This window comes from Clavibacter phaseoli (assembly GCF_021922925.1).
Classification (GTDB): domain Bacteria; phylum Actinomycetota; class Actinomycetes; order Actinomycetales; family Microbacteriaceae; genus Clavibacter; species Clavibacter phaseoli.
In genome coordinates this window covers 795634-853304 of record NZ_CP040786.1, presented here as the reverse complement: position 1 = coordinate 853304, position 57671 = coordinate 795634, and the positions used below count along the sequence as shown (strand labels likewise).

50 protein-coding genes (2 of these 50 only partly in view) are annotated in these 57671 nt (G+C 72.2%); 10 read left to right on the top strand and 40 right to left on the bottom strand.

The genetic code is table 11. The features are described 5' to 3' along the window. The 3 genes from qcrB to FGI33_RS03960 all read left to right on the top strand — a co-directional run. Positions 1–1222, top strand: the 3' portion of a protein-coding gene (gene qcrB, locus FGI33_RS03970; protein ID WP_086522436.1) for a cytochrome bc1 complex cytochrome b subunit. 410 nt of this gene lie to the left of the window's left edge; 1222 of the gene's 1632 nt are visible here — the last part of the coding sequence; its start codon lies off the left edge, out of view; its stop codon occupies positions 1220–1222. A gap of 177 nt (positions 1223–1399) precedes the next feature. Next, positions 1400–2251, top strand: a complete 852-nt coding sequence (locus FGI33_RS03965; protein WP_237582300.1) for a methyltransferase domain-containing protein — start codon at positions 1400–1402, stop codon at positions 2249–2251. 222 nt (positions 2252–2473) lie between these two features. Next, complete coding sequence (locus FGI33_RS03960; RefSeq protein WP_119433832.1) at positions 2474–3841, top strand: PP2C family protein-serine/threonine phosphatase; 1368 nt, start codon at positions 2474–2476, stop codon at positions 3839–3841. A 127-nt stretch (positions 3842–3968) separates the two neighbouring features. Here FGI33_RS03960 and FGI33_RS03955 read toward each other — a convergent pair whose 3' ends face one another. From FGI33_RS03955 to FGI33_RS03930, 6 genes are all read right to left on the bottom strand, one after another. Beyond that, positions 3969–4406 (bottom strand): GNAT family N-acetyltransferase, encoded by a 438-nt coding sequence (locus tag FGI33_RS03955; RefSeq protein WP_119433831.1) that lies wholly within the window; start codon positions 4404–4406, stop codon positions 3969–3971. Between the two features lie 4 nt (positions 4407–4410). Then, positions 4411–4827: a cytochrome c oxidase subunit 4 gene (locus FGI33_RS03950; protein WP_119433830.1), complete on the bottom strand. Its 417-nt coding sequence runs from the start codon at positions 4825–4827 to the stop codon at positions 4411–4413. A 1-nt stretch (position 4828) separates the two neighbouring features. Then, positions 4829–6574, bottom strand: coding sequence for an aa3-type cytochrome oxidase subunit I (gene ctaD / locus FGI33_RS03945; protein WP_172405937.1), 1746 nt, complete (start codon positions 6572–6574; stop codon positions 4829–4831). Positions 6575–6586: 12 nt separating this feature from the next. After that, entirely contained in the window at positions 6587–7498 is a 912-nt protein-coding gene (gene ctaC, locus FGI33_RS03940; RefSeq protein ID WP_119433829.1) for an aa3-type cytochrome oxidase subunit II, read from the bottom strand. A 124-nt stretch (positions 7499–7622) separates the two neighbouring features. Continuing rightward, the gene (erpA, locus tag FGI33_RS03935) at positions 7623–7985 is read right to left on the bottom strand and encodes an iron-sulfur cluster insertion protein ErpA (protein WP_012038530.1); all 363 of its coding nucleotides are present in this window, start codon (positions 7983–7985) and stop codon (positions 7623–7625) included. Between the two features lie 128 nt (positions 7986–8113). Further along, positions 8114–9535, bottom strand: a complete 1422-nt coding sequence (locus tag FGI33_RS03930) for a dipeptidase (RefSeq protein WP_119433828.1) — start codon at positions 9533–9535, stop codon at positions 8114–8116. Between the two features lie 40 nt (positions 9536–9575). Between FGI33_RS03930 and FGI33_RS03925 the strand changes: the two genes are divergently transcribed. Then, positions 9576–10169 carry a DUF3043 domain-containing protein gene (locus FGI33_RS03925; protein ID WP_119433827.1) on the top strand — a complete coding sequence of 198 codons (594 nt, stop codon included), beginning with the start codon at positions 9576–9578 and terminating at the stop codon, positions 10167–10169. A 59-nt stretch (positions 10170–10228) separates the two neighbouring features. Here the strand turns inward: FGI33_RS03925 and FGI33_RS03920 are convergent, their stop codons facing one another. The 3 genes from FGI33_RS03920 to hisD all read right to left on the bottom strand — a co-directional run bounded on the left by FGI33_RS03920 (position 10229) and on the right by hisD (position 13122). Beyond that, positions 10229–11263 (bottom strand): quinone-dependent dihydroorotate dehydrogenase, encoded by a 1035-nt coding sequence (locus FGI33_RS03920; protein WP_237582299.1) that lies wholly within the window; start codon positions 11261–11263, stop codon positions 10229–10231. Positions 11264–11326: 63 nt separating this feature from the next. After that, positions 11327–11800 (bottom strand): transcriptional regulator NrdR, encoded by a 474-nt coding sequence (gene nrdR, locus FGI33_RS03915; RefSeq protein ID WP_043586489.1) that lies wholly within the window; start codon positions 11798–11800, stop codon positions 11327–11329. A gap of 17 nt (positions 11801–11817) precedes the next feature. Beyond that, complete coding sequence (gene hisD / locus FGI33_RS03910; protein ID WP_182623352.1) at positions 11818–13122, bottom strand: histidinol dehydrogenase; 1305 nt, start codon at positions 13120–13122, stop codon at positions 11818–11820. Positions 13123–13183: 61 nt separating this feature from the next. Between hisD and FGI33_RS03905 the strand changes: the two genes are divergently transcribed. Further along, entirely contained in the window at positions 13184–13699 is a 516-nt protein-coding gene (locus FGI33_RS03905) for a flavin reductase family protein (RefSeq protein WP_237582298.1), read from the top strand. A gap of 61 nt (positions 13700–13760) precedes the next feature. Here FGI33_RS03905 and dnaE read toward each other — a convergent pair whose 3' ends face one another. The 20 genes from dnaE to FGI33_RS03805 all read right to left on the bottom strand — a co-directional run bounded on the left by dnaE (position 13761) and on the right by FGI33_RS03805 (position 37660). After that, positions 13761–17222, bottom strand: a complete 3462-nt coding sequence (gene dnaE, locus FGI33_RS03900) for a DNA polymerase III subunit alpha (protein WP_239529558.1) — start codon at positions 17220–17222, stop codon at positions 13761–13763. A gap of 127 nt (positions 17223–17349) precedes the next feature. Then, positions 17350–18267 (bottom strand): RluA family pseudouridine synthase, encoded by a 918-nt coding sequence (locus tag FGI33_RS03895; protein WP_119401109.1) that lies wholly within the window; start codon positions 18265–18267, stop codon positions 17350–17352. A 137-nt stretch (positions 18268–18404) separates the two neighbouring features. Further along, positions 18405–19058 (bottom strand): DivIVA domain-containing protein, encoded by a 654-nt coding sequence (locus tag FGI33_RS03890; protein WP_237582296.1) that lies wholly within the window; start codon positions 19056–19058, stop codon positions 18405–18407. A 139-nt stretch (positions 19059–19197) separates the two neighbouring features. Further along, positions 19198–19497, bottom strand: coding sequence for a YggT family protein (locus tag FGI33_RS03885; RefSeq protein ID WP_119401130.1), 300 nt, complete (start codon positions 19495–19497; stop codon positions 19198–19200). Positions 19498–19564: 67 nt separating this feature from the next. Further along, positions 19565–20059 (bottom strand): cell division protein SepF, encoded by a 495-nt coding sequence (locus FGI33_RS03880; protein ID WP_119435141.1) that lies wholly within the window; start codon positions 20057–20059, stop codon positions 19565–19567. Between the two features lie 47 nt (positions 20060–20106). After that, entirely contained in the window at positions 20107–20838 is a 732-nt protein-coding gene (locus tag FGI33_RS03875; RefSeq protein WP_119435142.1) for a YggS family pyridoxal phosphate-dependent enzyme, read from the bottom strand. Next, entirely contained in the window at positions 20835–21974 is a 1140-nt protein-coding gene (ftsZ, locus tag FGI33_RS03870; RefSeq protein WP_012038543.1) for a cell division protein FtsZ, read from the bottom strand. The genes FGI33_RS03875 and ftsZ overlap by 4 nt, the downstream gene beginning before the upstream one ends. A gap of 137 nt (positions 21975–22111) precedes the next feature. Continuing rightward, the gene (locus tag FGI33_RS03865; RefSeq protein WP_237582295.1) at positions 22112–23467 is read right to left on the bottom strand and encodes a cell division protein FtsQ/DivIB; all 1356 of its coding nucleotides are present in this window, start codon (positions 23465–23467) and stop codon (positions 22112–22114) included. Continuing rightward, entirely contained in the window at positions 23464–24894 is a 1431-nt protein-coding gene (gene murC / locus FGI33_RS03860; RefSeq protein ID WP_119435635.1) for a UDP-N-acetylmuramate--L-alanine ligase, read from the bottom strand. Before murC ends, FGI33_RS03865 begins: the two co-directional genes overlap by 4 nt. Positions 24895–24938: 44 nt before the next feature. Then, positions 24939–26039: an undecaprenyldiphospho-muramoylpentapeptide beta-N-acetylglucosaminyltransferase gene (gene murG / locus FGI33_RS03855; protein WP_237582294.1), complete on the bottom strand. Its 1101-nt coding sequence runs from the start codon at positions 26037–26039 to the stop codon at positions 24939–24941. Beyond that, a complete protein-coding gene (ftsW, locus tag FGI33_RS03850; protein ID WP_119433758.1) occupies positions 26036–27325 on the bottom strand; it encodes a putative lipid II flippase FtsW in 1290 nt (429 codons plus the stop codon). Before ftsW ends, murG begins: the two co-directional genes overlap by 4 nt. After that, positions 27282–28826 (bottom strand): UDP-N-acetylmuramoyl-L-alanine--D-glutamate ligase, encoded by a 1545-nt coding sequence (gene murD / locus FGI33_RS03845; RefSeq protein ID WP_119433757.1) that lies wholly within the window; start codon positions 28824–28826, stop codon positions 27282–27284. Before murD ends, ftsW begins: the two co-directional genes overlap by 44 nt. A gap of 2 nt (positions 28827–28828) precedes the next feature. After that, positions 28829–29938: a phospho-N-acetylmuramoyl-pentapeptide-transferase gene (gene mraY / locus FGI33_RS03840; protein ID WP_119402132.1), complete on the bottom strand. Its 1110-nt coding sequence runs from the start codon at positions 29936–29938 to the stop codon at positions 28829–28831. Further along, a complete protein-coding gene (locus tag FGI33_RS03835) occupies positions 29932–31341 on the bottom strand; it encodes a UDP-N-acetylmuramoyl-tripeptide--D-alanyl-D-alanine ligase (RefSeq protein ID WP_119433756.1) in 1410 nt (469 codons plus the stop codon). Before FGI33_RS03835 ends, mraY begins: the two co-directional genes overlap by 7 nt. Before the next feature lies 1 nt (position 31342). Next, positions 31343–32887, bottom strand: coding sequence for a Mur ligase family protein (locus FGI33_RS03830; RefSeq protein ID WP_119433755.1), 1545 nt, complete (start codon positions 32885–32887; stop codon positions 31343–31345). 12 nt (positions 32888–32899) lie between these two features. Then, positions 32900–34681, bottom strand: coding sequence for a peptidoglycan D,D-transpeptidase FtsI family protein (locus tag FGI33_RS03825; RefSeq protein WP_119433754.1), 1782 nt, complete (start codon positions 34679–34681; stop codon positions 32900–32902). A gap of 85 nt (positions 34682–34766) precedes the next feature. Then, positions 34767–35441: a cell division protein FtsL gene (ftsL, locus tag FGI33_RS03820; RefSeq protein ID WP_119401192.1), complete on the bottom strand. Its 675-nt coding sequence runs from the start codon at positions 35439–35441 to the stop codon at positions 34767–34769. Then, a complete protein-coding gene (rsmH, locus tag FGI33_RS03815; protein ID WP_119433753.1) occupies positions 35438–36394 on the bottom strand; it encodes a 16S rRNA (cytosine(1402)-N(4))-methyltransferase RsmH in 957 nt (318 codons plus the stop codon). Before rsmH ends, ftsL begins: the two co-directional genes overlap by 4 nt. 103 nt (positions 36395–36497) lie before the next feature. Next, on the bottom strand, positions 36498–36929 hold the full coding sequence (gene mraZ, locus FGI33_RS03810) for a division/cell wall cluster transcriptional repressor MraZ (RefSeq protein ID WP_119401193.1): 432 nt from the start codon (positions 36927–36929) through the stop codon (positions 36498–36500). 338 nt (positions 36930–37267) lie between these two features. Next, the gene (locus FGI33_RS03805) at positions 37268–37660 is read right to left on the bottom strand and encodes a DUF3040 domain-containing protein (RefSeq protein WP_237582293.1); all 393 of its coding nucleotides are present in this window, start codon (positions 37658–37660) and stop codon (positions 37268–37270) included. 80 nt (positions 37661–37740) lie between these two features. Here FGI33_RS03805 and FGI33_RS03800 point away from each other — a divergent pair, with 80 nt between their 5' ends. Then, the gene (locus FGI33_RS03800; protein WP_119433751.1) at positions 37741–38862 is read left to right on the top strand and encodes a polyprenyl synthetase family protein; all 1122 of its coding nucleotides are present in this window, start codon (positions 37741–37743) and stop codon (positions 38860–38862) included. A 51-nt stretch (positions 38863–38913) separates the two neighbouring features. On the opposite strand, the gene FGI33_RS03795 is transcribed toward FGI33_RS03800, so the two are convergent. Continuing rightward, positions 38914–39255, bottom strand: a complete 342-nt coding sequence (locus FGI33_RS03795) for an Rv2175c family DNA-binding protein (protein ID WP_119433750.1) — start codon at positions 39253–39255, stop codon at positions 38914–38916. A 219-nt stretch (positions 39256–39474) separates the two neighbouring features. On the opposite strand from FGI33_RS03795, the gene FGI33_RS03790 reads away from it, so the two are divergent. Beyond that, positions 39475–40749, top strand: a complete 1275-nt coding sequence (locus FGI33_RS03790) for a muramidase family protein (RefSeq protein ID WP_119433749.1) — start codon at positions 39475–39477, stop codon at positions 40747–40749. Positions 40750–40831: 82 nt separating this feature from the next. Beyond that, positions 40832–42781 (top strand): Stk1 family PASTA domain-containing Ser/Thr kinase, encoded by a 1950-nt coding sequence (pknB, locus tag FGI33_RS03785; protein WP_119433748.1) that lies wholly within the window; start codon positions 40832–40834, stop codon positions 42779–42781. A 71-nt stretch (positions 42782–42852) separates the two neighbouring features. Here the strand turns inward: pknB and FGI33_RS03780 are convergent, their stop codons facing one another. From FGI33_RS03780 to FGI33_RS03770, 3 genes are all read right to left on the bottom strand, one after another. After that, a complete protein-coding gene (locus FGI33_RS03780) occupies positions 42853–44223 on the bottom strand; it encodes a class II 3-deoxy-7-phosphoheptulonate synthase (RefSeq protein ID WP_119401199.1) in 1371 nt (456 codons plus the stop codon). Between the two features lie 58 nt (positions 44224–44281). After that, the gene (locus tag FGI33_RS03775) at positions 44282–44971 is read right to left on the bottom strand and encodes a lysophospholipid acyltransferase family protein (protein WP_119401200.1); all 690 of its coding nucleotides are present in this window, start codon (positions 44969–44971) and stop codon (positions 44282–44284) included. Positions 44972–45048: 77 nt separating this feature from the next. Further along, positions 45049–46014 (bottom strand): ROK family glucokinase, encoded by a 966-nt coding sequence (locus FGI33_RS03770; protein WP_119433747.1) that lies wholly within the window; start codon positions 46012–46014, stop codon positions 45049–45051. 131 nt (positions 46015–46145) lie between these two features. Between FGI33_RS03770 and FGI33_RS03765 the strand changes: the two genes are divergently transcribed. Beyond that, positions 46146–47972 (top strand): AMP-dependent synthetase/ligase, encoded by a 1827-nt coding sequence (locus FGI33_RS03765; RefSeq protein ID WP_119433746.1) that lies wholly within the window; start codon positions 46146–46148, stop codon positions 47970–47972. A 43-nt stretch (positions 47973–48015) separates the two neighbouring features. Here the strand turns inward: FGI33_RS03765 and FGI33_RS03760 are convergent, their stop codons facing one another. Genes FGI33_RS03760 through FGI33_RS03750 form a run of 3 tightly spaced genes read right to left on the bottom strand, consistent with a single transcriptional unit; the run spans position 48016 to position 53430 of the window. After that, positions 48016–48507 carry a peptide deformylase gene (locus FGI33_RS03760; RefSeq protein WP_119433745.1) on the bottom strand — a complete coding sequence of 164 codons (492 nt, stop codon included), beginning with the start codon at positions 48505–48507 and terminating at the stop codon, positions 48016–48018. A 34-nt stretch (positions 48508–48541) separates the two neighbouring features. Continuing rightward, positions 48542–50014 carry a mycothione reductase gene (locus tag FGI33_RS03755; RefSeq protein WP_119433744.1) on the bottom strand — a complete coding sequence of 491 codons (1473 nt, stop codon included), beginning with the start codon at positions 50012–50014 and terminating at the stop codon, positions 48542–48544. After that, positions 50011–53430, bottom strand: a complete 3420-nt coding sequence (locus tag FGI33_RS03750) for a pyruvate carboxylase (RefSeq protein ID WP_119433743.1) — start codon at positions 53428–53430, stop codon at positions 50011–50013. Before FGI33_RS03750 ends, FGI33_RS03755 begins: the two co-directional genes overlap by 4 nt. An 80-nt stretch (positions 53431–53510) precedes the next feature. Here FGI33_RS03750 and FGI33_RS03745 point away from each other — a divergent pair, with 80 nt between their 5' ends. Continuing rightward, entirely contained in the window at positions 53511–54323 is an 813-nt protein-coding gene (locus tag FGI33_RS03745) for a ParA family protein (protein WP_045528295.1), read from the top strand. Positions 54324–54416: 93 nt separating this feature from the next. Here FGI33_RS03745 and FGI33_RS03740 read toward each other — a convergent pair whose 3' ends face one another. From FGI33_RS03740 to FGI33_RS03725, 4 genes are all read right to left on the bottom strand, one after another. Next, entirely contained in the window at positions 54417–54959 is a 543-nt protein-coding gene (locus tag FGI33_RS03740; RefSeq protein ID WP_012038569.1) for a MerR family transcriptional regulator, read from the bottom strand. A 265-nt stretch (positions 54960–55224) separates the two neighbouring features. Then, entirely contained in the window at positions 55225–55926 is a 702-nt protein-coding gene (gene ftsR / locus FGI33_RS03735; RefSeq protein ID WP_119433742.1) for a transcriptional regulator FtsR, read from the bottom strand. Then, positions 55926–56408, bottom strand: coding sequence for an FHA domain-containing protein (locus FGI33_RS03730; RefSeq protein WP_012038571.1), 483 nt, complete (start codon positions 56406–56408; stop codon positions 55926–55928). The genes ftsR and FGI33_RS03730 overlap by 1 nt, the downstream gene beginning before the upstream one ends. Positions 56409–56496: 88 nt before the next feature. Continuing rightward, positions 56497–57671, bottom strand: partial view of a cation:dicarboxylate symporter family transporter gene (locus FGI33_RS03725; protein WP_119433741.1) — the 3' portion only. Its footprint extends 211 nt past the window's final position; the window shows 1175 of its 1386 coding nt (coding positions 212–1386); its start codon lies beyond the right edge, outside the window; the stop codon is at positions 56497–56499.

The following is a 57671-nucleotide window of genomic DNA, read 5'->3' as shown; positions in this document are numbered from 1 at the left end:
GCACATGCTGCGCATCTACTTCACGGGTGCCTTCCGCAAGCCGCGCGAGCTCAACTGGTTCATCGGCTTCGTGCTCTTCATCCTCGCGATGGCCGAGGGCTTCACGGGCTACTCGCTCCCCGACGACCTGCTCTCCGGCAACGGCCTGCGGATCATCGACGGCATGGTCAAGGGCATCCCGGTCATCGGCACCTGGATCTCCTTCCTCCTCTTCGGCGGCGAGTTCCCGGGGACGCACATCATCCCGAGGCTCTACACGCTGCACATCCTGCTGCTGCCCGCGATCCTCGTGGCGTTCCTGGCGCTCCACCTCCTCTTCGTGGTCGTGCACAAGCACACCCAGTTCGCCGGCCCCGGCCGCACGAACGAGAACGTGGTCGGCGTGCCGGTGCTCCCCACCTTCGCCGCGAAGGCCGGCGGGTTCTTCTTCGTCGTCTTCGGCGTGATCGTCGTCATGGCGTCGTTCTTCACGATCAACCCGATCTGGAACTACGGCCCCTACGACCCCTCGCCCGTGTCCGCCGGAACCCAGCCCGACTGGTACATCGGCTTCGCGGACGGCGCCCTGCGCCTCGTGCCGCCGGGACTCGAGTTCGTGCTGTTCGACCACACGTTCTCGTTCAACATCATCCTGCCGATCACGGTCTTGGGTCTGTTCATCGTGCTCGTCGCGCTCTACCCCTTCATCGAGGCGTGGATCACCGGCGACAAGCGCGAGCACCACATCCTCGACCGCCCGCGCAACGCCCCGACGCGCACCGCCATCGGCGCCGCCGGCGTCACGTTCTACGCGGTCCTCTGGTCCGCCGCGAGCTCCGACCTCATCGCCACGCACTTCAAGGTGTCGATGGAGGGCGTCATCCACACCCTGCAGGCGCTCCTGATCCTCGGACCGGTCATCGCCTACCAGGTGGCGAAGCGCATCTGCCTGGCGCTCATGAAGAAGGACCGCGAGATCGCCCTCCACGGCGTCGAGTCGGGCCGCATCGTGAAGCTGCCCGGCGGCGAGTTCATCGAGGTGCACGAGCAGCTCGACGAGTACGAGCGCTGGCGCCTGGTCAGCTTCGACGACTACAAGCCGCTCATGATCCGACCGGACAGCCGTGGACGCATCACGGTCAACCAGCGGGCCCGCGCGGCGCTGTCGAAGTGGTTCTTCGAGGACCGGATCTCCCCGGTCACCACGAAGGACGTCGAGCGCAGCCACGGCGACCACCACTAGGAACCACCCCGTCCCCGCTCACCGCGGATGACGACCGAGAGCCGGTCCGGCACCACGCCGGACCGGCTCTCGTGCGTCCACCCGCTGTGTCGGCCATCTCCCCGAGGAGCACCCGTGGATCTCGTCCGGCTCGCATCGTGGCTCCGTTGCCCGACCTGCGGCGACGATCTCCACGCCGTGCCGCCGCTCGTGCTCCGCTGCGACCGCGGCCACGCCGTCGACGTGAACAAGCGGGGCTACGCCTCCCTGCTCGCGCCGGGCACCCGCGTCACCGGCGATTCGGCCGGCATGCTCGCGGCCCGCCGCGGCTTCCTCGAGCGCGGCCACTACGCACCGCTGGTCGATGGCGTGATGGGCGCGCTGACGGCGGCCACGGGCCGCCAGGAGGCCTCCGACGCAGGCGGGGTGCCGGCGACCGGCGGGCTCCGCATCCTCGACGCCGGATGCGGCACGGGCCACTACCTCCACGCCGTGCTGGACCGGATCCCCGGAGCGACCGGCCTCGCCGCCGACCTCTCCCCCGCGGCCGTCGCGATCGCGGTGCGAGCCCGGCAGGACGTGGACGGGCTCGTCGCCGACACCTGGGCGGCGCTCCCCCTGCGCGACGGCGTGGCCGACGTGATCCTCGACGTGTTCGCGCCGCGCAACCTGCCCGAGTTCCACCGGGCGCTCGCTCCCGGTGGGCACGTGGCCATCGTGGCCGCCGGGCCGGGTCACCTCGAGGAGCTCCGGGCCGAGGGTCGCGCCGTGGGCGTCCAGGAGGACAAGCGGGAACGCATCCTCGAGGCGGCCGAAGCCCTCTTCGAGCCCGTGTCGGAGACGCGCGTGCAGCGCGTCCTGCGGTTGTCCGAGGAGGACGTCGGCCTGCTGCTCGGCATGGGCCCGTCCGCCCACCACCCGGCCGCCCCGGATCCCGTCGAGCCGACCTCCCCGATCGAGGCTCCGGAGGCCGACGCCGACCTGCAGGGCGTCACGATCGACGTGATGATCCACGTCCTCCGTCGGCGCGAGCGGAGCGCGACGGCCTGACGACCGACGTCACGGTGAGGGGAGGCCGATGCGCGTCGGTCTCCATGCCCCGCGCCACACGGACGCCCGACCGCAGGTAGCGTGGCAGAGGTCACAGTGCTGCTGCCGGGGGGAAGCGGTTCCCTCGGCGTCGTCCCTCCCGATGGGAGCCCCGCTCTCGCGACGGGTGGATCCCCTCCGGATCCCCCCGCCGGGCCCGACCCAGGGAACACGGACCGCACCTTGCTCGACTCGCTCACCCTCCGCGTCGCCTTCGGCGTCACGACCCTCACGCTGTTCCTGCTCTTCGCCCTGGTGACCTTCCGCAGCACGCGATCTCCGTTCAGCTTCTGGTGGTGCGCCGCGCTGGCCCTCTTCATGGGCGGCTCGCTCGCCTACCTCCTGGACGGCACGAGCGCACAGGGGTGGAGCAACCCGCTCGGCAACGGGCTCATCGTCGCGGGCGCGGCGTCGGTGTGGATGGGGAGCCGGTCCCTCCGCGATCGGGGGACGCCCTGGTGGCTCGTGGTGGCTCCGGCGACGTTCGTCACGGTCGTGTCGGCCGCGGACTCCCCCGCCGTCAACGACTGGTCCGGCGGCCCGCTCTACCTGGCGCTCATGGCCGGCCTGATAGGGATGTCCACCCGGGAGATCGTCATGCTGGACGCGGGGCTGTCCCGCACCCGGTGGCCGCTCATCCTGACGTCGGGGGCGCTGGCCGCCTACTACGCGGTCCGCACGGTCGTGTTCCTCGTGGCCGGTCCACGGAGCGACGCCTTCGTGGAGTGGTTCGGCACCCCGAGCACCACCCTGATCACGATGCTGCTCCTGGTCGTCGTGTCGTTCAGCATGGCCTCGCTCAGCGGGGAGCAGGTGGCCAAGACGCTCGCCGCTCGCGCCGCCACGTCGCGGCAGGAGCTCGTCGACGGAGGCGGCGTGCAGCGACGTCTCCTGCCGCAGACCGTCCCGGACCTGCCCGGCTACGAGGTGGCCGGGTCCTGCGTCCCCAGCGGCGCGGTGAGCGGCGACTTCTTCGACTGGCAGCGCACGCCGGATGGCCTCGTCGTCACGCTCGCCGACGTCATGGGCAAGGGGGTGGGCGCGGCCATGATCGCCGCCACCGTCCGCGCCGCGCTCCGCGTCGCCTCCCCCGCCCTCGACCCCGCGCGCACCCTCTCCGTGGTGGATCGCGCCGTGGTGTCGGACCTCGACGCCAACGACGCGTTCGTCACCCTCCTGCACATGCGCCTCGACGCGCGCACCGGGGAGATCGCGCTCGTCGACGCCGGCCATGGGCTCTCCGTCGTCTGCCGCGCCGACGGCCGACGGGAGCCGGTGCCGTCGCGTCATCTCCCCCTCGGCGTCCTGGGCACCCAGGAGTGGAGCACGACGACCATCCGGCTCGACCCCGGCGACATGCTGCTCGTCTGCAGCGATGGCGTGCTGGATCTGTTCGACGGCACCTCCGGCTCCATGGACCTCGCCGCGCGGACGGCCTCGGACGCCGCGTCCACGGCGCACGCCGCCGTCGCGAGCCTCACGCGCCTGGCGACGACCCCGCCCGACGACGTCACGGTCGTCGCGATCCGCCGTGCCGCCCCGCCTCGCTGAACCGCACGAATCGAGGCCCCGCCGTCCAGCCTCCGTGGGCTCCCCTGGTGCCCGGCCCCCGCGTCCCCGGACGCGGAGAAGCCCGGCCCCCGAGGGGGCCGGGCTTCTCCGTGGCGCAGCCGCGCGTCTAGCGCAGGAGCTTCTTGTAGAACTCGGCCGTGCGCTCGTACCCGAGGCGCTTGTAGAACTCGCCGGCGCGACGGGTGCTCATCGTGATCTGCCCGACGCCGCGATCGCCGCAGAGCCGCTCGACGGCGCGGACCAGGGCGGAGCCCGTCCCCGCACTGCGCGCCGTGGTGTCCACCACGAGCTCCTCCAGGTGGGCGCTGAGCCCGCCCGCGTACAGGAGCCGCGACACGACGAGGTACGCATAGCCGACGACCCGGCCGCCGTCCTCGGCGACCAGGAGCACGTCGCGGCCCACGTCCTTGTTGGCACGGAGGATGTGGAAGAACGTGACGTCGAAGTCGTCCCGCGTCGCCGGCGCGTTAATCATGTCGAGCTGCTGGCACAGGGCGAAGACCGCGTCCCCGTCCGATGCCTGGGCGTGCCGGATGTCGACCATCGGATCAGCGCGCGAAGTAGCCGCGGTAGTACTCGTAGGTCCAGCCCACGAGGGCGATGAGCGCGAGCCCGCCGCCGATGATCGCGATCCAGATGCCCACGGCGAGGCCGAGGAACACGGACGCGGCACCGGCCGCGAGGATCACGGGCCACCAGCTCCACGGGCTGAAGAAGCCGAGCTCCGGGTCGCCGTCATCGACGTTGGCGTCGCTGCGGTCCTCGGGGAGCTCCCCGTTCTGCGCCGCGTACAGCCGCGCCACGAAGAAGCCGATGAACGCGGCCAGCGCGCCGGAGAGCGCGATGGCCAGCGTGCCGACCCACTCGACCTCACCGGTGTCGATGACGTGCCAGATCGTGTAGGCCGCCGCCGCGATGACGAAGAAGACCGAGAGGACGTAGAAGAGGTTCCTATTGGCGCGCACGTCACTTCACCTTGTCGCTGGAGATGTCGTAGGTCGCGGCATCGGGAGCGTCCTTCGCCGGACCGATTCCCACGGGGATGCCCGCCTCGGGGTGGTTCAGGTCGAACGCCGGGGCCTCCGAGCGGATCCGCGGGATGGACGTGAAGTTGTGCCGCGGCGGCGGGCAGGAGGTCGCCCACTCGAGCGAGCGGCCGTAGCCCCACGGGTCGTTCACCGTCACGCGGGGAGCCGTGCGGGCGGTGATCCAGACGTTCAGGAAGAACGGGATCATCGACAGCGCGAGGATGCCGGCGCCGATGGTCGACAGCTGGTTCATCCACGTGAAGTCGTCCTCGGGCTGGTACGTCGCGTAGCGACGCGGCATGCCCATGACGCCCAGCCAGTGCTGGATGAGGAACGTGGTGTGGAAGCCGATGAACAGCAGCCAGAAGTGGACCTTGCCGAGGCGCTCGTTGAGCATCGTGCCCGTCCACTTGGGCCACCAGAAGTAGAAGCCGGAGAACATGGCGAACACGACGGTGCCGAAGACCACGTAGTGGAAGTGCGCGACGACGAAGTACGTGTCGGACACGTGGAAGTCGAGCGGGGGCGACGCCAGGATGACGCCGGTCAGGCCGCCGAACGTGAACGTGATGAGGAAGCCGATGGCCCACAGCATGGGCGTCTCGAACGTGACCGAGCCGCGCCACATCGTGCCGATCCAGTTGAAGATCTTCACGCCCGTGGGGACCGCGATGAGCATGGTCATGAGCGAGAAGAACGGCAGCAGGACGGATCCGGTGACGTACATGTGGTGAGCCCACACCGTGACCGAGAGGGCCGCGATGGAGATGGTCGCGTACACGAGCGTCTTGTACCCGAAGATCGGCTTGCGGCTGAAGACCGGGAAGACCTCCGAGACGATGCCGAAGAACGGCAGCGCGATGATGTAGACCTCGGGGTGCCCGAAGAACCAGAAGAGGTGCTGCCAGAGGATGGCGCCGCCGTTGGCCGGGTCGTAGATGTGCGCGTCGAAGATGCGGTCGGCGCCGAGGCCGAACAGCGCGGCGGCGAGGACCGGGAACGCCATGAGCACGAGGATCGACGTCACGAGGATGTTCCACGTGAAGATCGGCATGCGGAACATGGTCATGCCGGGGGCGCGCATCGTGATGATCGTCGTGACGAAGTTGACCGCGCCGAGGATGGTGCCGAAGCCGCTGAGCGCGAGGCCCATCACCCAGAGATTCCCTCCCAACCCTGGCGAGAACGTCGTGCTGGACAGCGGCGCGTACGCGAACCATCCGAACGAGGCCGCTCCGGCCGGGGTGAGGAAGCCCGCGACCGCGATGAGCGAGCCGAAGTTGAACAGCCAGTACGCGAAGGCGTTGAGCCGCGGGAACGCGACGTCCGGTGCGCCGATCTGCAGCGGCATGAGCACGTTGGCGAAGCCGGCGAAGAGCGGCGTCGCGAACATGAGCAGCATGATCGTGCCGTGCATGGTGAAGAGCTGGTTGTACTGCTCCTTCGTCTCCACCACGTGCAGGCCGGGCTCGAATAGCTGGGCCCGGATCACGAGGGCCATCACGCCGCCGAGGCAGAAGTAGAGGAACGACGTGATCAGGTACAGGTACCCGATCGTCTTGTGGTCGGTGGAGGTGATCCAGTTGACCACGACGTTGCCACGACGCTCGGCCTTGCCGGAGCCGTCGAGGACCTTCGCCTGACCCGCGGGGATCGCGGTGGGACGGTTGAGGGTCGATGTCACGTTTCTGCTGCCCTACTCTTCGGACGACTCGGTGGTGGTCGGCACGGCGGTGCCGGGGAGGTTCTGCAGGCGGTCGTAGTCCTTGCCGAGGTCGCCCTCGAAGCCGGCCGCCTTCTGGCTCTCGATGTACGCGTTGTACTCGTCGACCGAGACGACCTTGACCTGGAAGAGCATGAGGGAGTGGTACTCGCCGCAGAGCTCGGCGCACTTGCCCATGTACGTCCCCTCCTTCTCCGGGATGAACGTCATGTAGTTCGTCTTGCCGGAGATGAGGTCCTTCTTGTAGAGGAAGTCCACGACCCAGAAGGAGTGCAGGGTGTCACGCGTGTTGAGCTCGAGCTCGACCTTGGTGTTGACCGGCAGGTAGAGCGTGGGGAGCTTGTCCTTGTCGATGGAGCCCTGGGGTCCGGCCGGGTCGTCGACCGCCTGGACGCCCTGCTCGTAGGCGCCGCCCTCGATGGGCTGGCCGGCCTCGGTCTCGCCGCCGAGGTAGTTGAAGTCCCAGGCCCACTGCTTGCCGAAGACCTGGACCTTGACCTCGGGCTTGTCGAAGCGCGCCTCGATGGCGGCCTGGTCCTTGGCGGTGAAGGCGAAGAAGCCGAGCACGAGGATCAGCGGCACGATCGTGTAGAAGATCTCGATCGGCATGTTGTAGCGCATCTGCACCGGCAGGCCGGTCTGGCCCTTGCGGCGGCGGTAGACGACCGCGGCCCAGATGGTGAGGCCCCAGGTGAGGACGCCCACCGCGAGCAGGACGATCCAGGCGGTGACCCACAGGCCGATGACGGAGTCGACGTGGTTCGTCGTGCCCGGTTGCGTGGGCAGGAAGCCCTGGAGCTGCTGCTGCGTGCACCCCGCGAGGAGTATCGAGATGCCCAGGGCGACGGGGATCGTCAGCCAACGTTGACGGCGAGTGAAGCGCACGTGCAGACCCTTCGGAGAACCGGATGTGACGAGTTCCACACTACGCGACAGGGAGCCGCCCGAAGGACGACTCCCTGCTCGGACCCCGTGTTTCCAGGCCCAGATCCGCTTACCGTTCCGTGTGTCAGTGGAACGAGTCACCGCACGCGCACGAGCCGCCCGCGTTCGGGTTGTCGATGGTGAAGCCCTGCTTCTGGATGGTGTCCTCGAAGTCGATGGTGGCGCCGTCGAGGTACGGGACGCTCATCTTGTCGACGATGACCTCGACGCCGTCGAAGTCGACCGTGGCGTCGCCGTCGAGCTCGCGCTCGTCGAAGTAGAGCTGGTAGATGAGGCCGGAGCAGCCGCCGGGCTGGACGGCGACGCGGAGACGGAGGTCCTCGCGGCCCTCCTGCTGGAGCAGGCTCTTGACCTTGCTCGCCGCGGTGTCCGTGAGTCCGACGCGGTGGGCCGCCTGGGCGGTCTCGGTCAGCGTGGTGTCGGTCATGAGCACTCCTCGGGTGGTGGGATCTGCGATCGGGCGACTCCGGTGGAGTCTACGTCGTGCAACCGCGGGAGTCACCCGGGTGTTCCCGTCCGCCGGCCCGGCGACGCGACGGGCGGGCCGGCGACCGGTCAGGCGCGGCGGGCGATGCGCGACAGCAGGACGGCCTCGCTGAGGATCGCGCGCTGCAGGACGCCCAGGTGCTGCGACTCGTTCGGGCTGTGGGCGCGCGTGTCCGGGTCCTCGACGCCGGTGACCAGGATCTGGGCCGCGGGGAAGGCCTCGACGAGGTCGGCGATGAACGGGATGGATCCGCCGATGCCGGCTTGCACGGGCGCGCGCCCCCAGCCGGCGGTCATGGCTGCCGTGGCCTCGGCCATGGCCCAGCCCGTCGTGTCGACGAGGAAGGGGTCGCCCTGGTCGACGTCGCTGATCTCCAAGTGCGCGCCGAAGGGACGGTGCCCCTCGACGTGCGCCTCGAGGGCGCGGTACGCGTCCGCGGCCGTCTGGCCGGGGGCGATGCGCGCGCTGATGCGGACGGACACCTCCGGGAGGAGCGTGTTGCTCGCGTTGGCGACGGAGGGGGCGTCGATGCCCGTGACGGTGATGGAGGGCTGCGCCCACAGCCGGGTGAGGATCGGGCCGGTGCCCACGGGCGAGACGCCCGGGAGGAGGGCGGCCTCCTCGGCGAGGCGCGCGTCGTCGTAGGCGGGCGTGTCCATGTCGGTCGAGGTGAGTCCCGCGACGGCGACGGAGCCGCGCTCGTCCCACAGGGAGTCGAGGAGGCGCACGGCGGCCATCATCGCGTCGGGGACGGCGCCGCCGAACATGCCGGAGTGCGACGCGTGGTCGAGCGTGCGCACCGTGAGGCGGAACGTGACGTTGCCGCGCAGGGCGATGGTGATCGAGGGGGTGTCGACGTCCCAGTTGTCGCTGTCGGCGACGACGATCACGTCGGCGGCGAGGGCGTCGTGGTGCGTCGCGAGGAAGTCGGAGAAGGAGCGGGATCCGGCCTCCTCCTCCCCCTCGATGAAGACGGCGAGCCCGAGGTCGAGGTCGTCGCCCTCCGCCTCGACGAGCGCGCGGATGGCCGCGACGTGCGTCATGATGCCGGCCTTGTCGTCGGAGGCGCCGCGCCCGTGCAGGCGGTCGCCGCGGAGGGTCGGCTCGAAGGGCGGCGTCTCCCAGTGCTCGTCCGCTCCGGGGGGCTGGACGTCGTGGTGCGCGTAGAGGAGGACGGTGGGCTTGCCGTTCCGGGCGGCGCGCGTGGCGAGGACCGCCGGCTGGCCGTCGTCGCCCGACGGGGTCGTCGCCCGATGGACGGAGACGTCGTCGAACACGCCGAGCCCCGCGAGGAGGCCCGCCACGGCATCCGCGCTGGCGGCGACGTGCGTCGGGTCGAAGGCCGGCCAGGAGACGGAGGGGATGCGCACGAGCGCCGAGAGGTCGGCGATCGTGGTGGGCAGCCCGCCCGCGACGGCGGCGGCGAGCCGGTCGACGGCCTCCTGGTCCGGTGCGGTCACGGCGTCTGCGGAGGTGTCGGGAGGCGTCATGCAGGTAATCTTAGATTCACTCCAGGCAAGGACGAGAGACGTGGCGAAGCAGCAGACCCCCGCAGAGACCCCCTCCGAGACGAGCGCCGCGGCGCCCGTCGACGGCCGCACGGCCGACGGGAAGAAGGGTCCCACCCCGACCCGTCGGGAGCGGGAGGCCGCGAACCTCCGCCCGCTCGTGCCCCAGGACCGCAAGCTCGCGGCGCAGCAGGCCAAGGAGAAGGCGCGCGAGGCGCGCGCCCGCGCCAACGCCGGCATGGCCGCCGGCGACGAGCGCTACCTGCCCGTCCGCGACAAGGGCCCGCAGAAGCGGTACGCCCGCGACGTGGTGGATGCCCGATGGAGCGTCGGCGAGCTGCTCTTGCCCGTGATGGGCGTGGTCGTGGTGCTCACGTTCGTGCTGCCGAACCTCTCGGCGATCCCGCTGCTGTCGATCTACGTGTTCGTCATCGCCGCGATCATCGACGCCTACTTCACGGGCCGTCGCGTCCGGGCCGCCATCGTCGCCCGGGTGGGCGCCGACCGCGTCGAGCGCGGGATCCGCTGGTACACCGGCATGCGCACCATCCAGATGCGGCCGATGCGCCTGCCGAAGCCGCAGGTGAAGCGGCGCGACAAGGTCACCTTCAGCTGATCCGACGCCCGCTCGCCCGGACCGGGCGCGCGACCGCTCCGTCGCGCGAGGAGCGCGGGTCAGCGTGAGCGGCGGAGCCGCGCGAGGCCGGCGTTGACCGACCGCGCCCAGAGCGGGCCGCGGTAGAGGAACGCCGTGTAGCCCTGCACGAGGGTGGCGCCCGCGTCGAGGCGCGCCTGCACGTCCGCGGCCGTGTCGACGCCGCCCACCGAGATGACGCACGCGTCCGCCGGCAGGACGCGGCGCAGGATCCGGAGCACCACGAGCGCGCGCGGGGCGAGCGGCGCACCGGACAGACCGCCGGCGCCCGCCGCCTCGACGACCGCCGCGTCCGTGCGGAGGTCCGCCCGGGAGAGGGTCGTGTTCGTGGCGATGACCCCGCCGAGGCCGAGCTCGGTCGCGAGCCCCGCGATCCGCTCGACCTCGGCGTCCTGGAGGTCGGGCGCGATCTTGACGAGGACGGGCACGCCGTCTGCCGCGTCGCGGATGCTCGTGAGCAGCGGCCGGAGCAGCTCGATCTCCTGCAGGCCGCGGAGGCCCGGCGTGTTCGGTGAGCTGACGTTGACGGCGAGGTAGTCGGCGACGGGGGCGACGAGGCGCGTGGAGGTGACGTAGTCGGCCACCGCGTCCTCCACGGCGACGGCGCGCGTCTTGCCGATGTTCACGCCGATCACCGGCCGGTCGGGCCGGGCCCGCAGGCGACGGAGGCGGTCCGCGAGGGCCGCCGCTCCCCCGTTGTTGAAGCCCATGCGGTTGATGACGGCGCGGTCCTCGATGAGCCGGAACAGGCGCGGCCGCGGGTTGCCGGGCTGCGCCTCCGCGGTGACCGTGCCGACCTCCACGTGGCCGAAGCCGAGCTGGCCGAGGCCGAGCACGGCGTGCGCATCCTTGTCGAAGCCGGCGGCGACGCCGAACGGCGACGGGAAGCGGAGGCCGAGCGCGTCGACGGCGAGCGACGGATCCGGTGCCGTCAGCCGCCGGGCGATCCAGCCGAGGCCGGACGACGGGAGGAGGGCGATGGCCGTGGACGCGAGGTGGTGGGCGTCCTCCGGGTCCATGCGCGACAGGACCGTGCGGAAGAGGAGGGGATACATCGGCACCAGGCTAGCGCCTGCGCGCGCCGTCGCCGGCTGCCCGGGCCCGGGTCGCGGAGGGGGTCAGAGCGCGTCGGCGTCGGGGCTCGCGGCGTGCGCGACGCGCAGCTGCGCGATGGCCGACTCGAAGTCGTCGAGCGAGTCGAAGCCCTGGTAGACGCTGGCGAAGCGGAGGTACGCGACCTCGTCGAGCTCGCGGAGCGGCGGCAGGATCGACAGGCCGATGTCGTTCGCCTCGATCTGCGACGCGCCGGTGGCCCGGATCGCCTCCTCCACGCGCTGCGCGAGGACCGCGAGGTCGGTGTCGGTGACGGGACGGCCCTGGCACGCCTTGCGGACGCCGGTGACGATCTTCTCCCGGCTGAACGGCTCGACCACGCCGTTGCGCTTGATCACGCTGAGGCTCGCGGTCTCGGTGGTGCTGAAGCGGCGGCCGCACTCGGGGCACTGCCGGCGCCGGCGGATCGACAGGCCGTCGTCGCTCGTGCGGGAGTCGACGACGCGGGAGTCGGGGTGGCGGCAGAAGGGGCAGAACATGGTGTGGCCAGGATACGTCAGCGCGTGAGGCGCGCCGTCACCGCGTCGCCGTGCGCGGGGAGGTCCTCGGCCCGGCTGAGCGCGACGATCATCGGCTCGGCCTCGCGCAGCGCGTCGGCGTCGTAGCGCACGACCTGCTGCGGGCGCAGGAACGTGTACGCGCCGAGCCCCGAGCCGAAGCGCGCCTGGCCGCCCGTGGGGAGCACGTGGTTGGATCCCGCGAGGTAGTCGCCGAGGCTGACGGGCGAGTGCGGGCCCAGGAAGATCGCGCCGGCGCTGTGCAGGTGCGCGAGGAGCGCGTCCGGGTCGGCGGTCTGCACCGAGAGGTGCTCGGGGCCGTAGGCATCGCTGTAGCGGGCGGCCGTCGCGAGGTCGTCCACGACGAGGATGGCCGACTGCGGACCGGTGAGCGCCTGGCCGACGCGGGCGGCGTGGCCGGTGGTCGCGGCCAGGGACTCGACCTCGGCGTCGACCGCGCGGGCGAGCTCGGGCGAGTCGGTGACGAGGACGGACGCCGCCATCTCGTCGTGCTCCGCCTGGCTGACGAGGTCGGCGGCCACGAGGCGCGCGTCGGCGTGCGCGTCGGCGATCACGAGGATCTCGGTCGTGCCGGCCTCGGAGTCGATCCCCGTGACGCCGCGGACCACGCGCTTGGCGGCCGCCACGTAGATGTTGCCGGGGCCGGTGACCACGTCGACGGGCTCGAGGCCGAGGTCGGCGACGCCGTGCGCGAAGGCGCCGATGGCCCCCGCGCCGCCCATCGCGTAGACCTCGTCGACGCCGAGGAGCCCGGCGGCGCCGAGGATGACGGGGTGCACGGATCCGCCGTGCGCGGCCTGCGCGGGAGAGGCGAGGGCGATGCTCGCGACGCCGGCGACCTGCGCGGCGACGACGTTCATCACGACGCTCGACGGGTAGACCGCCTTGCCGCCGGGCACGTAGAGGCCCACCCGGCGCACCGGCTGCCAGCGCTGGACGATGGTGCCGCCGGGCACGACGGTGGTGGTGGTCTCCGGCGGGACCTGCGCGGCGGAGCCCAGGCGGACGCGGCGGATGGCCTCCTCGAGCGCGGCGCGGACGGCGGGGTCGAGGGACTCCACGGCGGCGGCGATGGCCTCGGCGGGCACGCGCAGCGAGCCGGGGCGCACGCGGTCGAGCCGCTCCGCCTGGTCGAGCAGGGCCGCGCTCCCCCGGGTGCGCACGTCCTCGACGAGCTCACGCGCCACGTCGAGCGCGACGGCGACGTCGGTGACCGGACGCGGGAGGAGGTCGAGCAGGTCGGCGGTGCTGGGCGTGGTGCCGCGGAGGTCCTGGATGCGCATCATGACTCCGGAAGTCTACCGAGCGGGCGTCGGGCGGATCCGGCGGCTAGCGTCTCCAGGCATGGACGCGCACCCCGCCACCACGCTCGCCGAGGGCCCGGGCCAGGCCGCATTCCGCGCCGCGTTCCGGCGCCACGCCGCGGGCGTCGCGGTCGTCACGACCCGCGATGCCCAGGGCTCCCCCGTCGGCTTCACGGCGACGTCGCTGGCCTCCGTCTCCGCGGATCCGCCGCTCGCCAGCTTCAGCCTCGCGCGCACGGCGTCGAGCGCCGCCGCCCTCGCGACCGCCGACCACGTCGCGATCCACGTCCTCGGCGCGCGCGACCGGCACCTCGCGGAGCGGCTCAGCGGCCCCGCGTCGGAGCGCTTCGCGGGCGACCACTGGTCGCCCGGCCCGCACGGCCTGCCCGTGCTCGCGGGCGGGACGGCGCTCCTCGTCGCCCGGATCGTCGAGCGGGTGCCCGTGCACGACGCGATCGTCGTCGTCGTGCGGATCGAGGACGGCGGCGCTGGCGTCGACGACGACCCGCTGCTCTACCACGCGCGCCGCTACCTGCGGCCGGGCGCCGAGGCCTGAGCGCGGACCTCCCGATCGCCGGCCGCCCGCGCGCCGGCACCCGGGGAGCCGACCTCGCGCGTCAGCCCAGGCAGTTCGGCCCGAGCAGCGACTTCAGCTCGCCGTAGAGGTCCGCGCTCACCGTGACCGGGTACGGGATCTCGAACACGCGCCCGCTGTCGCCCTTGATGAGCTGGAGCCGCACCTCGGTGTCGCCCGAGTGGCGGATCAGCACGTCGTTGAGCCCCATCACGGTCTCCGTCGTCGCGCGGTTCTCCGCGAGGCTGATGAGCAGCGGGCCCGACCCGAGGCTCTGTCCGAGGTCGGGCTGGAACATCGAGAAGGCGTGGATGTTCATGCCGTCGTCGCGCGTGGACACGCGCCCCCGGATCACCACGACGGTGTCGCCCTGCAGGGCCGGCGCGAACTCCTGGTACGCCTTGCCCATGAACATGCAGGTGATCTCGCCGCCGAAGTCCTCCAGCTGCACCATGCCGTACTGGTTGCCGGAGTTCCGCGCGGTGCGGTGCTGCACGCTCGTGAGGAGGCCGGCCAGCGTGACCGTCTCGCCGTCCATCGACGCGTCGGTCGCGAGCAGCTCGGCGATGCCCGTCGAGGCGAGCTTCGCGAGCGGGATCTCGAGCCCCGCGAGCGGGTGGTCGGAGACGTAGAGGCCGAGCATCTCGCGCTCGAAGGCGAGCTTGTCGCGCTTCGCCCACTCCGGCCGCTCGGGCACCTTGCGCGCGTGCTGCGGCTCGTCCCACAGGCTGTCGAAGTCGAAGCCGACCTGCCCGTTCATCGCGGCGCGCTTGTCGCTGACGGAGGCGTCGATCATGCCCTCGTGCACCTCGAGGAGGGCCCGGCGGGTGTCGCCGAGCGAGTCGAAGGCGCCCGCCTTGATGAGCGACTCGACCGTGCGCTTGTTCGCGACCGGCAGCGGCACCTTCTTGAGGAAGTCGTCGAAGGACTCGAACGCGCCCTGCTCGGTGCGCGCGCCACGGAGGGCCTCGACCACGTTCGCGCCGACGTTGCGCACGGCGCCCAGCCCGAACCGGATGTCCGCGCCCGCTGCCGCGAAGAAGCCGATGGACTCGTTGACGTCTGGCGGGAGCACCTTGATCCCCATGCGGCGGCACTCGTTGAGGTAGAGCGCCATCTTGTCCTTGGAGTCGCCGACGCTCGTGAGGAGCGCGGCCATGTACTCGGCCGGGTAGTGGGCCTTGAGGTACGCGGTCCAGTAGGAGACGACGCCGTACGCCGCGGAGTGCGCCTTGTTGAACGCGTAGTCGGAGAACGGCAGCAGGATGTCCCAGAGCGCCTTCACCGCGGCCATCGAGTAGCCGTTGTCCTTCATGCCCTGCGAGAAGCCCTCGAACTGCTTGTCCAGCTCCGACTTCTTCTTCTTGCCCATCGCGCGGCGCAGCAGGTCGGCCTGCGCGAGCGTGAAGCCCGCGAGCTTCTGCGCCACCGACATCACCTGCTCCTGGTACACGATGAGGCCGTGCGTGGTGCCGAGCACCTCGCGCAGCGGCTCCTCGAGCTCCGGGTGGATGGGGGTGATCTCCTGCAGCCCGTTCTTCCGCAGCGCGTAGTTCGTGTGCGAGTTGGCGCCCATGGGGCCCGGCCGGTAGAGCGCGATGACGGCCGAGATGTCCTCGAAGTTGTCGGGCTTCATCATGCGCAGGAGCGAGCGCATGGGCCCGCCGTCGAGCTGGAAGACGCCGAGCGTGTCGCCGCGCGCGAGCAGGTCGTACGCGCCCTGGTCGTCGAGCCCCAGGTCCTCGAGCACCAGCTTCTCGCCGCGGTTGGACTCGATGTTGTTGAGCGCGTCGTCGATGATCGTGAGGTTGCGCAGCCCCAGGAAGTCCATCTTGATGAGGCCGAGCGACTCGCACGCGGGGTAGTCGAACTGCGTGACGATCTGGCCGTCCTGCTCCCGCTTCATGATCGGGATGATGTCGATGAGCGGCTCGCTCGACATGATGACGCCGGCCGCGTGCACGCCCCACTGCCGCTTGAGGTTCTCGATGCCCTGCGCGGTCTCGAAGACCTTCTGCGCCTCGGGGTCCATCGCGAGCACCTCGCGGAAGTCGCCGGCCTCGCGGTAGCGCGGGTGGTCGGTGTCGAGGATGCCGGACAGCGGGATGTCCTTGCCCATGATCGCGGGCGGCATGGCCTTGGTGAGCTTGTCGCCCATGGAGAACGGGTAGCCGAGCACGCGGCTGGAGTCCTTGAGCGCCTGCTTGGCCTTGATGGTGCCGTACGTGACGATCTGCGCGACGCGCTCGTCGCCGTACTTCTCGGTGACGTAGCGGATGACCTCGCCGCGGCGACGGTCGTCGAAGTCGACGTCGAAGTCGGGCATGGAGACGCGGTCGGGGTTGAGGAAGCGCTCGAAGAGGAGGCCGTGCTCCAGCGGGTCGAGGTCGGTGATGCCCATGGCGTACGCGACCATCGAGCCCGCGCCCGATCCGCGGCCGGGGCCCACGCGGATGCCGTTCTCCTTCGACCAGCTGATGAAGTCCGCGACGACGAGGAAGTACCCCGGGAAGCCCATCTGCGCGATGACGCCGACCTCGTAGTCGGCGCGCTTGCGCACGTCGTCCGAGAAGCCGCGCGGGTAGCGCCGGACGAGGCCGCGCTCGACCTCCTTGACGAACCAGGTCTGCTCGCTCTCGCCCTCGGGCACCGGGTAGCGCGGCATGTAGTTCGCGGACTCGTTGAACTGGACATCGCACCGCTCGGCGATGAGGAGGGTGTTGTCGCACGCCTCCTCGTGGTCGCGGAAGAGGTGGCGCATCTGCTGCGCGGTCTTCAGGTAGAACTCGTCGGCGTCGAACTTGAACCGGTTGGGGTCGTCGAGCGTGGTGCCGGACTGGACGCACAGGAGCGCCGCGTGGCTCGTCGCGTCGTGCTCGTGCGTGTAGTGCAGGTCGTTGGTGGCGACCAGCGGGAGGCCGAGGTCCTTCGCGAGCCGGTGCAGGTCGGTCATGATGCGGCGCTCGATCCCGAGGCCGTGGTCCATGATCTCGCAGAAGTAGTTCTCCGCCCCGAAGATGTCGCGGAAGTCCGCGGCGGCCTTCACGGCCTCGTCGTACTGGCCGAGGCGGAGGCGCGTCTGCACCTCGCCGGACGGGCAGCCGGTGGTGGCGATGAGGCCCTTCGCGTAGGTGCTGAGGAGCTCGCGGTCCATGCGGGGCTTGAAGTAGTAGCCCTCGAGCGAGGCGCGGGACGAGAGCCGGAACAGGTTGTGCATGCCCTCCGTGGTCTCGGCGAGCATCGTGAGGTGCGTGTAGGCGCCGGACCCGGAGACGTCGTCCTGCCCGCCGTTGCCCCACCGGATGCGGGTGCGGTCGCCGCGGTGCGTGCCCGGCGTGATGTACGCCTCGGTGCCGATGATGGGCTTCACGCCCGCGGCCTTCGCCTGCTTCCAGAAGTCGAACGCGCCGAAGACGTTGCCGTGGTCGGTGATCGCGACGGCCGGCATCTTCTGCTCCGCCGCGGCCTGCACGAGCGGGCCGACGCGCGCCGCCCCGTCGAGCATCGAGTACTCGCTGTGGACGTGGAGGTGGACGAACGAGTCGTTGCGGGGCACGGGTCTCTTCTACTGGTCGATCGACGGTGTGGCCATCATAGGCAGGCTCCGGGAGGCCCCTCGGGCGTGTCGCGCGTCAGTCGCGCAGGACGTCCAGCGCGTGCTGGAGGTCCGCCGGGTAGGTGCTCGAGAACGACGCGCGGTCTCCCGTGGCGGGGTGCGTGATCTCGAGGCGCATGGCGTGCAGCCACTGCCGGTGGAGGTCGAGCTGGGCCGAGAGCGTGGGATCCGCGCCGTACATCGCGTCGCCCGCGCAGGGGTGGCGCTGCGCCGCCATGTGCACGCGGATCTGGTGGGTGCGGCCGGTCTCCAGGTGCACCTCCAGGAGCGCCGCGCGCCGGAACGCCTCGAGCGTCTCGTAGTGGGTGACGGACGGCTTGCCGTCGGCGGTGACCGCGAACTTCCAGTCGCTGCGGGGGTGGCGGCCGATGGGCGCGTCGATGGTGCCCGACAGCGGATCCGGGTGGCCCTGGACGACCGCGTGGTAGATCTTCTCGACCTCGCGGTCGTGGAACTGGCGCTTGAGCTCCGTGTAGGCGCGCTCGGTCTTGGCCACCACCATCAGGCCGCTCGTGCCCGCGTCCAGCCGGTGGACGATGCCCTTCCGCTCCTCCGCGCCCGAGGTGCTGAGGCGGAAGCCGGCGGCGGCCAGGGCGCCGAGGACGGTGGGGCCCGTCCAGCCGACGCTCGGGTGGGCCGCGACGCCGACGGGCTTGTCAACCACCACGATGTCGTCGTCGTCGTGGACGATGCCGAGGTCGGGGACCGCGAGCGGGACGACCGAGGGCTCCTGTCGCGGCTGCCAGCTGACGGCGAGCATGGATCCGCCGACGAGGCGGTCGGACTTGCCGGCCTCCCGCCCGTCCTGGGTGACGCCGCCGGCCTCCGCGACCTCGGCCGCGAAGCTGCGGGAGAACCCGAGGAGCCGGGCGAGGCCCGCGTCGACGCGCTGGCCGTCGAGCCCGTCGGGGACGGGGATGGTGCGGTGCTCCATCGGGGGACCTCTTCCGGTGCGGGGGATGCGTCGATGCGCGGGGGCGCGGGCCGCGCGAACGACGACGGCGACGCGGGACCCCGTGGCTCCGAGGAGCCGGGTCCCGCGCCGCCGTCGGGCGCGCGGGTGGTGCGGTGCTAGTTGCCGAACGAGGCGGTGGCGGGCGCCTCGCTGGAACCGGCGGAGTCCAGCTCGCGGAGCTGGCCCTCGATGTAGCCCTTGAGCTTGGTGCGGTACTCGCGCTCGAACGTGCGGAGCTCGTCGATGCGACCCTCGAGGACCTGGCGCTCCTTCTCCAGGGCGGCGGTCTTCGAGCGCTGCTCGGCCTCGGCCTCGGCGGCGATGCGCGCGGCGGTGGCGTGCGCCTCGGCGACGAGCGCGTCGCGCTTCTCGACGCCCTCGCGGACGTGCTCCTCGTGGAGCTTGCGGGCGAGCTTCAGCAGGCTGCTCGTGCTGGAGGTCTCGTCGTCCTCGTCCGCGGAGGGGGCGGCCGGCGCCTGGGCGACGACCGGGGCGGGCTCGGGCTCCGGGGTGGGCTCGGGCTCGGCGACGACGGCGGGCTGCTCGACCGCGGCGGGCGCGGGAGCGGGGGTGTCGATGGCCGTGGTCGCGGCGGGGGCGGCGTCGCCCGACGAGAGGCGCTGGCGCAGCTCCTCGTTCTCCTGGTGGAGGCGTCGCAGCTCGACGACCACCTCGTCCAGGAAGTCGTCGACCTCGTCCTGGTCGTATCCCTCGCGGAACTTGGTCGGCTGGAAACGCTTGTTGACGACGTCTTCAGGAGTGAGAGCCATGGCCTGCCACCTCTTTTGTGCGTAGAGCGGGGTCCGCACGAGCGGACGGGGATTCGGGACAACGTGCGACCCAACGCTACCAGCGGATCGCGTCGCTCCGGGGACCCGCGCGCGGATCGGCGGACGTGGTGGCCGCGTCTCAGCGCAGGACGCTGCCGGCGACGTTGAACAGGATGATCGCCACGAGCATCGTGATCATCCAGCCGAAGTCGAGCGCGACCGGGCCGAGGCGCAGCGGCGGGATGAGCCGGCGGACGAAGCCGATGGGCGGGTCGGTCACCGTGTAGGACGCCTCCGCGACGATGAGCATCGCCCCGCGCGGACGCCACTGCCGGGACAGCGACTGGACCAGGTCGAGGACGAACCGGCCCCACATGCAGACGATGAACGCCAGGAGGGCGAACCACAGGACGGTGGCGATGATGGTGACGATGAGCACGGACACAAGTATGGCGGGCGCCGATGGGAGGTCCCGTCGGCGCCCGCCATCTCGGGGGCTCGGTGGATCAGCGTCCGAAGAAGGAGGCCTCGACCTCGGCGTCGGTGGCCGACTGCTCGCCGGACACGGCGACGTGCGACGGCGACAGCAGGAAGACCTTCGCCGTGACGCGCTCGATCTTCCCGTAGAGGCCGATGGACAGGCCGCTCGCGAAGTCGATGAGGCGGCGCGCGTCGTCGTCCGTCATCTGCGAGAGGTTGATGATGACCGGGACGCCGTCGCGGAAGTTCTCGGCGATGACCTGGGCGTCCTTGTAGGCCTTGGGGTGGACGGTGAGGATCTCGTTCATTTCAGCCGGCGCCGCATTCCTTGTGGTGGTCGAGGGCTTGTGCAGGGGGGTCACGGGTGCGCGCTTCGCCTGCTGCTGGGGTGCGGGGGCGGGCGTCGGGACGGCCTGCACGGGCGACTGCTGCTGCTGCGCGGGCTGCTGCCCCTGCTGGTACTCGAGCTCCTCGTCGGCGAGTCCCAGGTACACCATGGTCTTGCGAAGTGGGTTGGCCATCATTCCTCTTTCCGGGCTCGGCCTCCGACCGGACCGCACTGTCGACATTAAGGGCCGTCGGGCCGCTTTCCCGTGATTGCCGATCCGATCCGAAGGTGTGTCGCGCCCTCGAGGAGCGCCTCGCGGAGGTCGCCGGACATGCCCGCGGAGATGGCGCCCGCCGCGGGCAGGATGCGGCGCACGTCGTCCGAGATGCCGCGGAGGCGCGCGAACGCGCGGCGGGGCTCCCCGTCGTCGGGCGCGACGGCCATGACGCCGAGGACCCGGATCCCGGAGGACGCCGCCGCGTGCTCCGCGAGGGCCTCGGCCTCCGCGGGCGCGACTCCTCCGCGCCCCGGGTCGTCGGTGAGGTTCACCTGCAGGAAGACGCGGGTCTCCTGCTCGTCGGATGCGAGCGCGTCGACGAGGGACGCGCGGTCGACGGAGTGGATCACGGAGGCGTAGCGCCGGACCTGCCTGGCCTTCTTGCCCTGCAGCTGGCCGACGAAGTGCCAGGCGACGCCGGCGCCCTCGAGCTCCGCCGCCTTGCCCTGGGCCTCCTGGTGGCGGCTCTCGCCGAGGTCCCGCACGCCGAGGTCGACGAGGGCGCGCAGGAGCGAGACGGGCTGGAACTTGGTGACCACGATCGTCGTGACCTCGTCGGGCCGGCGGCCGGCCGCGCGGATCCCGTCGGCGACGTCCGCCTGCACGGACGCCCACCGCTCGGCGAGGCCTGGGTGGGCCTCGCCGGGGTGGGCGTCCGACGCGTGCGCGCCGCCGGTGAGCGGAGCGTCCGTCACTTCAGGAAGTCGGGGATGTCCAGGTCGTCGCCGTCGTCCTCGAACGTCGGGTCGCTCGCGGGGACGGACGCGACGGGCGCCTCCGCCTGCGGGCGGGCCGGCGCCGACTCGACGGCCTCGGGAGCGGCTACCGCTCCCCCGCCCGCGGCGACGAAGCCGCTGCGGCGGTTCTCGACCTTGGAGGCCGGCTCGCCGCCGTCGAAGCCCGCCGCGATGACGGTGACGCGCACCTCGTCGCCGAGGGTGTCGTCGATCACCGCGCCGAAGATGATGTTCGCCTCGGGGTGCACGGCCTCCTGCACGAGCTTGGCCGCGTCGTTGATCTCGAAGATGCCGAGGTTGGACCCGCCCTGGATGGAGAGCAGCACGCCGTGGGCGCCCTCGATGCTCGCCTCGAGCAGGGGCGACGCGACGGCGAGCTCGGCGGCCTTGATGGACCGGTCGGCGCCGCGGGACGACCCGATGCCCATGAGCGCGGATCCGGCGCCCTGCATGACCGACTTGACGTCGGCGAAGTCGAGGTTGATGAGTCCCGGGGTCGTGATGAGGTCGGTGATGCCCTGGACGCCCGCGAGGAGCACCTGGTCGGCGGTCGCGAAGGCCTCGAGCATGCTGATGCCGCGGTCGCTGATCTCCAGCAGGCGGTCGTTCGGGACGACGATGAGGGTGTCGACCTCGTTCTTCAGCGTCGCGACGCCGAGCTCGGCCTGGGCCGAGCGGCGCTTGCCCTCGAAGCCGAAGGGCTTCGTGACGACGCCGATGGTGAGCGCGCCGATCGACTTCGCGATGCGGGCCACGACGGGCGCGCCGCCGGTGCCGGTGCCGCCGCCCTCGCCCGCGGTGACGAAGACCATGTCGGCGCCCGCGAGGGCCTCCTCGATCTCCTCCGCGTGGTCCTCGGCGGCGCGACGGCCGACCTCGGGGTCGGCGCCGGCGCCGAGGCCCCGGGTGATCTCGCGGCCGACGTCGAGCTTGACGTCCGCGTCGCTCATGAGCAGCGCCTGCGCGTCGGTGTTGATCGCGATGAACTCCACGCCCCGCAGACCGAGCTCGATCATGCGGTTGACGGCGTTGACGCCGCCACCGCCGATGCCGACGACCTTGATGACGGCGAGGTAGTTCTGGTTGTTCGACACGACGGGCCTCCGCTAGAACCTTCGACCTCCGGTGGAGGCTTAGAGTTTACTCAGTATGCATTTCCTGATCCCGACGTTAGGGGGCTCGGGGTCGGTGCGACGACTCCCGTGCCGCGTGTCGCGAAGGCCGGGCGGGATCAGGGTCCGGCGACCGGCGCGTCGGGCGCCGAGACGTCGTAGGAGCCGACGTCGCCGCGCGCCTTCACGAGCGCCTGCAGCACCTGCGCCTTGTCGGCCGAGCGCTCGCCGCTCCCCCACAGCACCTTCTTGCCGCTGCGGAGGGTCAGCATCACGTCGTCGGTCGTGTTCGCCTGGATGCTGTCGACCTGCGGCAGGAAGTCGGCCGGCAGCGCGACGAGCACGGCGGCGGCCGCCTGGAAGCGCGGGGACGAGAAGTCCGCGCTCGGCAGGTCGATGAGCGGGTAGCCGTCCGGGCGCGCGGTGGAGCGCTCGATCGTGATGCCCGCGGGATCCACGAGGTCGAAGCCCGCGCCCGACTGGATCACGGCGACGGGCGTGCGCTCGACGACGCGGATCACGAGCGTCGACGGCGGGCGGCTCTCGGTGCTGTAGCTGCGGATGAGCGGGAACGCGCGGAGCTCGTCGCCGACGCGGTCGAGGTCGACGAGCGGGAGCGGCGTGCCGACCTGGTCGGAGAGCGCCGCCTGGATGCTCGCGGGCGACACGCGGTCGGCGCCCTCCACCTCGACGGTGCGGAGGGCGAGCAGGGGCGAGTACACGGCGATGCCGACGACGATCGCCAGGGTCAGCACCGCGCCGAGCGCGCCGAGGAGCCCCGCGCGGCGACGCCGGGCGCGCTGCGTGAAGCGGCGGACCTCCTGGCGCTCGTAGCGCTGGCGCTCGCGGCGGGCGCGGCGCAGCTGGCGGCGGGCCTCGGCGTCGCCGGTGGCGGCGCTCGCGGGGCGGGCAGGACGGTGGGAGCGGGGCGCGGGGTCGGCGTCCGCGGCCGTGCGGGTGCGGCGACGGGGCGGCTTCGCGGCGGCCGCTGCGCCGGCGACGCCGCGGGCCCGGGCTCCGAGCCGGCCGGCGAGGCCCGTGCGGGGCGCGGCCTCCTCGCGGCCCGTGCGGGGCGTGGGCGGGGCCTGGACCGGCGCCTGCGCGAGGTGCGGGAGGACGATCGGCTCGGTGTCGGGCTCGTCGTCGTCGCGCCATGCGGCCCGGGGGCGCGGGGTCGCGGGCGTCGCCGACGAGGGCGCGATGGACGGGCCGGATCCGGCGGGCGAACCGGCGCGAGGCGCCGTGCCGGTGCGCGGCACGGGCGGCGGGCTGACGGGGCGCGGGGTCGCGGGACGGGACGGCGCCCCGGCCCCCGGTCGCGCGGGCGGCGTCGCCGGGGCGGACGGCGTCGCGGACGCGTCGGCGGGACGGGATCCGCGGCGACGGCGGGCGGCCGGGTCGGCCCCCTCGACGGGCGCGTCGGACGCGGGCGGCTTCGGGACCCGGGGCCGGTCGAAGCCCTCGGGCCGCTTCACTCGCCGGGCCGGGCGGACGCGGCGGGCTGCGGGGATCCGGCGGGACGCTCGAGCGCGCCGACGACCTGCGGGATGATCCGGTACACGTCGCCGCAGCTGAGGGTCACGATGAAGTCGCCGTCGCGCGCGATCTCCGCCGCGCGGTCGGCCGCCCGCTGCCAGTCCGGCAGGTAGTCGACGCGGCTCGCGTCCTGGAACCGCTCGGACACCAGGGCGCCCGTGACGCCGGGGATCGGGTCCTCGCGGGCGCCGAAGACGTCGAGCACGATGGTGTGGTCGGCCAGCTCCTCGTAGACGCGCGCGAAGTCGCCGGCCATCATCTGCGTGCGGCTGTAGAGGTGCGGCTGGTGGACGGCGATGATGCGGCCCTCCCCCACGACCGTGCGCGCGGCCTCGAGCGCGGCGCGCACCTCGGTGGGGTGGTGCGCGTAGTCGTCGTAGACGCTCACTCCGCGGACCTCCGCGTGCAGCTCGAAGCGGCGGCCGGTGCCGGAGAAGCCGGCGAGGCCCGCGATCGCGTCGTCGGGATCCACGCCGAGGCCGACGAGCACGGCGTAGGCGCCCGCGGCGTTGATCGCGTTGTGGCGGCCGGGGACGCGGAGCGCGGCGCGGCGGGACACGCCGTCGTGGGTGAGCGTGAACGCGACGGGGCCGTCGGTGACGATGTCGGTGATCCGGATGTCGGCCGCCGGGTCCTCGCCGAAGGTGACGACCCGGCCCTCGATGCGGGCGGTCACGCGCCGGGCGCCCGGGTCGTCGCTCGAGATGACGACGAGCTCGGACGCCGCGCTCGCGAAGCGGACGAACGCGTCGTCGAAGGCCTCGTGCGAGCCGTAGTGGTCGAGGTGGTCGGCGTCGACGTTGGTGATGAGCGCGACCGCGGTGTCGTAGAGGAGGAACGAGCCGTCGGACTCGTCGGCCTCGACGACGAACAGCTCCTCGGAGCCGGGGGCGCTCGAGACGCCGAGCCCGCCGATCACGCCGCCGTTGACGAAGGACGGGTCGCGGCCCGCCTCGAGGAGCGCGGTGACGATCATGCCCGTTGACGTGGTCTTGCCGTGGGCGCCCGCGACGGCGACGAGACGCTGGCCGCTGATGAGCCAGGCGAGCGCCTGTGAGCGGTGCAGGATCGGCAGGCCCCGCTCCTTCGCGAGCACGTACTCGGGGTTGTCCTGCCAGAGCGCGCCCGTGACGACGAGCGCCTCGGCGTCGCCCACGTGCGCAGCGTCGTGGCCCACGTGGATCTCGGCGCCGAGCTCCCGGAGCGCCTGCACGGCGTCGGAGTCGCGGGAGTCGGATCCGGTGACGCGGTGGCCGGCGGCGAGGAACAGGCGCGCGATGCCGCTCATGCCGGACCCGCCGATGCCCACGAAGTGGACGCGCCCGAGCTCGGTCGGGATGTCCATGGTCAGGTCGGGTGCGATCACGTGCGGTCTCCTCGGGAGGTGGGAAGCGGGGCGGGCGGCGGCGGTCAGCGCCGCGCGGCGGGCCGGGACGGGCGGGCGGCGACGGCGTCGCGGACGAGGTCGGCCATGCGGGCCGCGCCGTCGCGGGTGCCGACGGAGGTCGCGGCCCGGGACATGCGCGCGAGCGCCGCCGGGTCGGACAGGAGCGGGAGGACGTGCGCGAGCACCCAGTCGGGCGTGAAGTCGGCGTCGGCCACGACGATCCCGCCGCCGGCCGCGACCACGCCGCGGACGTTGACGGCCTGCTCGCCGTTGCCCACCGGGTACGGCACGTAGACCGCGGGGACGCCCACCGCGGTGAGCTCGGAGAGGGCGCCGGCGCCGGCGCGGGAGACGACGAGGTCGGCCGCGGCGATCGCGAGCTCCATCCGGTCGGAGTAGCCGACCACGTGGTAGCGCTCGACGCCCGGGTCGGTGAACTCCTGCGCGCCGCCGACGATGTGCAGGATCTGCGCGCCCGTCGCCGTGATGCGCTCGGCCACCTGCACGACCGTGCGGTTGAGGCTGCGCGCGCCCGTGGATCCGCCCGTGACGAGCAGCGTCGGCCGGTCGGCGTCGAGGCGGAGCTCGGCTCGCGCGGCGTCGCGGACGGCGTCGCGGTCGAGGGTCGCGATCTCGCGGCGCAGCGGCATGCCGACCGCCTGCGCCCGGGGGAGGGCGGTGTCGGGGAAGGTGATGCCGACGGCGGTGGCGACGCGCGCGCCGAGGCGGTTGGCGAGGCCGGGCGAGGCGTTGGCCTCGTGCACGACGACGGGGACGCCCGACCGGCGCGCGGCGAGGTAGGCGGGCGCGGCCGCGTAGCCGCCGAAGCCGACGACCACGTCGACGCCGCGCTCGGCGATCATGCGGCGGATCTGGCCCACGGCCCGCGCGAAGGCGGGCGCGAAGCGCACGGCGGCGCCGTTCGGGCGGCGCGGGAAGGGCAGCCGCGCGATGGTGAGCAGCTCGTAGCCGCGCGCCGGGACCAGCCGCGACTCGAGGCCCTCGCGCGTGCCGAGGACGAGGATCGTCGCCTCCGGCTCGCGCGCGCGCAGCTCGTCGGCCACGGCGAGCAGCGGGTTGACGTGGCCCGCGGTGCCGCCGCCGGCCAGCAGGTAGACGGTCACGAGCGCATCCCGATGACGGCGGGCACTACGTCCGGCGACTCCTCGGTCGTGGGCCTGCGGGCGAAGCCCAGCACGATGCCCATCGCCACGAGCGTCGTCACGAGCGAGGACCCTCCGGACGACACGAAGGGCAACGGCACCCCGAGCACCGGGAGCAGGTTGAGCACCACGCCGATGTTCACGAAGGCCTGCACGATGATCCAGGTCATGACGGCGCCCGTCGCGACGCGCGCGAACGTGTCGGTGTTGGCGCGGATCACGCGGATGAAGCCGATGGCCAGGACCACGAACAGGAGGATGACGACGATCGCGCCGATGAGGCCGAGCTCTTCGCCGATGATCGCGAAGATGTAGTCGTTGTCGGCCTCGGGCAGCCACATCCACTTGGCCTTCGAGTTGCCGAGGCCGACGCCGAAGATCCCGCCGGCGGCCAGCGCGTACAGGCCGTGCGTGGACTGCCAGCAGCCGCCCGCGTAGTCGCACTGCCCGGTGAGGAACTCGGTGACGCGGCGCATGCGGCTGTCGCTGATCACGGTCATGAGCACCGCGAGCACGGAGCCGATCGTGAGCATCAGCGTGAGCTTGCCGATCGGGATGCCCGCGAAGAACAGGGCGCCGAGCACGATGCTCGCCATGATGATCACGGTCCCGAGGTCGCCGCCGAGCGCGACGAGTCCCACGGCCCCGCCCGCGACGGGCAGCACGGGGATCAGGATGTGCGGCCAGGTGCGCAGCAGGTGGCGCTTCCTCGCGAGGATGAAGGCCAGCCAGATCACGAGGCCCACCTTGATGAGCTCGGCGGGCTGGAACGTGGTGCCCGCGATGCGGATCCAGCCGATGTTCTCGCCGACCTTCACGCCCATGGGGCCGAACACCAGCAGCTGCACGGCGCAGGCGGCGAGCAGGAGCACCCACGCCCAGCGCTTCCAGAACATGGGCGGCACGAGCGAGACGACGAGCATGAGCGGCACGCCGATGAGCGCGAACATGCCCTGCTTGAGGAAGATGCCGAAGAAGCCGCCGCCGGCGACGAACGAGTCGATGCTCGACGACGACAGCACCATCACCAGGCCGAAGACGACCAGGAAGAGGGTGGTGCCGAGCAGGAGGAAGTAGGAGCCGCTCTCCGCGTGGAAGGCGCGGCCGAGGTGGATCCGGGCGGCGAGGCCGCGGCGCTGCGTCCCCTCCTGCGCGTCCTGGTCGGGTGCCTGCGGGGTGCGCGGACCGCGGGGGCCCGGCGCGTCAGCCGCGCGAGGGGTCCGCGTCGTTCTCGGGGGCAGTGTCATCCGCCGCACCTCCCAGGTGGTGGTCGACCGCGGCCCGGAATCGGCGTCCGCGATCGGCGTAGTCGGTGAATTGGTCCATGGATGCCGCTGCCGGTGCCAGGAGGACGGTGTCGCCCTGCCGGGCCACGCCCGCCGCGAGCCGCACGGCGGACCGCATGACCTCCTCAGTGTCGCTCTCGGCCACCTCGAGGACGGTGACGTCGGGCGCGTGTCGCGCGAATGCCGCGAGCACCTCGGCGCGCTCGACGCCGATGACCACCGCGGCGCGCAGGCGCGGCGCGTGGACGCGGATCAGCTCGTCGAGCTCGACGCCCTTGAGGAGGCCGCCGACGAGCCACACGACCGAGGGGAACGCCGCGAGCGACGCGGACGCGGCGTGCGGGTTCGTGGCCTTGGAGTCGTCGACGAACGCGACGCCGTCGCGCTCCCCCACCCGCTCGATGCGGTGGCTGTCGAGCTCGAAGCGCAGGAGCGCCTGCCGCACGACGCCGGGCTCCACGCCGAAGGACCGGGCGAGGGCCGCCGCGGCCAGGATGTTCTGCACGATGTGCGGCGCCGCGAGGCCGACCGCGCGCAGCTCGTCGAGGGTCGTGAGCTCGAGGGCGCTCGTGAAGCGCTCCTCGAGGAAGGCGCGGTCGCAGAGGATCCCGTCGACGATGCCGAGGTCGCTCGGGCCGGGCGCGTCGAGCCCGAAGCCGATGGCGCGCGCGCCGTCCTGCACGTCGGCCGCGCGGAGTGCCTCCTCGGTGGCGCGGTCGGCGCGGTTGTAGACGCACGCGACGCGCGTGTCCGCGTAGACGCGGCCCTTCGCGGCGGCGTACGCCTGCCGCGACCCGTGCCACTCGAGGTGGTCGTCGGCGAGGTTGAGGAAGGCGCTCGAGTACGGCCGCACCTCGCGCATGTAGTGCAGCTGGTGGCTGGAGAGCTCGACGACGAGCACGTCGAAGCCGTCCGGGTGGCGCACGACGTCGAGCACGGGCAGGCCGATGTTGCCGCACGGCACCGCGCGCACGCCGCCCTCCTGGAGGAGCGCGGCCGTGAGCTGCGTGGTGGTGGTCTTGCCGTTGGTGCCGGTGATGGTGATCCACTCGGCGGGCGTGCCCGTCTTGTCGCGCACGCGCCAGGCGAGCTCGATGTCGCCCCACAGCGGGATCCCCGCCCCCGTCGCCCAGGCGGGCAGCGGGTGCGCGGGCGCGTAGCCGGGCGACACGACGACGAGCTCGGGCGCGAACGCCACGAGCTCCGCCGGGACGGGCTCCTCCTCGGTGGGCCGGACCAGGCGTCCGCCGATCACGTCGAGCAGAGCCAGCCGCTCGGGCGACGCGTCGGCGGCGACCACGAGCACGTCCGCGCCGAGCTCGATGAGCGTGTCGGCCACGGAGAAGCCCGTGCGGCCGAGGCCGAGGACGGCGACGCGGAGGCCGGTCCAGTCGTCGTGCCAGCTGTGCAGGGAGTCGGGTCGCGCGAGCGCCCGGCCGTCGTCCAGGGGAGCGTCCGTCATCTCTACTGCGTGATCCATTCCAGGTAGAAGGTGCCGACGCCCGCCGCCACCAGCAGGCCGGCGATGATCCAGAAGCGCACGACGACCGTGACCTCCGCCCAACCCTTGAGCTCGAAGTGGTGATGGAGCGGGCTCATGAGGAAGATGCGCTTTCCGTGCGTGAGCTTGAAGTAGATGCGCTGCAGCACCACCGAGCCCGCGACGATCACGAACAGGCCGCCGATGAAGACGAGGAGCAGCTCGGTGCGGCTGAGGATCGCGAGGGCCGCGAGAGCGCCGCCCAGGCCGAGGGATCCGGTGTCGCCCATGAAGATCTGCGCGGGCGAGGTGTTCCACCAGAGGAAGCCGATGAGCGCGCCCACGATGGACGCCGCGATGATCGCGAGGTCGAGGGGGCTCGCCACCTCGTAGCAGCGGTACTCGTTCTGGTAGCTGGAGACGCTGTCGCACGACTGGTTGAACTGCCAGAAGCCGATGATGACGTAGGAGCCGATCGAGAAGATCGAGGCGCCCGCCGCGAGGCCGTCGAGCCCGTCGGCCACGTTCACGCCGTTCGACGCGCTCGCGACGATGAGGCAGATCCACACGATGAACAGGCCCGTGCCGATGACCGCCCCGAGCGCCATGAAGTCGAGCGGCAGGTCGCGGAACAGGCTGATGGCGGTGGACGCGGGCGTGAGGCCGGACACGGGGTCGCGCAGCGTGATCGCGAGCACCGCGAACACGGTCGCGACGACGACCTGGCCGGCGATCTTCTGCCAGCCGCCGAGCCCGAGGGACTGCTGCTTGCGGGTCTTCAGGTAGTCGTCGAGGAACCCGACGAAGCCGAGGCCCACCATCATGAACACGACCAGCAGGCCCGACGGCGTCACGGGGTCGAAGCGGATCCCGTCCCACGTGAGCAGGTGCCCCACGAAGTAGCCGATGACGCTCGCCAGGATGATGACGATGCCGCCCATGGTGGCCGTGCCGCGCTTCGTGTGGTGCGACTGCGGTCCGTCGTCGCGGATGAACTGGCCCCACTGCAGCCGGTGGAACAGCTTGATGAACAGCGGCGTCAGGAAGAGCGTGAAGACGAGCGAGATGGCGCCCGCGCCGAGGAGGGCTACCACGAGTACTTCTCCCCCAGCTCGTCGCCGAGGAAGCGGAGCCCGGCGGAGTTCGACGACTTCACGAGCACGAGGTCGCCGTCGCGGAGCACGCGGTCGAGGATCTCGCGGGCCTCGGCCGCGTCCTCGGCGAAGATCGACTCGCCGTCCCAGGAGCCCTGCGCGATGGCCTCGAGGTGCAGGCGGCGCGCGGCGCGACCCACCACGACGAGCTGGCCGATGTTGAGGCGCACCGCGAGGAGGCCGACGCGGTCGTGCTCCTCCTCGGAGAACTCGCCGAGCTCGCTCATCTCGCCGAGGACCGCGACAGTGCGCTGCTCGGGGCCGCGAATCTGCGCGAGGGTGCGGAGCGCGGCGGCCATGGAGTCGGGGCTCGCGTTGTAGGCGTCGTTGATCACGGTCACGCCGTTGCCGCCCAGCACCTCCATGCGCCAGCGCTCGGCGCGCTGCACGGTCTGCAGGGCGGACACGATGGAGTCCCCGTCGACGCCGAGCGCCCAGGCGCCCGCCGCCGCGGCCAGCGCGTTGGTGACGTGGTGCTCGCCGAGCACGCGGAAGGAGACGGGCCGCGCGGACCCGTCGGGCAGGTGCAGCGCGAAGGTCGTGCCCGCGGCGGACGCGACGACGTCGGTCGCGCGGACGGCGGCGCGGGCGTCCCGGCCGAACCACAGCACGGGCGCCTCGGTCTTGTCGCTCATGGACGCGACGCGCGGGTCGTCCGCGTTGAGGACGGCCGTGTCCTCGGGCAGGAGGTCCTTCACCATCTCGGTCTTCGTGACGAGCGTCCGCTCGATGCCGCCGAAGCCGCCCGCGTGGGCGAGGCCCACGGTGAGGACGATGCCGACGTCGGGCTTGGCCATGCGGATCAGGCGCGTGATCTCGCCCAGCCCGCTCGCGCCCATCTCCGCCACGAGGAACCGCGTGGAGCGCGTGACCTTGAGCATGGTGAGCGGCGCGCCGACCTCGTTGTTGAACGACGCGACGGGCGACACGGTCTCGCCCTCCGTGGAGAGGATCGCGTGCAGCAGGTTCTTGGTGGTGGTCTTGCCGTTGGATCCGGTGACCGCGACCATCCGCAGGTCGCCGAGCGCGCGCACGCGCGCGACGACCTCGTGCGCGAGCCGGCCGAGCGCGTCGACGACGTCGGGCACGAGCACCTGGGGCACGGGCAGGTCGAGCTCGCGCTCGACGAGGAGGAGCGCGGCGCCGGCCTCGACGGCCGCGGGGGCGAACAGGTGGCCGTCGGTCTCCTCGCCGGGCTTGGCGACGAAGATCCCGCCGGACGCGATGAGCCGGCTGTCGGTGTCGACGACGCCGTCGACGACGGTCTGCGCGGTCGCGTCGCCGCGCAGCAGGAGGCGGCCGTCGACCGCCTCGGCGATCTCGGCGAGGGTGAGGGCGATCATGTCAGCTCCAGCCTGCGTCGCGGAGGGCCGCGCGCGCGTCGTCACGGGCGGAGAACGGGATCTTGCGCCCGGCCACCTCGTGGTAGTCCTCGTGCCCGGGTCCGGCGACGAGGATGGTGTCGCCCTCGCCGACCAGCGACACCGCCGTGCGGATCGCGGTCGCGGGGTCGGGCACCTCGTGGATCTCGCGGTCGGGCACCGCGGCCGTCGCGCCCGCGATGAGGCTGGCCCGGATCGACGCCGGGTCCTCGTAGCGCGGGTGGTAGTCGGTGATGACCACGACGTCGGCCAGCCGGGCCGCGATCGCGCCCATCTCGGCGCGCTTCGTGGTGTCCCGGTCGCCGTCGGCGCCGAACACCATGACGAGCTTCCCCGGCGTGAACGGCCGGAGCGCCTGCAGGGTCTGCTCGAACGCGTCGGGGGTGTGCCCGTAGTCGACGAAGAAGAGGGGCCCCGCGTCGCCGGAGACGCGCTCGGCGCGGCCCGGGATGTACGCCTGGATGCCGCCGTCGCGGTCGAGGACGTGCGCCACCGCGTCGAGGTCGTAGCCGGACTCGACGAGCATCACGATCGCGAGGCCCGCGTTCGCCGCCATGAACCAGCCGGGGACGGGCACGCGCGAGACGAGCACGCGGTTGTCCGGGCCCTCGAGGCGGAATCCCGTGGAGTCGGGCGTCTGCTCGAGCACGGTCACGGTCCAGTCGGCGTCGACGCCCGGCTTCGAGGAGATCGTCGTCATCGGGATCCGGGAGCCCTCGACGATGCGCTGTCCCCACTCGGTGTCGAGCGAGACGACGCCGCGGCGCGCGCGGTCGGGGTCGAAGAAGGACAGCTTGGCGTCGAAGTACTCCTCGAAGTCGGCGTAGTCGTCGAGGTGGTCGTGGCTCAGGTTGATGAACGCGGCCACGTCGAACACCAGGCCGTCCACCCGATGCCGGGTCAGCGCCTGCGCCGACACCTCGATCGTCACGGCGCGGACCTCGGCCTCGCGCATGCGCGCCAGGAGCGCGTGCAGCTCGCTCGCCTCGGGCGTCGTGAGGCGGCTGGTGATGTGCTCCTCGCCGATGCGCCGTTCGGCCGTGGAGGTGAGGCCGGTGACGACGCCGAGCTGACGGAGAAGACCGTCGAGCAGGTACACCACGCTCGTCTTGCCGTTGGTGCCCGTGACGCCGTACAGCGTCGCCGGGTTCTCCGCCGAGCGGTGGACCCACGCGGCGATGTCGCCGAGGGCCGCGCGCGGGTCGGGGGTGAGGATCACCGGCAGGCCGGAGCCCTGCGCGTCGGCGAGCCCGTCGGGGTCGGTCAGCACCGCGACCGCGCCGCTGGCGGCCGCGTCGGCGGCGAAGCGGGCGCCGTGCGCGCGGGCCCCGCGGAGCCCGACGTACAGGTCGCCGGGCTGCACGTCCCCGGAGGACAGGGTCACGCCGGTGACCTCCACGTCGTCCACGTCGCCGACGACGTCGAGCGCGAAGTCGCGGACCAGGCCGGACAGCGACCGTGCGACGGGATGCTCGGGGCGGAGGGCGGGGGTGGCAGGGGAGGTCATCGCCCTCATCTCTCAGTAGGTCGTCGGGAGGTTCGGGGACGGCACGCTGGAGGGCGGGACCCGGTAGGTCTTCAGGACCTGGGACATGATCTTCTGGAAGACCGGCGCCGCGGCCGCCGAGGACTTCATGGTATCCGGATTGGCCAGGCTGATCGACACGACGTACTGGGGGTCCTCGGCCGGCGCGAGGCCCGCGATCGACACCAGGTAGTTCTTGCCGTACTTGCCGTCGGCCTCGGCGACCTGCGCCGTGCCGGACTTCGCGGCGACACGGTAGCCGGGAATCGTGAGGTCCTTCGAGAGGTGGCCGTCGGTGACGACCGTCTCGAGCATGTTGACGGTGGAGTCGGCCGCCTGGGGCGAGATGACCTGCGTGCCCGTCGTGTCCGGCTGGTCCGTCACGGTGCCGTCGGCGGCCTTGCAGCCCGAGACGAGCGACAGCGGGAGCTTCACGCCGTGGTTGCCGATGGTCTGGTAGATGCTCGCGACCTGCAGCGCCGTGGTCGTGAGGCCCTGGCCGAACATGGTCGCGTAGTTGGTCTGCGGGTCCCACTCCTGCCAGGGGCGCACGAGGCCGCTGCTCTCGCCGGGGAAGTCGATGGCCGTCTTCTCGCCGACGCCGAACGCCTTGAGGTAGCCGTAGCGGTCCTCGGCGGACAGCCGCTCGCCGAGCGCCGAGATGCCCGTGTTCGAGGAGTCCATGAGCACGCCCGCGAGCGTGAAGCGCAGGTCGGGGTGGACGTAGCTGTCGCTGAGCCTCACGTCCGGGCGCGTGAACGTGTAGGGCGCCACCACGTGGGTGCCCGCGTCCGCCTTGCCGGAGTCGAGGAGCGCCGCGGCGGTCACGGCCTTGAGCGTGGATCCCGGCTCGAACGGCGAGCTGAAGGCGCGGCTCCCGCGGTCCTCGGGCTTCGTCGCGGACACGTCGTTGGGGTCGACGGACGGGTACTCGGCGACCGCCAGGACCTTGCCCGTCTTCACCTCGACGATGGTCGCGTGCCCGTAGTCGGCGCCGACCTTCACGGCCTGCTCGGCCACCGCGGTCTGCGCGAAGTACTCGAGGTCCGTATCGATGTTGGTCATCACGTCGCTGCCGTCGACGGCGGGCTTCTGCGTGACGGTGCTGCCCGCGATGGCCACGCCGTCCGCGCCGCGCTCGTAGGTCTGCGCGCCGTCCTGCGCGGCGAGGCAGGAGTCGTACTCCTGCTCGAGCCCGGCCTTGATCGTCCCGTCGCCCGCGATGTAGCCGAGGACGCTGCCGGCGATCTGCCCGTTCGGGTAGGTGCGGCTCGAGACGGCCTGGAAGTAGATCCACGGGATCTTGAGGTCCCGGATGGCGAGGTACGCGTCGACGTCGACGCCCTTCGTCACGTAGCCGAACAGCGACTTCGGGTCGGCCGCGAGGGCGCCCGTGATCAGCCCGTCGATCTCCTCGGGCTTCTGCCCCGTGATCGCGCCCAGCTGCGCCTCGGCGTCCGCGAGCGACACGTCCTGCTTGACGGGCTTCCCGTCGTCGCCCGTGACCGTCCGGGTGAACGGCCCGGCCTTGGACGGATCCATCGTCACGTCGTAGCGGAGCACGCTGTCCGCGAGCACCTTGCCGTCGGCGTCGTAGATGCTGCCGCGCACGCCGGGCAGCACCTGCGAGATCGCCCGCTTGCCCAGCGACTCCTCGTTGAGCTCGGTGGCCTGCACGACCTGGATGTCGATGAGCTTGACGACGAAGACCCCGATGACGGCGAGTATCGCTATGAGGGAGAAGGCGATGCGCCGTCGGTTCGAGATCGTGGTCACTCGGGGGTCCTCTCGGTGCCTGCGGTGCGGTGCTCCGTCGGAGCGGTGTCGTGCGATGGTCGCGGCCCCTCGGAGGGGCGCGGGATCAGCGGGTCTGCGGGGTCGGGATCGCCGTGGCCGACGCTAGCCCGGAGGCCGCGCCCGACGCGGGAGGCGCGCTCGGGGTCCCGGCGGTCACGCCGCCGGAGGCCTCGGCGGACCCCGGGATGGCCGATCCGGGGTCGACCGTCGCGGTGCCGTCCTGGGCGGTCGCGGCCTCGACGGCGGCCGCCCGCTTCGCCGGGTCGCTCTCGATGGTGAGCGGCACCCCGGAGAGGAGCGAGTTGCCGATGAGCGTGTCCGCGGTGAGCGCCGTCGTCGCGCCGTCCTTCGCCTGCGGGGTGCCCTGGATGGTGCCGTCGAGCGAGAGGAAGGACGGCGACGCGCTCGCGACCATGCCGAGAGCCTGGGCGTTCCGCGCGAGGTTCTGCGGGGACGACAGCCGGTCGACGTCCTCCGTGAGCGCCTGGTGCGTGCGGTCCAGCTCCTTCTGCTGCTGCTGCAGGGACTGGATCGCGTACGCCCCGTCGGACAGGCCGATGGAGAGCAGGAGCTGCGCGAGGAGGACGGCGAAGAGCCCGCCCACCACGATCACGGCGTAGACGGTGCGCGGTCGCGCGCGGCGCTGGCCGCGGGTGGCGACGACCTCGATGTGGCGGGTGGGCGGCTCGGCGGACGGCCGGATCCGGGGACGCGCGGTCGCGCGTGCTGCATCGGTCATGCGTGTCGCCTCCTGGCTCGTTCGGCGGCGCGCAACCGGACGGAAGCGGCGCGGGGGTTCTGGGCGATCTCGTGCTGGTCCGCGAGCTCGGCGCCGCGGACGAGGAGCTTGAGCTCCGGACGGTGCTCGGGGAGCTCGACGGGGAGGCCGACGGGCGCGGTGCTCGTGGACCGGGCACGCAGCTCGCGCTTGACGATGCGGTCCTCGAGCGACTGGTAGGACTCGACGACGACGCGACCGCCGACGGCGAGCCGGTCGATCGCGGCCGGCATCGCCCGGGCCAGCACGCTCAGCTCCTGGTTGACCTCGATGCGCAGCGCCTGGAACACGCGCTTGGCCGGGTGCCCGGCCCGCTGCACCGCGGCGGGCGTGGCCTGCTGGATGATCTCCACGAGCCGCGCCGACGTGGTGATCGGCTCGAGCTCGCGCGCCTGGACGATGCGGCTGGCGTAGCGGGGGGCGAGCTTCTCCTCGCCGTAGTCGTAGAAGATCCGGCGCAGCTCGAGCTCGTCGTACTCGGCCACCACCTGCGCGGCGGTCAGGCCGGCGGTCCCGTCCATGCGCATGTCGAGCGGCGCGTCCTGCGAGTACGAGAAGCCGCGCTCCACGCGGTCGAGCTGGAGCGACGAGACGCCGAGGTCGAAGAACACGCCCTGCACCTCCCCGATCCCGAGCCCGTCGAGCGCGCGCCCGATGCCGTCGTAGACGGTGTGGACCAGGTGGACCCGGTCGCCGAAGCGCGCGAGCCGCTCCCCCGCGATGGCGAGGGCATCCGGGTCGCGGTCGAGCCCGACCAGCCGGAGGTCGGGCAGCGCGTCGAGGAACGCCTCGGAGTGGCCGGCCATCCCGAGGGTGGCGTCGACCAGGACGGCGCCCTCGCCCTGGAGGGCGGGGGCGAGCAGCTCGAGGCACCGCTCGAGGAGGACGGGGGTGTGGATGTCGTCGAGTGCCATGGCATCCCGATGTCCTGTCCGCGGCTCCTGATCCCCATCCGTCCCGACCTGCCACCGGGGAAGTGCGGCAGGGCGTCGGACGGCTGGGAGTCAGGGGCCGGGGTCAGAACAGGCCGGGGATCACCTCCTCCGCGGTGTCGGCGAACGCGCTCTCGTTGGCGGTGAGGTACTCGTCCCACGTGGAGGCGTCCCAGATCTCGACGCGGCTGCCCGCGCCGATGACCGCGAGCTCGCGGTCGAGGCCCGCGTAGGTGCGGAGCGCCTGCGGGATGGTGATGCGGTGCTGCTTGTCCGGCGTCTCGGCGTTCGCCCCGGACAGGAAGACGCGCATGTAGTCACGCGCCTGCTTGCTCGCGAGCGGCGCCTGCCGCATGCGGTCGTGCAGCTCCTCGAACTCGCGCGTCGTGAACACGTAGATGCAGCGGTCCTGACCGCGCGTCATGACGACGCCGCCCTCGAGCTCGTCGCGGAACTTCGCGGGGAGGATGAGCCGCCCCTTGTCGTCGAGACGAGGCGAGTGGGTGCCGAGGAACACACCGACACCCCCTGTCTCTCCGGCCGTGGTTCAGGACTTGCTCCACTTTACTCCACAGCCCTCCACCCACCGCCAGGCCCGCGAGGTGAATTCGCGGGGGGCGTCCCCCGATCCCAGTGATCCACTGCCCTCCAGGAAGGGGAGGGATGTGGAGGGAGATGCCGCCCTCGGCGCGCCGTGGGCGCGCAGAAGCACCCCGCGGGCGGTCCGGGGACGGCCGACGGGGCGCCGGGGAGGGGTGTGGGGGTCGGAGGGGACAGCAGAAGGGGCCGACCCCGGTTCGGGATCGGCCCCTTCGGGTCGAGTGGAGGGCGGTGGAGGACCGCCTCAAGCGGTGATCAGTCCTGACCACCCTGGCGCTTCTCCCAGCGCTCGTTGATCTTGTCCATGAACGAGGACGACGAAGCGGGTCGCTTGCCGCCGCCGCGTCCGGGCGCGCGAGGCGAGGTCGGGGACGACTCGCCGGCAGCCGCGTCACGCGGGCTGAAGATGAGGAGCGCGCCCACGATCATGACCGCGAAGCCGAGGATGCCGATGACGGCCAGCTTGGTGATGACGCCGGCGGCCAGGGCGGCGATGCCGAGGACGATGACCAGCACCCCGACCACGACCATCGTGTAGTTCGGTCTGCTGCGGCGACCGCTGACGGTCGCCACGAAGTCTGCGTCGTTGTGATAGAGGCTTCGCTCCATCTCCTCCAGCAGGCGCTGCTCTTGCTCGGAAAGCGGCATCATATTCCCCTCAGGCTCGGGACGACGCGTTGGTGTTCACCCGTGAATTCTAGCTCCCTGCCCCTGGCTAGGCTAGGCGGGTGCCCGAAAGCGACCGCCTCGTCAGCCACGTCCAGACCCGCCTCGACGACTTCCTGACGGCCCAGGCGGCGGGACTCCGGGAGATCAGCCCGGATCTTGTGCCCATCCAGGAGTTCTCCTCGGATCTGCTGAGAGGCGGGAAGCGGTTCCGGGCGCAGTTCTGCTACTGGGGCTGGCGCTCGGTCATCGACCTCGAGCCCTCCCCCGCCGGGCGCCCGCAGGGCGAGGAGCGACCGGGGTACCGCGCGGTCGTCGGCGTGGCCGCGGGCCTCGAGATCTTCCACGCCGCGGCGCTCGTCCACGACGACATCATCGACCGCTCCGACACGCGTCGCGGCCGCCCCGCCGCCCACCGGCGCTTCGAGACGCTGCACGCCGCCGGAGGATGGGTCGGATCCTCGCCGCGCTTCGGCGAGGCGGGCGCGACCCTCCTCGGCGACCTGCTCCTCGGGTGGAGCGACGAGCTCCTCATCGACTCGCTCCTCGCGCTCGCCGACGGGTCGGCCGCCCGCGCCACCCGGGCCGAGCTCGCGACCATGCGGACCCAGGTCACGCTCGGCCAGTACCTCGACGTGCTCGAGGAGGTCGCGTGGCCGACCGTGCCCGAGGACGACACCCTCGCCCGCGCCCACAACGTGATCGTCTACAAGTCGGCCAAGTACAGCATCGAGGCGCCGCTCGTCGTCGGCGCCAGCCTCGCAGGGGCGACGCCCGAGCAGGTCGCCGCGCTCCGTGCCGTCGGCCTGCCGCTCGGCATCGCGTTCCAGCTGCGGGACGACGTGCTCGGCGTCTTCGGCGACAGCGCCGTGACCGGCAAGCCGAGCGGCGACGACCTCCGCGAGGGGAAGCGCACCGTCCTCATCGCGCTCGCCCGGCGGCGGCTCCCGGACGGGGTGCGCCGCACGGTGGACGCGCTCCTCGGGGATCCGGACCTCGACGACGAGCAGATCCGCGCCCTCCAGTCGATCCTCCGCGAGAGCGGCGCGCTCGACGAGGTCGAGGGCATGATCGCGCGTCACGTGCGCGAGTCGCTCGCGGCGCTGCGTGACGCCCCGATCGGGGCCCGCGCGAGGAACCAGCTGGAGCTGCTCGTCGACAGCGTCACGCGCCGCGTCACCTGATCCGGCGCCACGGGGTTCCCGCGGGGCGATCCGTCGCCGCCGGGGCGTGGGTCAGGCGCTGGCCTGGGCCACCCGGCGCACCTCGGCCTTGCGCCCCGCCAGCAGCGCGTCGACGGGGGCGGCTCCGAGGCTCGGCTCCTCCAGGAGGAGCCACTGCATGGCCTCCTCGTCGGTGAAGCCGTTGTCGCCGAGGACGATGATCGTCCCCCGCAGCTCGGACAGCGGCTCCCCGTCGCGCAGGAACACGGCCGGGACCTTGAGGACGCCGTCGAGGCGGACGGCCAGGAGGCGCCTGTCCTCGATGAGCCGGCGCACGCGGCTGACGGTGAGACCCAGGAGGTCGACGAGATCGGGGACGGTCAACCACTCACGGTCGGCATAGGGCTCGTTCACGCCTCACATGCTGGCACGTCCGGCGGCGACCTCGGGACCCATCGGGCGGCCGGACCTCGGTGCGAGCCCTCGTTGACCGATCGGCTGCCTATCCGCCGAACACGCGTGTCGCTGTTCACTCCAGTCACATCCGTCACGTATGTGCGCTTTGCTCTCCCTGCGTGTTAACGTGGAACACCTGCATCAGGGAATCGTGCACGACGGCCGGAGTAGACCAACATGCCCATGACCGAACCCACCCCTCCTCGCGACCCCCGCCGGTCCTCGGACACCGCCACCGGACGGACGGCGAACCGCCGCTCCAAGGCGCTCCTCGCGACCATGCCCATCGTGCTCGTCGGCTCCCTCGCGGTGAGCCTCGGCATGGCCACGCCGGCCGAGGCCGCCCCCGTCAAGCGGGTGCCGAAGGCGAAGTCCGGCCCCACGCAGACCAAGCTCCCCCGTGTCGCCGCACCCACCGTCACCCCGGCCGCCGCACCTACCGTGGCGACCCCCTCCACGTACGTGGTCGAGCAGGGCGACACCGTCTCGGGCATCGCCGGTCGCTTCGGCCTCTCCACCGCCTCCGTCCTCGCCCAGAACGGGCTCGGCTGGAAGACCACGATCTTCCCCGGCCAGACGCTGACGCTCGGCGGATCCGGCGCATCGGCCCCGGCACCCGCCGCGGCGTCCTCGGGATCGGGCGCGAGCTACACCGTCGTCGCGGGCGACACCGTGTCGGGCATCGCCGGCAAGCACGGCGTCTCGACGTCGGCGGTCCTGCAGGCGAACGGCCTCCAGGCCACGAGCACGATCTTCCCCGGCAACCGCCTCACGATCCCGGGTGCGGGATCCACCGCGGCGCCGGCCTCGCCCTCCGTCCCCGCCAGCGCCTCCCCCGCCGCGAAGCAGGGGCTCTCCGGCACGTACACGATCGAGACCGGCGACACGCTGCACAGCATCGCCACGGAGTCCGGCGTCACCGTGCAGGACCTCCTCAACGCCAACGGCCTCAACTGGTCGAGCATCATCTACGCGGGCAGCAAGCTCACCATCCCGCACGCGTCCGCCTCCGTCGTCCAGGTCGCGTCGCTCCACGGGACGACGATCATGACCGACGAGATGCGCCGCAACGCGCGCGTCATCGTCCAGGTCGGACGCTCTGCCGGCGTCAGCGACTACGGGCTCGTCATCGCGCTCGCCACCGCGGCGCAGGAGTCGACGCTCCGGAACCTCGACTGGGGCGACCGCGACTCGATCGGCCTGTTCCAGCAGCGCCCGAGCCAGGGCTGGGGCCAGCCCGCGCAGCTCAACGACCCGGTGTACGCGTCGCGCGCGTTCTTCGGCGGGAGCGTCAACCCGAACCCCGGCGCCACCCGTGGTCTGCTCGACATCGCCGGCTGGAAGTCGATGACCGTCACGCAGGCGGCGCAGGCCGTGCAGTACTCGGCGTACCCGGACGCCTACGCGAAGTGGGAGGCGTCCGCCTGGGCCTGGCTCGACGAGATCGGCTGACACCGATCCGCAGGCGCACCCGGCAGGCGGCGCACCGGTGTGCCGGGGAGGCCCCGGCACCGGCGATCCCTAGAATCATCCAGTGACCTCCAGCCCGACCGACCCCATGATCGGCCGTCTCCTCGACGGTCGATACCAGGTCAGGTCCCGCATCGCGCGCGGCGGCATGGCGACGGTCTACGTCGCCACCGACCTGCGGCTGGAGCGCCGCGTCGCGGTGAAGGTGATGCACGGGCACCTCGCCGACGACAGCGCGTTCCGCGACCGCTTCATCCAGGAGGCGCGGTCGGCCGCACGCCTGGCGCACCCGAACGTCGTGAACGTCTTCGACCAGGGCCAGGACTCGGACATGGCGTACCTCGTCATGGAGTACCTGCCCGGCATGACGCTGCGCGAGCTGCTGCAGGAGTACGAGCGGCTGACGCCGGAGCAGACCCTCGACATCCTCGAGGCCGTGCTCTCCGGCCTCGCCGCCGCGCACAAGGCCGGCATCGTGCACCGCGACCTCAAGCCCGAGAACGTCCTGCTCGCGGACGACGGGCGCATCAAGATCGGCGACTTCGGCCTGGCGCGCGCGGTCAGCGCCAACACGGCCACGGGGCAGGCCCTCCTCGGGACCATCGCGTACCTCTCCCCCGAGCTCGTCACCCGGGGCATCGCCGACACCCGCAGCGACATCTACGCGGTCGGCATCATGATGTACGAGATGCTCGCGGGCGAGCAGCCGTTCAAGGGCGAGCAGCCCATGCAGATCGCCTACCAGCACGCGAACGACCAGGTGCCCACCCCCAGCACGGCGAACGCGTCCGTGCCCGTCGAGCTCGACGAGCTGGTGCTGTGGGCGACCGCGCGGGATCCCGAGCAGCGGCCCCGCGACGCCCGGGCGCTCCTCGACGAGCTGTACGCCGTGCAGAACCGGCTCGACGCGCGATCGGGCGACCCGGCCCCGCTCCAGCGAACCGTCGTCTTCCCGAGCGCCCCGGCGCTCCCGTCCGTCACGACCGGCGAGACCCAGGTCGTGGGCGGCCCGCCCGTCATGACGCGACAGGAGACCGAGCGCACCGAGCCCGACTCGGTCGTCGCGCTCGCCGCGGCCGGATCCCGTCGTCGCTCCCGCGGATGGGTGCTCGCGCTCCTCGTCGTCATGCTCGCCGCGCTCGCCGGCAGCACCGGCTGGTACTACGGGCAGGGCCCGGGCGCGCGCGTGCCCGTGCCGTCCGTCACGGCGATGGCCGTCGACGACGCCGCGGGCACGCTGCAGGGCCAGGGGTTCGTGGTCGCGCGCGCCGAGGAGCCGAGCGTGGACGTCGAGGTGGGCCACGTGACCCGCAGCGTCCCGGCGTCCGGCACGCCCGTCGACCAGGGATCCACCGTCACGCTGTACGCCTCCACCGGACCGCGGCTGCTCGACGTGCCCGACGTGACCGGCGCCGCGGAGTCGGACGCCCGCACGCGCCTCGAGGGCGTGCCCTTCGTCGTGCAGGAGGCCACCATCCGCCAGTACGGCGACGCCGAGGAGGGCACGGTCGTCCAGGTGCTGGACGCCTCGGGAGCCCCCATCGCGGCGCAGTACCCGGAGCAGCAGCCCGTGACCCTGGTGGTCGCGGCCGGCCGGATCCCCGACGTCGCCGGACGCTCGGTGGACCAGGCCGTCGCCACGCTCGCGCAGGCGGGCCTCGTGGGCGAGGCCGGCAAGCAGAGCTTCAGCGACGACGTGGAGAAGGGCGAGGTCATCTCGGTCTACGCGCTGGACCAGGACCCGGTGCGCTCGGGCCTCGACGGGGCGCCCGGCAGCAAGGTGGGCCTGGAGATCTCCAAGGGGCCGGACCTCGTGGCGGTGCCGACGGTCGTCGGCCTGACGCGCGACGAGGCGAAGGCGGCGCTCGACGCGGCCGGCTTCAAGTACGCGTACTCCGCCTTCTGGGATGCCCTGCCCAACAGCATCACGCGCGTGGCGTCGGCGAGCCCGGAGGCGCAGGCCCTCGCCCGCCGCGGGTCGACGGTCAACCTCGGGATCACCGCGTCCGGCTGATCCGCCCGGGCTCGCATGACGATGCCCCGCCGCCCTGAGGGCGGCGGGGCATCGTCGTCGTGCCGGAGCGATCAGCTGCGCGCGGCCGCCAGCTCCTCGGCGACGAGGAACGCGAGCTCGAGGCTCTGCATGTGGTTGAGCCGCGGGTCGCACAGCGACTCGTAGCGCGTGGCGAGCGTGGCCTCGTCGATGTGCTCGGACCCGCCCAGGCACTCCGTCACGTCGTCGCCGGTGAGCTCGATGTGGATGCCGCCGGGGTGCGTGCCCGCCGCCCGGTGCGCCTGGAAGAAGCCCTGCACCTCGTCCACGACGTCGTCGAAGCGCCGGGTCTTGTACCCGGTGGGCGTGGTGAGGCCGTTGCCGTGCATCGGGTCGGTGACCCAGAGCGGGTTGGCGTCCGACGCCTTGACGGCCTCGAGCAGGGGCGGCAGCGCGTCGCGGATCCTCCCCGCGCCCATGCGCGTGATGAAGGTGAGCCGGCCGGGCTCGCGGTCCGGGTCGAGCTTCTCGATGAGCTCGTGCACCGTCTCCGGCGTGGTCGACGGCCCGAGCTTGACGCCCAGCGGGTTCCGCACCCGCGAGAGGAAGTCGACGTGCGCGCCGTCGAGGTCGCGCGTGCGCTCCCCGATCCAGATGAAGTGCGCCGACGTGTTGTACGGCGTGCCGGTGCGCGAGTCGATGCGCGTCATGGGCCGCTCGTAGTCCATGAGGAGCCCCTCGTGGCCGGTGTAGAACTCGACGCGCTTGAGGTCGTCGAAGTCGGCGCCCGCGGCCTCCATGAACTTGATGGCGCGGTCGATGTCGCGCGCGAGCTGCTCGTAGCGCTGGTTCGCCGGGTTCGCGGCGAAGCCCTTGTTCCAGCTGTGCACCTCGCGGAGGTCGGCGAAGCCGCCCTGCGTGAACGCGCGGATGAGGTTCAGCGTGGAGGCGGCCGTGTGGTACCCCTTCACGAGGCGCGCGGGATCGGCCGCGCGCGACTCCGGCGTGAAGTCGTAGCCGTTGACGATGTCGCCGCGGTACGCCGGCAGCGTCAGGTCGCCCCGCGTCTCGGAGTCGCTCGACCGGGGCTTGGCGAACTGGCCGGCCATGCGGCCCATCTTCACGACGGGCATGGCCGCGCCGTACGTGAGGACGACGGCCATCTGGAGCACGGTCTTCACGCGGTTGCGGATGGCGTCGGCCGTGGCGCCGGCGAAGGTCTCGGCGCAGTCGCCGCCCTGGAGGAGGAAGGCGCGGCCGTCGGCGGCGGCGGCGAGGCGCGCGCGCAGCTGGTCGACCTCGCCCGCGAACACCAGGGGCGGCAGCAGGGCGATCTCGGCGGACGCCGCGTGGACGGCCGCGGCGTCGGGCCACTGCGGCTGCTGCTTGACCTCGAGCGTGCGCCAGTGGTCGAGTCCGGCGAGGACGTCGGGATGGGCGGGGACGAGGTGCTCAGAGGCCACGGTGGGATCCCGGTTCGTGTCGTGCGCGTGGTGCGCGGTGGAGTCAGGCGGGCGTCGGTCAGCGGGCCGCGCTCGCGCGCTTCTCCTTGACCGAGGTCGCATAGACGTCGACGTACTCCTGGCCGCTCAGCCTCGAGAGCTCGTACATGATCTCGTCGGTGATGGAGCGGAGGATGAAGCGGTCTCCCTCGAGGCCGGCGAACCTACTGAAATCTAGCGGCTCGCCGATGACCACACCAATCCGGCGGACCTTCGGGATGCGCGTGCCGATGGGCATGACCTTCTCGGTGTCGATCATCGCGATCGGGACGACCGGGACGTCGCCCTCGAGGATCATGCGCGCCACGCCCGTGCGGCCGCGGTACATCCGGCCGTCGGGGCTGCGCGTGCCCTCGGGGTAGATGCCGAGCATGCGGCCCTCGGCGAGCACGCGGAGGCCCGTGTTGAGCGACGCCTCGGACGCCTTGCCGCCGGAGCGGTCGATGGGGAGCATGCCCGTGGCGGTGAAGAACATCTTCGTCGCCCAGCCCTTGAGGCCGGGACCCGTGAAGTAGTCGCTCTTCGCCAGGAACACGAGGTTGCGGTCCACGAGCAGCGGCAGGAACACCGAGTCGATGAAGGAGAGGTGGTTGCTCGCGAGGATCACGCCGCCCTTGGCGGGGATGTTCTCGAGCCCGGTGACCCACGGCCGGAACGTGCTCCGGAGGAGGGGTCCGGCGACCAGGTTCTTCATGAACCAGTAGAACATCGTCGGTCACCTTCCGGGTGGGGTCGGATCCAGCATAGGCGGCCGGGGACGCGCGATGCCGCAGGCCGACGCCGGGGTCAGGCCCCGTGGCGCAGCGTGGCCGCGTGACGGCGCGCGAGGTCGGCCGCGCCCACGACGCCGGCGTCGTTGACGAGCTCGGCGATGCGGAACTCCGGCTCCGGGTGGTACCCGCGGGCCGGGAGGTGCGCGAGGTACGCCTCGCGGATGGGGTCGAGCAGGAGGTCGCCCGCCTGCGCGACGCCGCCGCCGATCACGAACATCTGGGGGTCGAGGATCGCGCCGATGCTCGCGGCCGCCTCCCCGAGCCAGCCGCCGAGGCGGCGGAGGGCGAGGAGCGCGCCGGGGTCGCCCGCCTGGATGAGGTCGCTGACGTCGTGGCCGGTGAGCGTCCCCACCTCACGGCGGCGGGCGGCGAGGCCCTCGCCGTGCGTGCCGCCGAGGTCGGCCAGCTCGTCGGCGGTGCGCAGGAGCGCGCGGCCGGATCCGTACTGCTCGATGCAGCCGCGGGCGCCGCAGCCGCAGGGCAGGCCGTCGGGCACGACGCGCATGTGGCCGAGCTCGGCGCCCGCGCCGAAGCCGCCGCGGAAGAGCCGGTCGTCGGCGACGATCGCGCCGCCCACGCCCGTGCCGATCGTCAGGGTCACCATGTCGCTGACGAGGCGCCCCGCGCCGTAGCGGAACTCGGCCCAGCCCGCGGCGTTCGCGTCGTTCTCGATGACGATGGGGAGGTCGATCCGGCCGCGGAGCTTCTCGCGCACCGGCTCGTTGCGCCAGTTGATGTTCGGGGCGTAGTACACGGTGGACTGCGCGGCGTCGATGAAGCCCGCCGCCGCGACCCCCACGGCGACCACGTCGGGGTGCTCGGCGCGGAGCCGCTCGACCATGCCGACGACGGCCTCCACGATGGCGTCCGGGCTGCTCGCCTCGGTGGGCGTGCGCTCCTCCGCCGCGATGACGCCGAGCTCGTCGACCACGGCCCCCGCGATCTTCGTCCCGCCGATGTCGATCCCTATTGCATGCACTCCGCGGGCCCTTCCGTTCGTCTCGCCAGTCGATCCTAGTGACGCGTCCGGCGCCCCCGACCGGGGACGAGCGCGGGACGGGCCCGCCCCTTAAGCTGATCACATCCATTTCCGGTACCGAGGGAGTTGCCGTGGAACAGCACACCATGCCCGCCGCCGTCGAGGCGAGACCCGACGACAACATCACCGACGTCCTGGTGCACCGCGTGAGGACGAGCCCCGACGCTCCGCTGTTCGCGCTGCCGGACGGGTCGGGCGGGTGGCGGGACGTCTCGGCGTCCGAGTTCCACCGCCAGGTGGTCGCCCTCGCGAAGGGGCTGGTCGCCGCCGGGATCGAGCCGGGCGAGCGCATCGGCATGATGTGCCGGACGCGCTACGAGTGGACCCTCGTCGACTTCGCGGTCTTCTTCGCCGGAGCCGTCCTCGTCCCGGTCTACGAGACCTCCTCCCCCGGCCAGGTGCACTGGAACATGCAGGACTCGGGCAGCGTCGCCATGATCCTCGAGTCCGCCGAGCACTTCTCGCGCTTCGACGAGGTCCACCCGGAGCTGCCCGCCGTCCGCCGCGTGTGGCAGATCGACCTGGGCGACCTGGACAAGCTCGCCGAGCAGGGCGTCGACGTGCCGGACGCCGAGATCGAGCGTCGCCGGAACATCGCCGTCGGCTCGGACATGGCGACCCTCATCTACACGTCCGGGACCACCGGCCGGCCGAAGGGCTGCGTCCTCACGCACGCGAACTTCGTCGAGCTCGCGCGGAACGCCGAGGTCGCGATGGAGGAGGTCGTGCAGGTCGGCGCCTCGACGCTGCTGTTCATCACGACGGCGCACGTGTTCGCGCGCTTCATCTCGATCCTGAACGTGCAGGCGGGCGTGAAGACCGGGCACCAGGCCGACACGACGCAGCTCCTGCCCGCGCTCGCCTCCTTCAAGCCGACGTTCCTGCTCGCCGTGCCGCGCGTCTTCGAGAAGGTGTACAACTCCTCGGAGCAGAAGGCCGAGGGCGCGGGGCGCGGGAAGGTCTTCCGCAAGGCCGCCGAGGTCGCGTACGCGCACTCGGTCGCCGTCGACGCCGGCTCCGTGCCGCTCGCGCTGAAGCTCCAGTACAAGCTGTTCGACGCGCTCGTGTACTCCAAGATCCGGCAGGCGATGGGCGGGCGCGTGCGCTTCGCGGTCAGCGGATCCGCGCCCCTCGGCCTCCGCCTCGGGCACTTCTACCGCTCGCTCGGCCTCACGATCCTCGAGGGCTACGGCCTCACGGAGACGACGGCGCCGGTGAGCGTCAACCTCGTCAAGGGCTTCCGCATCGGCACGGTCGGGCCGGCGATGCCCGGGGTCGCGACCCGCATCACCGACGAGGGCGAGATCCAGGTCAAGGGGGTCAACGTCTTCGACGGGTACTGGCAGGACGAGGAGGCGACCGCGGCCGTCTTCGACGACGGCTGGTTCCGCACGGGCGACCTCGGCAGCTACGACGCCGACGGCTACCTCACGATAACGGGGCGCAAGAAGGAGATCATCGTCACCGCCGGCGGCAAGAACGTCGCCCCGGCGGCGCTCGAGGACCCCATCCGCGCGAACCCGCTCGTCGGGCAGGTCGTGGTCGCGGGCGACCGGCGGCCGTTCATCTCGGCGCTCATCACGCTGGATCCCGAGATGCTCAAGGTGTGGCTCGGCAACAACGGGCAGGATCCCGCCATGACGCTCGAGCAGGCGTCGCAGAACCCCGCGGTGCTCGCCGAGGTGCAGCGCGCCGTCGACGCGGCCAACGCGACGGTGTCGCGCGCGGAGTCCATCCGGAAGTTCGTCGTGCTGCCGGTGGAGCTCACCGAGGCGGCCGGGCACCTGACGCCGAAGCTCAGCATCAAGCGCCGGGTGGTGCTGGAGGCGTTCGCCGACGTGATCACCCGGATCTACGAGGCGGCGCCGACGACCGAGGGGCACTCGCTGGTCCACTGATCCCGAGCGTCGGCCCGCGCGAGCGCGCGGGCCGACGGCACGGTCAGAACCAGTCGGACTCGCGCACCTGCTTCATGGCCTCGCGGCGGCGCTGCTTGTCGAGCCGGTCGAGGTACACCAGGCCGTCGAGGTGGTCGACCTCGTGCTGGAACGCCTGCGCGAGGACGCCCGTGCCCTCGATGCGGACGGGCTTGCCGTCGAGGTCGATGCCGGTGATGACGGCCTCGGGGTAGCGCATGGTGGGGAACCAGAGTCCCGGCACCGAGAGGCAGCCCTCGTCGACGAGGACGGCCTCGCCGCGCAGCTCCTCGATGACGGGGTTGAGGATGTAGCCGAACGCCGGCCCCACGTTGTAGCTGAAGGCGCGGAGGTTCACGCCGATCTGCGCGGCGGCCACCCCGGCGCGGCCGTCGGGCCGCACGCTGTCGAGGAGGTCCTCGACCAGGGCGCGCACGCCCTCGTCGATCTCGCGGATCTCCGAGGAGACGGTCTTCAGCACCGGATCGCCGAACAGGCGGATCTGTCGTTCAGTCATTCTCTGCTTCCGTGGTTCCTGGTGTGGCGGCGGGTCAGGATCGACCGGCCCCCGCGGGCGCGTCGCCTCCCCCATTCTCCCGTGCCCAGTCGGCCACCGCGGACTCGGCGGACAGCAGGGCGTTCTCCACGATCTCCGTCACGGCCGGGTGCGGCCAGTACTGCGCCCGAGCGAGGCCCGTGACCCGGTGGCCGAGGCTCGCGGCCATGAGGAGCGGCTGGATCAGCGCCGCGGAGTCCGAGCCGATGATGTGCGCCCCGAGGATCGTGCCGCCGTCGCGCGGATCCACCACGAGCTTGCAGAACGACGTCGTGTCCTCGAGCGCCCAGCCCCAGGCGGTGGACGAGTACGGCTGCTCGATCGTGACGACGGGTCCCGCCTCGCGCGCCTCCGCCTCCGTCAGCCCGAACGAGCCGATCTGCGGGCGCGAGAACACGGCCTGCGGGACGGGTCCGGGCGTTCCCCCGATGAGGTCGTCCGGGTGCAGCAGGTTGTGCTGCACGACGCGGGCCTGGTGGTTCGCGACGTGCTTGAGCTGGTGGTCGGCGCTGATGTCGCCGAGCGCGAAGAGGCCGGGCACCGGCTCGCCGCCCGCGAGCACGCGCTGCCGGTCGTCGACCACGATGCGGCCGTCGTCGTGCAGGTCGTAGCCCGCGTCCTGGACCGCGAGCGTGTCCGTGTTGGGGACGCGGCCGAGGGCGACCAGCACGGCCTCCGTCTCGACCAGGTGGCCGGAGGCGAGGCGCGAGCGGAGCACGTCGCCGTCGCGCTCGATCTCCTCGACCTCGCAGTCCGTGATGACGTCCCACTGCGTGCGGGCGAGCGTCGTGAAGCGCGTCGAGACGTCGGCGTCGAGGTTGCCCAGGAGGTGCGCGGAGCGGGCGACCTGCGTGACGTGCACGCCGAGGTGGCTGAAGACGTGCGCGAACTCCGCCGCGACGTAGCCGCCGCCCACGATGAGGAGCGACGCGGGCAGCTCGGCGATCCGCATGATCGAGTCGGAGTCGTGGATGTCCGGGTCCGGCGAGTAGACGGCCTGCAGCGGCCGGGGGCGGGAGCCCGCCGCGAGCACGATGCGGTCGGCGGTGATCCGCTGCCCGCTCGCGGAGACGAGCACGCCCGGCGCCTCGAAGCCGACGCTCTCGCGCAGCAGCGTGACGTTCTCCATCCCCGACTCGCGCCACTCGCGGCCGCCCTCGCTGATCGCGTCGATGCGGCCGAAGACGCGCGCGCCGATGGCGGGCCAGTCCACGGCGTCGACGGAGGCGCGGATCCCGAGGGCGGCGCCGTCGCGCGTCTCCGCGGCGACGTCCGCCACGTGCACGAGCATCTTCGTGGGGATGCATCCCGCGTTGAGGCACGTGCCGCCGAAGTGCTCGCCGTCGTCGACGAGCAGCACGCGCTGGTCGGCGAAGCGCTCGTCGACGATCGAGTTGCCGGATCCGGCCCCCACGATCACGAGGTCGTAGCGCTCGTCCTGCTGCTGGTCCTGGTCCTGGTCCGTCATGCGTGGCTCATCTCCTGGTGCTCGACGACCACGAGCAGGTCGCCCGCGTCGACCTGCTGGGTGGTGGGGACCGCGAGCCGCGCGACACGGCCCGCGACGGGCGACGTGATGGCCGCCTCCATCTTCATCGCCTCGATGGACGCGACGGCCTGGCCGGCGGCGACGACGTCGCCCTCCTCGACCTTGAGCGTGACGACGCCGGAGAACGGCGCCGACACGTGACCGGGCCTCGCCGGGTCGCCGCGCTCGGCCGCGGTCGTGGTGACGGCGATGCCGCGGTCGCGCACGAAGACCGGGCGGAGCTGCCCGTTCATGACGACCATGACGGTGCGCATGCCCGACTCGTCGGCCTCGCCCACGGCCTCCAGGCCGATGAGGACCTCGACGCCCCGGCTGATCCGCACCGCGTGCTCCTGCCCCGGGCGGAGGCCGTGCAGGTAGTCGTCCGTGTCGAGCACGGAGAGGTCGCCGAAGAGCTCGCGGATGGTCTCGAACTGCTCGGTCGGCTGCGGGAAGAGCAGGCGGTTGAGCGTGCGGCGCCTCGCGGCCCCGGGCACCTCGAGAGCGGCCCGGTCCTCGTCGGAGACCGGCGTGACCCCGATGCGCACGTCGCGGCCCTGGAGCACGCGCGTGCGGAAGGGCTCGGGCCAGCCGCCGGGCAGGTCGCCCAGCTCGCCCGCCATGAAGCCCACGACCGAGTCGGGGATGTCGTAGTCCTGCGGGTTCCTCGCGAAGTCCTCCGGGTCGGCCTTCGCGGCCGCGAGCTGGAGGGCGAGGTCGCCGACCACCTTGGACGACGGCGTGACCTTCGGGATGCGGCCGAGGATCCGGTCGGCCGCCTGGTACATGTCCTCGATGAGCTCGAAGTCGTCGGCGAGGCCGAGAGCGATGGCCTGCTGCCGGAGGTTGGAGAGCTGGCCGCCCGGGATCTCGTGCCGGTACACGCGCCCCGTCGGCCCGGCGAGCCCGGACTCGAACGGCCGGTACAGGCGGCGGACCGCCTCCCAGTAGGGCTCGAGGTCGCTGACCGCGTCGAGCGAGAGGCCCGTGTCGCGCTCGGTGTCCGCGAGGGCCGCGACGAGCGCGGACGCCGACGGCTGGCTCGTGGTGCCCGACATGGGCGCGCTCGCCACGTCGACCGCGTCGGCGCCGGCGCGGCTGGCCGCGAGCAGGGTCGCGAGCTGGCCGCCCGCGGTGTCGTGGGTGTGCACGTGCACGGGGAGGTCGAACTCGCGGCGGAGCGCGGTGACGAGGCGCTCGGCCGCGGCCGGACGCAGGAGCCCGGCCATGTCCTTGATCGCGAGGATGTGCGCGCCCGCCGCCACGCTGCGCTCGGCGAGGCCGAGGTAGTGGTCGAGCGTGTAGAGGTCCTCGGCCGGATCCAGCAGGTTGCCCGTGTAGCAGAGGGCGACCTCGGCGACGGTGGTGCCGGTCGCGAGCACGGAGTCGATGGCGGGCCGCATCCGCTCGACGTCGTTGAGCGCGTCGAAGATCCGGAACACGTCGACGCCGGTGGCCGCGGCCTCCTGCACGAACGCCTCGGTGACCTCGGTGGGGTACGGCGTGTAGCCGACGGTGTTGGCGCCGCGCAGCAGCATCTGGATCGCGACGTTCGGAAGCGCCTCGCGGAGCGACGCGAGCCGCTCCCAGGGGTCCTCGCCGAGGAAGCGGAGCGCCACGTCGTAGGTGGCCCCGCCCCACGCCTCGACCGAGAGCAGCTCGGGCGTCGTGCGCGCGACGTACGGGGCGACCGCCACGAGGTCGCGCGTGCGCACGCGCGTCGCGAGCAGCGACTGGTGCGCGTCGCGGAACGTCGTCTCCGTGACCGCGAGGGCGGTCTGCGCGCGGAGCGCCTCGGCGAAGCCGCGCGGCCCGAGCTCGAGGAGGCGCTGACGGGATCCCGCGGGCGCCGGCTGCCGGAGGTCGACGTCGGGCAGCTTGTCGGCGGGCCGGACGACCGCGGTGCGCGGCCCGTTCGGCTGGTTGACCGTGACGTCGGCGAGCCAGTTGAGGATCTTGGTGCCGCGGTCCTTCGACACGTTGCTGCGCACGAGGCCGGGCCGCTCGTCGATGAACGACGTGCTGATGTCGCCCGCCTGGAAGTCGGGGTCGTCGAGCACGCCCTGGAGGAAGGGGATGTTCGTGGAGACGCCGCGGATCCGGAACTCGGCGAGGGCGCGCTTGGCCCGCGTCACCGCGGTCGGGAAGTCGCGCCCGCGGCACGTGAGCTTCGCGAGCATCGAGTCGAAGTGCGGGCTGATCTGCGCGCCGGTCGCGACCGTGCCGCCGTCGATGCGGATCCCGCCGCCGCCCGGAGAGCGGTACGTCGTGATCTTGCCGGTGTCCGGCCGGAAGCCCTGCGCGGGGTCCTCCATCGTGATCCGGCACTGCAGCGCCGCGCCGTGCAGCACCACGTCCTGCTGGCGGAGGCCGAGACCGGCGAGCGTCTCCCCCGCCGCGATGCGCATCTGGGACTGCACGAGGTCCACGTCGGTGACCTCCTCGGTCACCGTGTGCTCCACCTGGATGCGCGGGTTCATCTCGATGAAGACGTGCTGGCCCGCTCGCGGCCCGTCCGTGTCGAGCAGGAACTCGACCGTGCCCGCGTTGACGTAGCCGATGCTCCGGGCGAACGCGATCGCGTGGGCGTGCATGGCGTCGCGGATCGCCGGGTCGAGGTTCGGCGCCGGGGCGATCTCCACGACCTTCTGGTGCCGGCGCTGCACCGAGCAGTCGCGCTCGAAGAGGTGCACGGTCTCCCCCGTGGCGTCGGCGAGGATCTGCACCTCGATGTGCCGCGGCCGGAGCACGGCCTGCTCGAGGAACATCGTCGGGTCGCCGAAGGCGCTGTCCGCCTCCCGCATCGCGGCCCGGAGCGCGTCCTCGAGGTCCTCCGCGCGCTCGACGCGGCGCATGCCCCGGCCGCCGCCGCCCGCGACGGCCTTGGCGAAGATCGGGAAGCCGATGCCCGCGGCCTGCTCGAGCAGCAGCTCCACGTCGGTCGACGGCGGAGTCGAGGCGAGGATGGGGACGCCCGCCGCGGTCGCGTGCTCCTTCGCCGTGACCTTGTTGCCCGCCATCTCGAGCACGCCCGCGTCGGGGCCGATGAAGACGATGCCGTTGGCCGCCGCCGCGCGCGCCAGGTCGGGGTTCTCCGAGAGGAAGCCGTATCCCGGGTAGATGGCGTCGGCGCCGCACTCGAGCGCCACGCGGATGATCTCCTCGACGTCGAGGTACGCCCGGACGGGGTGGCCCTCCTCGCCGATCAGGTACGCCTCGTCCGCCTTGAGGCGGTGCAGCGAGTGGCGGTCCTCGTGCGGGTAGACGGCGACCGTGCGGGCCCCCAGCTCGACCGCGGCCCGGAACGCGCGGATCGCGATCTCCCCGCGATTGGCGACGAGGATCTTCTCGAACATGGCGGGGCCTCTCGTCGGACGGGGCTTCGGGACCCCACGCGTTTAGGTCTTCCCAGAGTATCGACGGTAGCCTCTCCCTCGTGCATGTACTGAGCGTCAGCTCCCTCAAGGGGGGCGTGGGAAAGACCACAGTGACCCTGGGACTGGCGTCCGCCGCCTTCTCCCGCGGCTTGAGGACCCTCGTGGTCGACCTCGACCCGCAGGCCGACGTGTCCACGGGAATGGACATCCAGGTCGCCGGCCACCTCAACGTCGCCGACGTCCTCGCCTCCCCCAAGGAGAAGATCGTCCGCGCGGCCATCGCGCCCAGCGGCTGGACCAAGGGCCGCACCGGCACCATCGACGTCATGATCGGCAGCCCGTCCGCCATCAACTTCGACGGCCCGCACCCCAGCATCCGCGACATCTGGAAGCTCGAGGAGGCCCTCGCGAACGTCGAGGCCGACTACGACCTCGTGCTCATCGACTGCGCGCCCTCCCTCAACGCCCTCACGCGCACCGCGTGGGCCGCCAGCGACCGCGTGACGGTCGTCACCGAGCCCGGCCTCTTCTCCGTCGCCGCCGCGGACCGCGCGCTCCGCGCCATCGAGGAGATCCGCCGCGGCCTCTCCCCGCGCCTGCAGCCCCTCGGCATCATCGTCAACCGCGCCCGCGTCCAGTCGCTCGAGCACCAGTTCCGCATCAAGGAGCTCCGCGACATGTTCGGACCGCTCGTGCTCAGCCCCCAGCTGCCCGAGCGCACGTCGCTCCAGCAGGCGCAGGGCGCCGCGAAGCCGCTGCACGTGTGGCCCGGCGAGAGCGCGCAGGAGATGGCGCGCAACTTCGACCAGCTGCTCGAGCGCATCATGCGCACGGCGAAGATCGGCGACTACGCGGAGAACGCCGCGCGCTGAACCGCTCCGCTTCGACCCGCGCCGCTCCTCCTCGAGGGGCGGCGTCCGTCGTCTCGAGAGGTTGAGCCGGGCGGTCCGAGGGTGCGCTCGGGCCTAGGACGCCTTGACGGCGCGGCGGGCGGCGAGCTCGTCGGTGGGATCCACGGTCTGCGTGTCGATCTCGACGAGGGAGTGCTCGACCTCGCGGAGGACCTTGCCGACGGCGATGCCGAACACGCCCTGGCCGCGGCTGACGAGGTCGATGACCTCGTCGTTGCTGGTGCAGAGGTAGACGCTGGCGCCGTCGCTCATGAGCGTGGTCTGCGCGAGGTCGACGACGCCGGACTCGCGGAGCTGGTTCACGGCGGTGCGGATCTGCTGTAGCGAGATGCCGGTGTCGAGGAGGCGCTTGACGAGCTTGAGGACGAGGATGTCGCGGAAGCCGTAGAGGCGCTGGGTGCCGGAGCCGGAGGCCCCGCGGACGGTGGGCTCGACGAGGCCGGTGCGGGCCCAGTAGTCGAGCTGGCGGTAGGTGATCCCGGCGGCGCGGGCCGCGACGGCGCCGCGGTAGCCCGCGCTCGCGTCCATCTCGGGGAGGCCGTCGGTGAAGAGCAGACCGAGGTCGTAGCGCCCGGAGTCCGGGGTGGAGTCGCTCATCGTTCTGCCTTCCACCCCTCAGCGCTCGCCCCGGTGGGGTTCGCGCGCTGCTCGGGTCGGTTCGTCGGGATCGTGCTCTCACGGTAGCGGGGCCCGCGGGCCCGATCAACGACATCCGGCGGAACAGCCCGGCGTGTCGTCCCGGCCCACCGTCGCGCCCCCGTCGGGGGTGCGCATCGACCGGTCCCGACGGGCCCGTGCGGCGTGCGGACGGCCCCGTGCGGACACGTCAGTCTACGGGCGGCGCCCGTCGGCGCGGGGGCGCTCAGGAGGAGAGGCGGCCGAGGGCGGAGCGGATGAGGCTCCCCCGCACGACCTCGAGCTGCGTGGCGATCTCGCGGGCCAGCTCCGCGGCGTGCGCCCGGCTGGACGCGTCGCGGCGGCGCGACACGGGCACCAGCGCCGACTCGATCAGGCTGAGCTCGCGCTCCGCCGCCTGGCGGAAGCCGCGGAGGTGGCGCGGCTCGATCCCGGTGCGCTGCAGCTCGACGAGCGCGCGCATCACCTGCACGGCGTCCTCGCTGTAGACCTCCGCCGGCATGAGCACGCCGGCCGTGATGGCGTCCCCGAGGAGCGGGGCGGTGGCGCCGGACTCGCGCACGAGCTCGGCGCGGCTGTAGCGGCGCTCCTGGTCGAGCATGGAGGACTGCGGGACCGGCGTACCGCCGGGGAGCGCGGGCGAGAGCCCGGCGTCGAGGTCGTGCAGGTAGGAGCGGATGACCTTGAGCGGGAGGTAGTGGTCGCGCTGCATCCCGAGGACGGTGCGCAGGCGCTCGACGTCGGCGGGGCTGAACTTGCGGTAGCCGGACTCCGTGCGGGACGGCTGGACGAGGCCCTGCTCCTCGAGGAAGCGGAGCTTGCTGTTGGTGAGGTCGGGGAACTCCGGCGTGAGGCGCGCCAGCACCTGCCCGATGCTGAGGAGACCGGGGGTGCGGGCTGGCGTCGACCGGGCGGCGGACGCCGGCACTACTCGTTCGTCCGGCCGACGAGGTCGGTGCGCGACGCGTAGAACGTGAGGCGGAACTTGCCGACCTGCACCTCCGCGCCGTCCTGGAGGAGCGCGGTGTCGATCCGCACGCCGTCGAAGTAGGTGCCGTTGAGCGAGCCCAGGTCCTTGACCTGGAACGACGTGCCCTGCCGGACGAACTCCGCGTGGCGGCGGGACACGGTGACGTCGTCGAGGAAGATGTCGGCGTCGGGGTGGCGGCCGGCCACCGTGACGTCGGCGTCGAGGAGGAAGCGCGCGCCCTGGTTGGGGCCGCGGCGGACGACGAGGAGGGCGGATCCCGAGGGGAGCGCCGTGACGGCGTCCTTCTCCTCGGCCGAGACGGCGCCGTCGAGGCCGGCGAGGGCCGCCCCGAGCTCATCGCGGAAGGTGGCCGTGGTGTCCGTGCTCGTGTACTGCTCGGGCACGCGCGTGGCGCCGTGACCCTCTTCGCGTCCATCCATGGTCGTACCTCCTGTGACCTGACAGCGTAACGGATCGGACACGGCCGGGACCACGGCGGGCGGCACCCGGGCGTGGCCCCGACCCGGCTCAGCGGGAGGCGCGGCGCGGCTCGTCGCCGAGCTCGCCGGACCGCGTGACGTCGGCCTCCAGCGCCTCCGCCGGCGCCTCCAGGTCGTCCCCGTGGTCGGTGCCCATGGTCCTCTCGTCGAACGGGTCGCCGCCGCCGAGCACGAGGGCGACGCGGTCGGCGTCGATGCCGCGCGTCCACGTGCCGATGAGGAGCGTCGCGACGGCGTTGCCGGTGAAGTTCGTGAGCGCGCGCGCCTCGGACATGAAGCGGTCGATGCCGACGATGAGGCCGACGCCGTCCACGAGGTCCGGGCGGTGCGACTGCAGGCCGCCCGCGAGGGTCGCGAGGCCCGCGCCCGTGACGCCCGCCGCGCCCTTCGACGCGATGATCATGAACACCAGGAGCGAGACCTGCTCGCCGAGCGCCAGCGGGCTGCCGAGCGCGCTCGCGATGAAGAGGGACGCCATCGTGAGGTAGATGGCCGTGCCGTCGAGGTTGAACGAGTAGCCCGTGGGGACCGTGATGCCGACGACGGGCTTGGAGACGCCCACGTGCTCCATCTTCGCGATGAGGCGCGGCAGCGCGACCTCGGACGAGGAGGTCGAGACGATGAGGAGGTACTCGCGGCCGAGGTACCGCATCAGCTTGAAGATGCTGACGCGGGTGACGAACCAGAGGAGCGAGCCGAGGATCACGACGATGAAGAGCGCGCACGTGATGTAGAAGCCGACCATGAGGGTCGCGAGGCTGATGACCGCCTGGAACCCGGTGGCGCCGACGACCGCGGCGATGGCGCCGAACGCGCCGAGCGGGGCCACCCACATCACCATGCTGAGGATGCGGAACACGAGGATCTGGATGTTGCGGATCCCCTCGAGCACGGGCTCGCCGCGCTTCCCGAGCTGCTGCAGGGCGAACCCGACGAGGAGCGCGACGAACAGGGTCTGCAGGATGCTGCCGGACGTGAGCGAGGACAGCAGCGAGGTCGGGATGATCGAGAGGAGGAAGTCCGTCTCGCCCGCCGCCTCCGTCGAGCCCTCCGGGGCGCGCAGCCCGCTGAGGTCGAGGCCCTCGCCCGGGTGGATGAGGTTGCCGACCAGGAGCCCGATCGCGAGCGCGAACGTCGACATGACGATGAAGTAGAGGAGCGCGAGCCCGCCGACGCGGCCGACGGTGGCGGCCTTCGCGACCG

Bases quoted from the DNA above. Each gene is read 5' to 3' on its own strand.
- FGI33_RS03955 (WP_119433831.1), bottom strand. From the start codon at position 4,406: ATGGTCGACATCCGGCACGCCCAGGCATCGGACGGGGACGCGGTCTTC.
- erpA (WP_012038530.1), bottom strand. From the start codon at position 7,985: ATGACCGACACCACGCTGACCGAGACCGCCCAGGCGGCCCACCGCGTC.
- FGI33_RS03930 (WP_119433828.1), bottom strand. From the start codon at position 9,535: ATGACGCCTCCCGACACCTCCGCAGACGCCGTGACCGCACCGGACCAG.
- FGI33_RS03920 (WP_237582299.1), bottom strand. From the start codon at position 11,263: ATGTATCCCCTCCTCTTCCGCACGGTCCTGTCGCGCATGGACCCGGAG.
- nrdR (WP_043586489.1), bottom strand. From the start codon at position 11,800: ATGTTCTGCCCCTTCTGCCGCCACCCCGACTCCCGCGTCGTCGACTCC.
- hisD (WP_182623352.1), bottom strand. From the start codon at position 13,122: ATGCGCATCCAGGACCTCCGCGGCACCACGCCCAGCACCGCCGACCTG.
- FGI33_RS03905 (WP_237582298.1), top strand. From the start codon at position 13,184: ATGGACGCGCACCCCGCCACCACGCTCGCCGAGGGCCCGGGCCAGGCC.
- dnaE (WP_239529558.1), bottom strand. From the start codon at position 17,222: ATGCTCGACGGGGCGGCGCGCGTCGGCCCGCTCGTGCAGGCCGCGGCG.
- FGI33_RS03895 (WP_119401109.1), bottom strand. From the start codon at position 18,267: ATGGAGCACCGCACCATCCCCGTCCCCGACGGGCTCGACGGCCAGCGC.
- FGI33_RS03890 (WP_237582296.1), bottom strand. From the start codon at position 19,058: ATGGCTCTCACTCCTGAAGACGTCGTCAACAAGCGTTTCCAGCCGACC.
- FGI33_RS03880 (WP_119435141.1), bottom strand. From the start codon at position 20,059: ATGGCCAACCCACTTCGCAAGACCATGGTGTACCTGGGACTCGCCGAC.
- ftsW (WP_119433758.1), bottom strand. From the start codon at position 27,325: ATGACACTGCCCCCGAGAACGACGCGGACCCCTCGCGCGGCTGACGCG.
- murD (WP_119433757.1), bottom strand. From the start codon at position 28,826: ATGACGGACGCTCCCCTGGACGACGGCCGGGCGCTCGCGCGACCCGAC.
- FGI33_RS03835 (WP_119433756.1), bottom strand. From the start codon at position 31,341: ATGATCGCCCTCACCCTCGCCGAGATCGCCGAGGCGGTCGACGGCCGC.
- FGI33_RS03830 (WP_119433755.1), bottom strand. From the start codon at position 32,887: ATGACCTCCCCTGCCACCCCCGCCCTCCGCCCCGAGCATCCCGTCGCA.
- ftsL (WP_119401192.1), bottom strand. From the start codon at position 35,441: ATGACCGATGCAGCACGCGCGACCGCGCGTCCCCGGATCCGGCCGTCC.
- rsmH (WP_119433753.1), bottom strand. From the start codon at position 36,394: ATGGCACTCGACGACATCCACACCCCCGTCCTCCTCGAGCGGTGCCTC.
- FGI33_RS03805 (WP_237582293.1), bottom strand. From the start codon at position 37,660: ATGCCGCTTTCCGAGCAAGAGCAGCGCCTGCTGGAGGAGATGGAGCGA.
- FGI33_RS03790 (WP_119433749.1), top strand. From the start codon at position 39,475: ATGCCCATGACCGAACCCACCCCTCCTCGCGACCCCCGCCGGTCCTCG.
- FGI33_RS03775 (WP_119401200.1), bottom strand. From the start codon at position 44,971: ATGTTCTACTGGTTCATGAAGAACCTGGTCGCCGGACCCCTCCTCCGG.
- FGI33_RS03760 (WP_119433745.1), bottom strand. From the start codon at position 48,507: ATGACTGAACGACAGATCCGCCTGTTCGGCGATCCGGTGCTGAAGACC.
- FGI33_RS03755 (WP_119433744.1), bottom strand. From the start codon at position 50,014: ATGACGGACCAGGACCAGGACCAGCAGCAGGACGAGCGCTACGACCTC.
- FGI33_RS03750 (WP_119433743.1), bottom strand. From the start codon at position 53,430: ATGTTCGAGAAGATCCTCGTCGCCAATCGCGGGGAGATCGCGATCCGC.
- FGI33_RS03740 (WP_012038569.1), bottom strand. From the start codon at position 54,959: ATGAGCGACTCCACCCCGGACTCCGGGCGCTACGACCTCGGTCTGCTC.
- FGI33_RS03730 (WP_012038571.1), bottom strand. From the start codon at position 56,408: ATGGATGGACGCGAAGAGGGTCACGGCGCCACGCGCGTGCCCGAGCAG.